The organism is Pseudomonas sp. SR18 (assembly GCF_023701505.1).
In the GTDB taxonomy this organism is placed as follows: Bacteria; Pseudomonadota; Gammaproteobacteria; order Pseudomonadales; family Pseudomonadaceae; genus Aquipseudomonas; species Aquipseudomonas cyclaminis.
In genome coordinates, this window is record NZ_JAMQAU010000002.1 from 168,980 (window position 1) to 225,115 (window position 56,136).

The window sequence follows — 56,136 nt, forward strand, 5'->3', positions numbered from 1 at the left end:
CAGTGTTTGGCGATGATGTCATCCGGGGTTTTCGCACCACCACCGCCTGCGGCCACGGCGACTTCCATGCCTTTGCATTCCTGGCCCTGGACGCAGACCTGGCCCACGGGCTCCAGGCGCTTGGCAATGTCATCATTGGTCGCAGCTTGTGCGCTCACAGCCCATAAGGCCAGTACGGTTGCTGGTGCAGCCAGCATTTTCATAATTAGGTTCACGCGTTCACCCTCAATGGTGGCTATTCACGCCTGCGGCCACGGTTTCGCAGGCGGCGAAAGTATAACGGTTAGCCCGCCGGGCTGAAACAACCCTATTAAATAAAGGGAGATTCAACCTTGCGGAATACAGCCAGGGTGTCTCTGCAACGCTGGCAGGACGCCTCTATTCTTAAAAGTTCGCGGGTGTGGCTGCGCTGATTAGTCGCGCCGGTACGTCGAACGGATTGCGAAAACGATGAGGCTTGGTACTTTCAAAGTAGTAGCTATCGCCGGCTTCGAGCACAAAAGTTTCAAGACCGACCACCAACTCCAGGCGACCTTCCAACAGAATCCCGGTTTCTTCGCCTTCGTGGGTGAGCATTTCTTCACCGGTGTCGGCGCCAGGCGGGTAGATCTCGTTGAGAAACGCGATGGCCCGACTCGGGTGCGCCCGACCTACCAGTTTCATGGTGACGGCGCCGTCGGAGATGTCGATCAGCTCATTGGCTTTATAGACGATCTGGGTCGGTATTTCCTGGAGGATCTCTTCGGAAAAGAACTCGACCATCGACATGGGAATGCCGCCCAGCACCTTGCGCAAGGAGCTGATCGAGGGGCTGACACTGTTTTTTTCGATCATCGAAATGGTGCTGTTGGTGACACCCGCACGCTTGGCGAGCTCGCGCTGGGAAAGACCCTTCAGTTTACGGATGGATTGCAGTCGTTCGCCGACGTCCAATGCAGGAGCCTCCTAGGATTCAGGCCTTGTTGTAATTGAGCGTTATCATGGCGACAGCGTTCAGTATTTACAACACTTGGGCCTAAATCCCAGGGCGCGGTGTTCGTGCCTGACGCTCAAGCCTCGCAATAGAGCCTTGGCACTCGACGCAGGTTGCAGAAGATCTGGTAGGGAATGGTCTCGGCGGCAACTGCGACGTCACTGGCAAGGATGTGCTTGCCCCACAACTCCACCGTGGAACCCAGACCGGCCTGGGGCACGTCCGTCAGGTCGACACACAGCATGTCCATGGACACACGCCCCAGCAATTGGCTGCGCTGCCCGGCCACCAGCACCGGCGTGCCGGTGGGCGCGTGGCGCGGGTAGCCGTCGGCATACCCCATGGCAACCACGCCGATGCGCATCGGTTTGGGCGTGATGAACCGGGCGCCGTAGCCCACAGGCTCGCCGGCCGGCAGTTCGCGTACGCAGATCACTTTCGATTCCAGGGTCATCACCGGCTGCAGACGTGCGGCAATGGCGTGGTCTTCGCCAAATGGCGTCGCGCCGTAAAGCATGATGCCGGGGCGCACCCAGTCGCTGGACATGCTCGGCCAGCCCAGCACCGACGGCGAGTTGCGCAGGCTGACCTCAGCCGCCAAGCCTTGGCGCGCCGCCTCAAACACCGCGACTTGCTCATTGCTGCTGACGCAATCGAGTTCATCGGCGCGAGCGAAGTGGCTCATCAAGACAATTTTCGCGACTTTGCCGCTGGCCAGCAGGCGCTGGTAGGCCTCGTGATAATCCTTGGGGTGCAGGCCGACGCGGTGCATGCCCGAGTCCAGCTTGAGCCAGATCGTCAGGGGTTTGCCCAGCCTAGCCTGTTCGATCGCCTCCAGCTGCCACAGCGAATGCACCACGCACCACAGATCATGCTCGATGATCAGCGGCAGTTCGTCGGCTTCAAAAAAACCTTCCAGCAGCAGCACCGGCGCACGAATCCCGGCAGCGCGCAGCTCCAGGGCTTCCTCGATACACGCGACGGCAAACCCATCAGCCTCGGCTTCCAGCGCCTGGGCCACCCGCACGGCACCATGGCCGTAGGCGTCGGCCTTGACCACGGCAAGGGCCTTGGCCCCCGTGACTTCACGGGCCAATTGGTAGTTGTGGCGCAGGGCTTGGAGGTCGATCAGGGCACGGGCTGGACGCATGGCGGCAGGCTTCTAGGCGGCAAAGTGAAGAAAAACCGGCACCGACCAACTGCTTCGGCACCGGGAGAGGGATCTTGGTTTAAGGCAGCGCGGCCACGACGGACAGCTCTACCAGGATTTCTGGCTCACAAAGTTTGGCTTCAACCGTGGCGCGGGCCGGAGCGACGCCCTTTGGCAGCCACGTGTCCCACACCGCGTTCATGCCGGCGAAATCGGCGTCGATGTCTTTCAGGTAGATCGTCACGGACAAAAGCCTGGTCTTGTCGGTGCCGGCCAGGTCCAGCAAGCGCTCGATATTGGCCAGGGTTTCACGGGTCTGCTGTTCAATTGCGGCGTTCATGTCGTCACCGACTTGCCCGGCCAGGTACACGGTACCGCTGTGGACGACGATCTGGCTCATGCGCTCATTGGTGAGCTGGCGCTGGATTGACATGTTGTGCGGACTCCTGGTGGTTGCCGTAACGGGAAATATCGAGGCCCGCGGCACTGATTTGCGGGGTTTTCCTGGCCATCAGATCAGCCAGCAAGCGGCCGGAGCCGCAGGCCATCGTCCAACCGAGGGTGCCATGGCCAGTGTTCAGGAACAGATTCTTGAAGGGAGTGGCACCGACAATCGGTGTGCCGTCGGGGGTGGTCGGGCGCAGGCCGGTCCAGAACTCGGCAGCAGCCAGATCGCCGCCCTGAGGATAAAGGTCGTTGACGATCATCTCCAGGGTTTCGCGCCGACGCGGGTTAAGCGACAGGTCAAAACCGGCTATTTCAGCCATGCCACCGACACGGATGCGGTTGTCGAAACGGGTGATCGCGACCTTGTAGGTCTCGTCAAGGATGGTCGAAGTCGGCGCCATCGCCGGGTTGGTGATCGGCACGGTCAGCGAGTAACCCTTGAGCGGGTACACCGGCGCCTTGATCCCCAGCGGCTTGAGCAGCTTCGGCGAGTAGCTGCCGAGGGCGAGCACGTGGCGGTCGGCGGTTTCCAGCTTGCCGTCGATCCACACGCCGTTGATACGATCACCGGCATGGTCGAGGCGCTGGATATCCTGTTCGAAGCGGAACTCCACGCCCAACTGCTTGCACATGTCGACCAGGCGAGTGGTGAACATCTGGCAATCGCCGGTCTGGTCGTTAGGTAGACGCAGGGCACCGGCGAGGATATCAGTGACGCTGGCCAGGGCCGGCTCGACACGGGCAATGCCGGCGCGGTCGAGCAGTTCGAAGGGCACGCCGGATTCTTTCAATACGGCGATGTCTTTGGCGGCGCCATCCAACTGGGCCTGGGTGCGGAACAGCTGGGTAGTCCCCAGGCTGCGGCCTTCGTAGGCAATGCCGGTCTCGGCGCGCAATTCGTCGAGGCAGTCGCGGCTGTACTCGGACAGGCGCACCATGCGCTCCTTGTTCACTGCATACCGGCTGGCGGTGCAGTTGCGCAGCATCTGCGCCATCCACAGGTATTGATCGATATCGGCCGTGGCCTTGATTGCCAGCGGCGCGTGGCGTTGCAGCAGCCACTTGATTGCCTTGAGCGGCACGCCCGGTGCGGCCCATGGCGAGGCATAGCCCGGCGACACCTGGCCAGCGTTGGCGAAGCTGGTTTCCATGGCAGCGGCTGGCTGGCGGTCGACCACGACCACCTCGAAACCGGCCCGAGCCAAATAGTACGCACTGGTCACACCAATGACGCCGCTACCCAAGACCAGAACGCGCATTTTTATATCCTCATCGCGGCTTGGCCGCCGACGTGTGTTGTTCGAGCAATGATGAGCGCAGTATAAAAAGCAATCACCAGTGCATTTCACTATATAAATGCCTATATTTGGCGACAATTCTCGGCAGAAACCCTTTTCACAGAGGCGTATCCCCTATGCGTACCAACACCCAGACCAAGCGGGAGCTGGACAAGATCGACCGCAATATCCTGCGCATCCTGCAAACCGACGGGCGTATCTCGTTCACAGAGCTGGGTGAAAAGGTCGGGCTGTCGACCACGCCGTGCACCGAACGGGTCCGCCGGCTGGAGCGCGAAGGGATCATCATGGGCTACAACGCGCGGCTCAATCCCCAGCATTTGAAGGGCAGTCTGCTGGTATTTGTCGAGATCAGCCTCGATTACAAATCCGGCGACACCTTTGAGGAATTTCGCCGGGCCGTGCTGAAACTGCCCCATGTGCTGGAGTGTCATTTGGTGTCCGGCGACTTTGACTACCTGGTAAAAGCGCGGATTTCCGAGATGGCGTCGTACCGCAAGTTGCTGGGCGACATTCTGCTCAAGCTGCCCCACGTGCGCGAATCCAAGAGCTACATCGTGATGGAAGAGGTGAAAGAGAGCCTGAACCTGCCGATCCCCGACTGACTGACACAGTTGATCGAGTAAAGCCGCTACACCAGCACCTGCCGGGTACTCGCCATGTACTCGTGGATCTGCTTCTCCACCCTCGGGTGAATCAGCTCCACCGGCCCCCGCCCATTGGGACATGGCAAGGTTTTGGTCGTGCCAAACAAGCGGCAGATCAACGGCCGCTCGTCATACACCGTGCAACCGTTGGGCCCCAGGTGCACACAGTTCAGCTCGTCCATTGCCGCGTCCTGTTCGGCAGCAGTCTTACGCGGCAGTCGCGACATTTCCTCGGGCGATGTAGTCACTGGCCCACAGCAGTCGTGGCAACCGGGGACGCACTCGAACGAAGGAATCTGGCGGCGCAATGCGCTGACTTTCTGACTGTTGCAACTCATCGAAGCAGGTACCAAACGGCGAATAGGCGTGGATTCTGACGCAAAACGCACCGCACAGACAGCTTCGTCCGACCGCTGTATCCTGCGTCAAATTTTCCAAACAGGGATGCTCCCCATGACCGCCAGCGCCCGGCACACCGCTTCCTACTACGCCGCCAGCAGCCTGCCGCAGCCCGATTACCCGGTGTTGACCGGCGAAGTGACTGCCGACGTGTGCGTGATCGGCGGGGGGTTTTCCGGGCTTAACACCGCACTGGAACTGGCCGAGCGTGGTTTGCGCGTGGTGTTGCTGGAGGCGCGCAAGATCGCCTGGGGCGCCAGCGGGCGTAATGGCGGGCAACTGATTCGCGGCGTCGGCCACGGCCTGGACCAGTTCACCAATGTGATCGGCAGCGATGGCGTGCGCGAGATTAAGCTGATGGGCCTGGAAGCCGTCGAGATAGTGCGTGAGCGCGTCGAGCGCTACCAGATCCCCTGCGACCTGACCTGGGGCTACTGCGACCTCGCCAACAAGCCTCGCGACCTGCACGGGCTCGCCGAAGACGCCGAAGAACTGCGCAGCCTCGGCTATCGCCATGAAGTGCGCCTGCTGCAAGCTACCGAAATGAGCAGCGTCATCGGTTCCGACCGCTATGTGGGCGGCATGATCGACATGGGGTCAGGCCACCTGCACCCGCTGAACCTGGCGCTCGGCGAAGCGGCCGCCGCGCAGCAGTTGGGCGCGCAGTTGTTTGAGCAGTCCGAAGTGACACGCATCGACTACGGCCCCGAGGTCAAGGTGCACACCACCCACGGCCACGTGCGTGCCAGGACCCTGGTACTGGCCTGCAACGCCTACCTCAACGGCCTCAACCCGCACCTGAGCGGCAAAGTGCTGCCCGCCGGCAGCTACATCATCGCCACCGAACCCTTGAGCGAAGCGCAGGCCGCCAACCTGTTGCCGCAGAACATGGCGGTGTGCGATCAACGGGTGACGGTGGACTATTTCCGCTTGTCCGCCGACCGTCGCCTGTTGTTCGGCGGCGCCTGCCACTACTCCGGCCGTGATCCTCAGGACATCGGCGCCTACATGCGGCCGAAAATGCTGAAGGTGTTCCCGCAGTTGGCCGACGCAAAAATCGACTACCAGTGGGGCGGCATGATCGGCATCGGCGCCAACCGCTTGCCGCAGATCGGTCGGTTGGCGGATCAACCCAACGTGTATTACGCCCAGGCTTATGCGGGCCATGGCCTCAACGCCACACACCTGGCGGGCAAGCTGCTGGCCGAAGCCATCAGCGGCCAGCAGCAGGGGCGTTTCGATCTGTTCGCAAAGGTGCCGCACATCACCTTCCCCGGCGGCCAGCACCTGCGCTCGCCGCTGCTGGCGCTGGGGATGCTCTGGCACCGCCTCAAAGAGCTGGTGTGATCAACCGCGCCAGAAAGGCTTCAAGCCTTCCTGGCGCGCCTGCTCGGCAGTCAGTCCGATATCCTGCAATTGCTCGCAGGTCAGGGTCAGCAAAGCCTTGCGCGTGTGGCGACGGTGCCAGAACAGGCTCCAGCGGTTACCCGTGAGCGCAGACAGTGCCCGCTCCTGCCCTGCTTCCAGTTCCTGACTGTGTAGCGCCAGCCGCACATCGCTCATGCCGTTCATGTTGTTGCCCCTCAGTGGCGTGTTGCCTTGAGTGACAAGCATGGGCGAACGGCAAAAACCATTACAGATTCAACCTGCCTTTATTAAATCCATACAGACACTGCCTATGGGCCAGTGAATCCTGTATTTTCTCTCTATCTGTACTGGTCCACTGGGAGCGACCGTCATGACCCTTTATGTCAATCTCGCCGAATTGCTGGGCACCCGCATCGAACAGGGCTTCTATCGCCCCGGTGATCGATTGCCGTCCGTGCGGGCCTTGAGCGTCGAACATGGGGTCAGCCTCAGCACCGTGCAACAGGCTTATCGCCTGCTGGAAGACAACGGCCTGGCGATGCCCAAACCCAAGTCCGGCTACTTCGTTCCCGTTGGCCGCGAGCTGCCGGCCCTGCCGGAAATAGGCCGCCCCGCCCAACGCCCGGTAGAAATCTCCCAGTGGGACCAAGTACTGGAACTGATTCGCGCTGTGCCGCGAAAAGACGTCATACAGATGGGCCGGGGCATGCCGGATGTATTGTCACCCACCCTCAAACCCCTGCTGCGAAGCCTTGCCCGCGTCAGCCGGCGCCAGGATCTGCCGGGGCTGTATTACGACAACATCCTCGGCTGTATGGAACTGCGTGAGCAAATCGCCCGGCTGTCGTTGGATTCCGGCTGCCAGTTGACCGCCGAAGACATCGTGATCACCACCGGCTGCCATGAGGCGCTGTCCGCCAGCATCCACGCCATCTGTGACCCCGGCGATATCGTCGCGGTGGACTCGCCGAGCTTCCACGGCGCCATGCAGACCCTCAAGGGACTGGGCATGAAAGCCCTGGAAATCCCCACTGACCCCATCACTGGCATCAGCCTCGAAGCCTTGGAGTTGGCCCTGGAGCAGTGGCCGATCAAAGTCATTCAGTTGACCCCCAACTGCAACAACCCGTTGGGCTACATCATGCCGGAGGCACGCAAACGCGCTTTGTTGACCCTGGCACAGCGTTTTGACGTGGCGATCATCGAAGACGATGTGTATGGCGAATTGGCCTACAGCTACCCACGCCCGCGCACCATCAAATCCTTCGACGAAGATGGCCGCGTGCTGCTCTGCAGTTCCTTCTCGAAAACCCTGGCGCCGGGCCTGCGCATTGGCTGGGTGGCACCGGGGCGCTACTTGGAACGGGTGCTGCACATGAAATACATCAGCACCGGCTCCACCGCGACCCAACCGCAGATCGCAATTGCCGAATTTCTCAAGGGTGGGCATTTCGAGCCGCATTTGCGGCGCATGCGCACCCAATACCAGCGCAATCGCGACTTGATGCTCGATTGGGTCAGCCGCTATTTCCCGGCGGGCACGCGCGCCAGCCGCCCCCAGGGCAGCTTCATGCTGTGGATAGAACTGCCGGAGGGCTTCGATACTCTGAAACTCAACCGGGTGCTCATAGAACAAGGTGTCCAGGTCGCCGTGGGAAGCATCTTTTCTGCATCGGGCAAGTATCGGAACTGCCTGCGTATGAACTACGGTGCCAAGCCAACCCCGCAGATTGAAGAAGCGGTGCGCAAGGTCGGTGTCGCAGCGATAAAGATGTTGGCCGAGTCGGCGGACTGACCTTTCGCGAGAAATCGCCGTCATATGCCGACAACCGCCCTGAACTGGAAGCGCCTCCCTTGATGATTCGACGGCTTTTACCGTTTTGCCTGTTGGGAGCCCTGACCCTGGGTGGCTGCGCCACAGTGAGCACACCGCGTATCCCCAGCGACGCACTGCCGGCAGCACAGTCGTCGTTCGGCCGCTCGATCCAGGCCCAGGCCGCGCCTTACCAGGGCCGCTCCGGTTTCCGCCTGTTGCCCAACAGCAGCGAAGCCTTCATGGCCCGCGCCGAGCTGATCCGGAACGCTCAGACCAGCCTCGATCTGCAGTACTACATCGTCCACGACGGCATCAGCACGCGCATGCTGGTGGATGAACTGCTCAAGGCCGCCGACCGTGGCGTGCGTGTGCGCATCCTGCTGGACGACACCACCAGCGACGGCCTCGACCAGATCATCGCCACCCTCGCCGCCCACCCCAAGATCGAGATCCGCCTGTTCAATCCCCTGCACTTGGGGCGCAGCACCGGTGTGACGCGGGCCATGGGCCGCCTGTTCGACCTGTCGCTGCAACACAGGCGCATGCACAACAAGCTGTGGCTGGCGGACAACAGTGTGGCCATCGTCGGCGGGCGAAACCTGGGGGATGAATATTTCGACGCCGAGCCAAACCTGAATTTCACCGATATCGACATGCTCAGCGTAGGGCCGGTGGCCGAGCAGCTCGGGCACAGTTTCGATCAGTACTGGAACAGCGCCCTGAGCAAACCGATTGACGATTTTGTCTCAAACAGCCCCTCTAAAGGCGACCTGGCTGCCGCGCGCGTACGCCTGGAGGCGTCGTTGGCCGAGTCACGCCAGCAGAATCACGCGCTGTACAACCGCCTGCGCACCTACCAGACCCAACCGCGCATGGACATCTGGCGCCGCGAGCTGATCTGGGCCTGGAACCAGGCGTTGTGGGACGCACCGAGCAAAGTGCTGGCCAAGGCCGACCCGGACCCACGCCTGCTGCTGACCACCCAACTCGCGCCGGAGCTGGAAGGCGTCAACCATGAGCTGATAATGATCTCGGCGTACTTCGTACCGGGGCAGCCTGGGCTGGTGTACCTGACGGGGCGCGCCGACGCGGGTGTATCGGTGAGCCTGTTGACCAACTCCCTTGAAGCCACCGATGTGCCGGCCGTGCACGGCGGCTATGCGCCTTATCGCAAGGCGCTGCTGGAGCACGGGGTCAAACTCTATGAACTGCGCCGCCAACCCGGCGACGGCGGTGGCAGCAGCCCGCACCTGTTTCGCCGGGGCTCCTTCCGAGGTTCGGATTCCAGCCTGCACAGCAAGGCCATGATCTTTGATCGGACGAAGTCGTTTATCGGCTCGTTCAATTTCGACCCCCGCTCTGTGTTGTGGAATACCGAAGTCGGCGTCTTGGTGGACAGCCCCGAACTGGCGGAACACGTGCGCAACCTGGCGTTGCAAGGCATGGCACCCGCCTTGAGTTACGAGGCGAAACTGCAGGACGGCAACGTGGTGTGGGTCACCGAAGATGACGGGCAACTGCACACGCTGACCCGCGAGCCTGGCAGTTGGTGGCGGCGGTTCAATGCGTGGTTCGCCACCCGCGTCGGCCTGGAACGCATGCTCTGACACAACGCAAATCCTCTGCGGGAGGCCGCAAGCCCCTCCCACAGAGGATCGCATTTCAAATCAGGCTGGCTGTGCGGCACCGAATGCGCCCTGGCGCAGCAATAGCACGACCAACCCCAACGCCCCCGCCGCCATCAACAGCGGCAGGGCATGCCCGTTGATCCACTGGCTGCCCGCCCCGGCCACCAGTGGCCCGATCAGGCAACCGATGCCCCACAGCTGGGCGATGTGGGCATTGGCGCGCACCAGCGCATCGTCGCGATAACGCTCGCCGATCAGGATCAGCGACAGGGTAAACAACCCACCGGCACTGGCGCCGAACAACACCCATATCGGCCAGATCAACAGCGTGTGCAACGTCAACGGAATCGCCAGGCTGGACACCAGCAACAACACAGCACAACTCAGGAACAACGTGCGCCGTGGCAGGTAGTCGGCCAGCGCACCGATGGGCAATTGCAGCAGCGCATCGCCGACCACCACCGTGCTGACCATCGCCAAGGCAATCTCGGCGGTAAAGCCTTGTTGCAGGCAATACACCGGCAGCAGCGTCAAGATCATCGCTTCGAACGCGGCGAACAGCGCCACCGCCCAGGCAATCGCCGGCAGGCTGCGGCAAAAGCGCCACAGCTCGACGAAAGTCACGCTGAACGAATCGGCAGTGGGTGCGCCGGAGCGTCCCAGCAATGCCAGCGGGGCAATCACCAACAAAGCCACGCCGACCCAGATGCCATAGTCATGGTCGGTGCCGATCACGCCCAGCAGCAGTGGCCCGGACAGCTGGCTCAAGGCATAACTGCAGCCATACAGCGCCACCAATCGGCCACGCCACTGCTCCACCACTAACTGGTTGATCCAGCTTTCACCGAGGATAAACACGATGGTCAGGATCACCCCGATCACCAGGCGCAGCACCAGCCATATCGGGTAGCTGGGCAGGATCGCCAGTAAACCGATGGACACCGCACCGCACCACATACACAAACGCATCAGATTGGCAGTGCCGAGCCATGCGGCCAGCCGGCTGGAGACCTTGGCGCCAAGCAATACGCCGAACGCCGGCATGGCCGCCATCACGCCAATGGCGAAGCTGCCGTAGCCCCAACCTTCCAGACGCAGGGACACCAGCGGCATGCTGACACCCAGCGCCAAGCCGACGCTAAGTACCGAGGCCAGGACGGCGAAATAGGTCGCCCAACGCATTGCCACGCTCCTGTGGATAATTCTTGAGAACACACAAAACAGTGTGGGAGGGGGCTTGCCCCCGATGGCGGCGGATCATTGAGCACGTTAAGTGCCTGACACACTGCTATCGGAGGCAAACCTCCTCCCACCTTCGACCTGCGGTGTTGCTTAGAGCTTGATCCAGGTCGACTTCAGTTCGGTGTATTTGTCGAACGCATGCAGCGACTTGTCGCGACCGTTACCCGATTGCTTGAAGCCACCAAACGGCGCAGTCATGTCGCCGCCGTCGTATTGATTGACCCACACGCTGCCGGCGCGCAGGGCCTTGGCGGTCAGGTGCGCTTTGGAGATGTCAGCGGTCCACACGGCGGCAGCCAGGCCATACACCGTGTCGTTGGCAATCTTGATCGCCTCTTCGGCGCTGTCGAAGGTGATCACCGAAAGTACCGGGCCGAAGATCTCTTCCTGGGCGATCTTCATGGCGTTGGTCACGCCGTCGAAAATCGTTGGCTCGACGTAGGTACCGCCGGTTTCTTCCAGGATGCGCTTGCCGCCGGCCACCAGTTTGGCGCCATCGGCGTGACCTGCTTCGATGTACGACAGCACGGTGTTCATCTGCTGGGTGTCCACCAACGCGCCGACGGTGGTCGCCGGGTCCAGCGGGTTGCCGGGCTTCCAGGCCTTGAGCGCCTCGATGACCAGCGGCAGGAATGTATCCTTGATGGAGCGCTCCACCAGCAGGCGCGAGCCGGCGGTGCAGACTTCACCCTGGTTGAAGGCAATGGCGCTGGCTGCAGATTTTGCGGCGGCTTGCAGGTCCGGGGCGTCGGCGAACACGATGTTCGGGCTTTTGCCGCCGGCTTCCAGCCATACGCGCTTCATGTTCGACTCGCCGGAGCGGATCAACAGCTGCTTGGCGATCTTGGTCGAGCCGGTGAATACCAGCGTGTCGACGTCCATGTGCAGCGCCAGCGCATTGCCGACGGTGTGGCCGTAGCCCGGCAGCACGTTGAACACGCCTTTCGGAATACCGGCTTCAACCGCCAGGGCCGCGATACGGATGGCGGTCAGCGGGGATTTTTCGGACGGCTTGAGGATCACCGAGTTACCGGTGGACAACGCCGGGCCGAGTTTCCAGCAGGCCATCATCAGCGGGAAGTTCCACGGCACGATGGCGCCAACCACACCCACCGGCTCGCGGGTTACCAAGCCCAGTTGATCGTGCGGCGTGGCAGCGACTTCGTCGTAAATCTTGTCGATGGCCTCGCCGCTCCAGCTCAGGGCATTCGCCGCGCCGGGTACGTCGATGTTCAGGGAGTCGCTGATCGGCTTACCCATGTCCAGGGTTTCCAGCAGCGCCAGCTCTTCGGCATTGGCCTTGAGCAGCGCCGCGAAACGGATCATGGTGGCTTTGCGTTTGGCCGGTGCCAGGCGCGACCAAGCGCCGGAACTGAAGGTGGCGCGGGCATTTTCGACGGCGCGCTGGGCGTCGGCGGCGTCACAGCTGGCAACAGTGGCCAGCAGACGGCCATCGACCGGGCTGATGCATTCGAAGGTGTCACCGGAAACAGCGGCGGTGTATTCGCCATTGATGTAGGCGCGGCCTTCGATCTTCAGATCCTTGGCGCGTTGTTCCCAGTCGGCAGGGGTCAGGGTGGTCATGCGAGTGTCCTCCTCTTGTTGAATACAAGGGCCAGGCGATGTCCCCCGGCAGCCTCAAAGAATGCTTGCCCGCCAGCCAACTGTTCGGCTCAAAGGCAGTTGCCACCCTAAACCAGCGGCTGGGGATGTTTCAATATATTTGACATAACGCCGGTAAACGCCCTTGCGATGTTCATTTTAATAAACATAGACTTTGGGCTCTCCAACCCCAGGCCAGACGGGACACGCACATGAGCATCCAGGACATCGTCGACTTCAGCCAAGCCACCACCGCCCCCGACCGCTATCGCCCTGCCGCCGAGAAAATCCTCAAGGGCGATCCCGAGCAGACGGTCTACAACCACTACAACAGCCCATGTGGCCAGATGAGTGCGGGGGTCTGGGAAGGTGAGGTCGGGCAGTGGAAGGTCAGCTACACCGAGCATGAGTACTGCGAGATCGTGCAGGGTGTGTCCGTGCTGCGCGACGCCGAGGGCAACGCCAAGACCTTGCGCGCCGGCGACCGCTTCGTGATTCCCGCCGGCTTCAGTGGCACCTGGGAAGTACTGGAACCCTGCCGCAAGATCTACGTGGTGTTTGAACAGAAGGCTTGATCAACCAAATTCCACGCAAAAAAAAGCCCGACTCGTGAGAGACGGGCTTTTTTTCACAAGGAAGAAAATCAATTACTTGATTTTGCCTTCTTTGTAGATCACGTGCTTGCGAACGCGCGGGTCGAACATTTTCTTTTCGAGCTTGTCCGGGGTAGTACGCTTGTTCTTGTCGGTAGTGTAGAAGTGACCAGTACCGGCGCTAGAGATCATTCGAATCAATTCACGCATGATAGAGCTCCTTAGATCTTGCCAGCGGCACGGATTTCGGCCAGCACGACAGTGATGCCACGCTTGTCGATGATACGCATGCCTTTAGCAGATACACGCAGGCGAACAAAACGTTTCTCTTCTTCAACCCAGAAGCGGTGATGCTGCAGGTTCGGCAGGAAACGACGACGGGTTTTGTTATTTGCGTGGGAAATGTTATTCCCAGTCACCGGACCCTTACCGGTAACTTGACAGACTCTCGACATGCCTCAGCCCTCTAAAACCACATGCCCAACCCGGCATGGGTTGGCCGCTTAATCTCTCAGTCATTTGGCGCCAGGCGCCGCGTTTCTTTAAGGGTCTTACCGGCTACACCTACAGTGAAGGAACCGGGCCCCTAGAAAAGAGCGCTGCTTTATACCAGAAAGACCCTGACGCAACAACAGCGAGTGTGTTTTTACCGGAGTAAATCTCGGCCGTTGACGCCAGAACCGTTGCCAGGAGGGGCCGCTACAACAGCCGACCGCTCGTCGCACAGAATGATTTTCAGCGCCCGCGTGCACCGTGAAGTGCGCGACAAAACTATCTGAGGCGCCATCAAAACAGCATTTGAGCCAAAAGCACAGGCAAAAATGGGCTAGTCATTTATCAATCAGAGCACTACGGTAGGACTTTTCCAGACTGCACTCGCAGATGGGCCTTCGATCTGCAAAGGAAACCGAATATGCGCCTCGCTGCCCTACCGCTGTTGCTTGCCCCTCTTTTTATCGCTCCGCTGGCCTCTGCCGCCACCAACCTGAGCGTGTGCACCGAGGCCAGCCCCGAAGGGTTTGATGTGGTGCAGTACAACTCGCTGACCACCACCAACGCCTCCGCGGACGTATTGATGAACCGCTTGGTGGACTTCGATGCCGCCAGCGGCAAGCTGGTGCCAAGCCTGGCCGACAGCTGGGACGTGTCGCCGGACGGCCTGACCTACACCTTCAAGCTGCACCCGAATGTGAAGTTCCACCGTACCGAGTACTTCACCCCCAGCCGCAGCCTGACCGCCGAAGACGTGCGCTTCAGCTTCGAGCGCATGCTCGACCCGGCCAACCCGTGGCACAAGATCGCCCAGAGCGGTTTCCCTCACGCCCAGTCGCTGCAACTACCGACACTGGTCAAGAAGATCGATGCGCTCGACCCACTGACCGTGCGCTTCACCCTGGACCATGCCGACTCCACCTTTCTCGCCGCCCTGAGCATGGGCTTCGCCTCGATTTACCCGGCCGAGTACGCCGACAAACTGCTCAAGGCCGGTACGCCCGAGAAGCTCAACAGCCAACCGATTGGCACCGGGCCGTTCATTTTCAGTCGTTTCCAGAAAGACGCCGTGGTTCGCTACAAAGCCAACCCGGACTACTTTGGCGGCAAACCGGCTGTGGATAACTTGATCTTCGCGATCACACCGGACGCCAACGTGCGCTTGCAGAAGCTGCACCGCGATGAATGCCAGATCGCCCTGTCGCCCAAGCCGCTGGATGTGGGCGAGGCCGAGAAAGACCCGGCCCTCAAAGTGGAAAAAACCGCCGCATTCATGACCGCATTCGTGGCGATCAACAGCCAGCACCCTCCCCTGGACAAGCCCGAAGTGCGTCAGGCGATCAACCTGGCCTTCGACAAGGCCAGCTACCTCAAAGCGGTATTTGAAGGCACCGCCGAAGCCGCCAACGGCCCTTATCCGCCCAATACATGGAGCTACGCCAAGGACTTGCCGGGTTATCCACAGGACCTCGACAAGGCCAGGGCCCTGCTCAATCGCGCCGGGCTCAAGGATGGCTTCAAGACCACCATTTGGACACGCCCCACCGGCAGCCTGCTGAACCCCAACCCGAACCTCGGCGCGCAACTGCTGCAAGCCGACCTGGCCAAAGTCGGCATCCAGGCCGAGATCCGCGTGATCGAATGGGGCGAGCTGATTCGCCGCGCCAAAGCCGGCGAGCATGACCTGTTGTTCATGGGCTGGGCCGGTGACAACGGAGACCCGGATAACTTCCTGACCCCGCAGTTTTCCTGCGCAGCGGTGAAATCCGGGACCAACTTCGCGCGTTACTGCGACCCGGCGCTGGACAAGCTGATCAGTGCCGGCAAGACCACCAGCGAGCAAGGGGTGCGCAGCAAGCTGTATCAACAGGCCCAGGCGCAGATCCAGCAGCAGGCGTTGTGGCTGCCGCTGGCGCATCCGACCGCGTTTGCCCTGGCCCGCAAGAATGTCGAGGGATACCAGGTGAGCCCATTCGGGCGCCAGGACTTCTCGAAGGTCAGCGTCAAGCCCTGAACCATGGCCCCCACGGCAAAGGGTGGGGGGCTACATCCATCCGTACTCCGCCATCGACAATGGATCACCATCCCCGACGATGATGTGATCCAGCACCCGCACGTCCACCATCTCCAGCGCTTTCTGCAGGACTTTGGTCAATTTTCGATCAGCAGCACTCGGCTCCACGTTTCCCGAAGGATGGTTGTGACACAAGATCAACGCCGCCGCGTTGTAGGCCAGTGCGCGTTTGACCACTTGCCGGGGATACACCACCGCGGCGTCGATGGTGCCCTCAGATAATGCCTCGAAGCCCAATACCCGATGTTTTGAATCGAGAAACAGGCAGCCAAAGATCTCGTGGGGCTCATGGCGCAACAGCGCCTTGAGGTAACCCCGCACGACCTCCGGGCTTTCCAGCACTGACTCACTGCGCAAGTGTTCGGCCATATGCCGCCGGGACATTTCCAGTACCGCCTGCAGTTGGGCAAACTTCGCCGGCCCCAAGCCCAGTTGCTGGTTGAACAGCGCCTGGTTGGCCTCCAGCAGCGGGCGTAAGCCACCAAATTGGGCGAGCAGATGGCGCGCCAAGTCCACCGCACTCCGACCGGCTACACCTGTGCGCAGAAAGATTGCCAACAACTCGGCATCTGACAAACTTGCCGCGCCCCATGCCAAAAGCTTCTCCCGCGGACGCTCTGCCGCCGGCCAGTCACGAATACTCATCCCACCTCCCTGTGCATGTGCGCCGCTGCTGCCTGACAGACGCTGTGTTATCGTAGGCCCTCTTTTTTGCGTGCGATTTCACCTGGGGAGGGGAGATCGCAGGCGTCACTGAACTGGCTTCACTGAACTGGAAAGGCAAACCAATGCAGCGTCTGTATCGGAAACGCATCGTTCTCGGCGTCGGCGGCGGCATTGCCGCCTACAAGAGCGCAGAGTTGGTTCGCAGGCTCCTGGACCAAGGCGCCGAAGTGCGCGTGGTCATGACTCGTGGCGGCAGTGAGTTCATCACCCCCCTGACCATGCAGGCCTTGTCCGGCCACCCGGTTCACCTGGACCTGCTGGACCCGGCGGCGGAAGCCGCCATGGGCCACATCGAACTGGCCAAATGGGCCGACCTGGTGCTGATCGCCCCAGCCACCGCGGACCTGATCGCCCGCCTCGCCCAAGGCATTGCCGACGACCTGCTGACCACGCTGGTACTGGCCACCGACGCCACCGTGGCCATCGCCCCGGCCATGAACCAGGCCATGTGGCGCGATCCGGCCACCCAGGCCAACACTCAACTCCTGCAAAGTCGTGGCCTCAAGGTGTTCGGCCCGGCGTCCGGCAGCCAGGCCTGCGGCGACGTGGGCATGGGCCGCATGCTCGAAGCCACCGATCTGGCCCAGTGCGCCGCCGAGTGCTTCCAGCATCTGGCCCTGACCGGCAAGCACGTGCTGATCACCGCTGGCCCGACCCAGGAAAACATCGACCCGGTGCGCTACATCACCAACCATAGCTCAGGAAAAATGGGCTTTGCGCTGGCAGAAGCGGCGGTCGAGGCAGGCGCACGTGTCACCTTGATCACCGGACCGGTGCATTTGCCGACCCCTGATCGCGTCACGCGAATCGACGTAGTCAGCGCCCGGGACATGCTCGCGGCCTGCGAAGCGGCCATTCCCTGCGACCTGTTTATCGCCTCGGCAGCGGTTGCGGACTACCGCCCGGAAGTCGTCGCCCCGCAAAAGCTCAAGAAAGACCCTACAAGCGGCGACGGCCTGCTCCTGCAAATGGTGCGCAACCCGGACATCCTGGCCACCATCGCCACCCGTCCAGACCGCCCGTTCAGCGTCGGCTTCGCGGCCGAGACCGAGCACTTGCTGGACTACGCCGCACGCAAATTGAAAGACAAAAACCTCGACCTGATCGTTGCCAATGATGTCGCCAACCCGAGCATCGGCTTCAACAGCGAGGAAAACGCCTGCAGCGTGATTGACCGCGACCTGCACGCCACCCTTTTCGCCCAGACCAGCAAGGGCAAGATTGCCCGCCAGTTGATCTCTTTTATCGCCCAACGGCTGAACCAGGTTTAATTTCCATGCACGCTTTGCAAGCCAAGATCCTCGACCCACGCATCGGCACCGAATTCCCACTGCCGGCCTACGCCACCCCTGGCTCCGCCGGCCTGGACCTGCGCGCCATGCTCAAGCAGGACACCCTGCTTGAGCCGGGCCAGACCGTCCTGATTCCGACCGGCCTGTCGATCTACGTGGGCGACCCTGGCCTGGCGGCGCTGATCCTGCCGCGCTCCGGCCTGGGTCACAAACACGGCATCGTGCTGGGCAATCTGGTCGGCCTGATCGACTCGGACTACCAGGGCGAGTTGATGGTGTCGTGCTGGAACCGTGGCCAGACTGCCTTCAACATCGTGGTCGGCGAGCGCATCGCCCAGCTGGTTCTTGTGCCGGTGGTGCAGGCACACTTCGAACTGGTGCAGGAGTTCGACGAAACCCAACGCGGCGCAGGCGGCTTCGGGCATTCCGGCAGTCTCTGACTAAGCTGAACCTGGCCGGGTGCTTCTGCCCGGCCAGACGCCACCGCATGGCTTTTCAGGATGAAGAATGCGCGGAATTTATCAGCGAGATTTCCATAGTGAAATCAATGCATTACGCAAAAAAGAGCCAGGCCGCCAAACGCCGATGGCATTTTTGCACCACGAACTCTCTGCCGAAAACACCGTCATACCCTTCAGTTTGAGCCTGCCGGTCAGCCACATTAAGGCCAGCCTTGCCCCCTTCAGATGGAGTTTCCCCCCGCGATGAGTACCGCAGCCCGAGTAGCCCCGACATTCCCCGACAGCATTTTTCGCGCCTATGACATCCGTGGCGTGGTGCCCAAGACCCTGACCGCCGAAACGGCCTACTGGATTGGCCGCGCCATTGGCGCCCAGAGCCTGGCCCAGGATGAGCCCAACGTTTCGGTCGGCCGCGACGGTCGCTTGTCCGGCCCGGAACTGGTGGAACAACTGATCCAGGGCCTGGCCGACGCCGGCTGCCACGTCAGCGACGTCGGCCTGGTACCAACGCCGGCGCTGTACTACGCCGCCAATGTCCTGGCCGGCAAGTCCGGGGTGATGCTCACCGGCAGCCATAACCCGTCGGACTACAACGGCTTCAAGATCGTCATTGCTGGCGACACCCTGGCCAACGAACAGATCCAAGCCCTGCATACCCGCCTGAAGACCAACGACCTGACCAGCGGCAAAGGCAGCATCACCAAGGTCGACATCCTGCAGCGCTACTCCGATGAAATCACCCGCGACGTCAAGCTCGCCCGCCGCCTCAAAGTGGTGGTGGACTGCGGCAACGGCGCGGCCGGCGTGATCGCGCCGCAACTGCTCGAAGCGCTGAACTGCGAAGTGATTCCGTTGTTTTGCGAGGTCGACGGCAACTTCCCGAACCATCACCCGGATCCGGGCAAACCTGAGAACCTGGTGGACCTGATCGCCAAGGTCAAGGAAATCGGCGCCGACGTCGGCCTGGCCTTCGACGGTGACGGCGACCGCGTCGGTGTGGTGACTGAAACCGGCGAGATCGTCTTCCCCGACCGCTTGCTGATGCTGTTCGCCCGTGACGTAGTGGCGCGCAACCCCAACGCCGAAATCATTTTCGACGTGAAGTGCACCCGTCGCCTGACGCCGCTGATCAAGGAATACGGCGGCCGTCCGCTAATGTGGAAGACCGGTCACTCGTTGATCAAAAAGAAGATGAAGGAAACCGGCGCCCTGTTGGCCGGCGAAATGAGCGGTCACGTGTTCTTCAAGGAGCGCTGGTTCGGCTTTGATGACGGCATTTACAGCGCCGCTCGTCTGCTGGAGATCCTCAGCAAGGAAGAATCCACCGCCGAAGAACTGTTCCAGACCTTCCCGAATGATATTTCTACGCCAGAGATCAATATCCATGTGACCGAGGAGAGCAAATTCAGCATCATTGACGCACTGCACGATGCGCAATGGGGCGAAGGCGCCAACCTGACCACCATTGATGGTGTGCGAGTCGATTACGCCAAAGGCTGGGGCCTGGTTCGCGCGTCCAACACCACACCGGTGCTGGTCCTGCGTTTCGAGGCGGATACCGAGGCTGAGTTGCAGCGCATCAAGGACGTGTTCCACGCCCAGTTGAATCGTGTTGCCCCTGATCTCCAATTACCGTTCTGATTTTTTTCCGGAGCCCTGAATGACCCTCGAACGCGAAGCCGCTGCCAACACCGCCAAGGTCCTGTCCGAAGCGTTGCCTTACATTCGACGCTACGTCGGCAAGACGCTGGTGATCAAGTACGGCGGCAATGCCATGGAAAGCGACGAGCTGAAAACCGGCTTTGCCCGCGACATCGTGTTGATGAAAGCCGTCGGGATCAACCCCGTGGTAGTACACGGTGGCGGCCCGCAAATCGGCGACCTGCTCAAGCGTTTGTCGATCGAGAGTCACTTCATCGATGGCATGCGCGTCACTGACGCGCAGACCATGGACGTGGTGGAGATGGTCCTCGGCGGCCAGGTGAACAAAGACATCGTCAACCTGATCAACCGCCACGGCGGCAGCGCCATCGGCCTGACCGGCAAGGACGCTGAGTTGATCCGCGCGAAAAAACTGACCGTCACCCGTCAAACGCCGGAAATGACCCAGCCGGAAATCATCGACATCGGCCAAGTGGGCGAAGTGATCGGCATCAACACCGACCTGCTGAACCTGCTGGTCAAAGGCGACTTCATCCCGGTGATCGCGCCCATCGGCGTGGGCGCCAATGGCGAGTCCTACAACATCAACGCCGACCTGGTAGCGGGCAAGGTTGCCGAAGCGCTGAAAGCTGAAAAGCTGATGCTGCTGACCAACATCGCCGGCCTGATGGACAAGGAAGGCAAGGTGCTGACTGGCTTGACCACCCAACAGGTGGACGAGTTGATCGCCGACGGCACCATCTACGGCGGCATGCTGCCGAAGATCCGTTGCGCGCTGGAAGCGGTGCAAGGCGGCGTCGGTAGCTCGCTGATTCTGGATGGCCGCGTGCCGAACGCGATCCTGCTGGAAATCTTCACCGACACCGGTGTGGGCACGCTGATCAGCAACCGCAAGCGTCCTTAAAAACGCAGAAAACAAATGTGGGAGGGGGCTTGCCCCCCTCCCACATTACTTGCTGTATCAGACGCCGAATTGCTCGCGGTACGCACGCACCGCCGGCAGATGCTGCTTGAGCTGCGGATCATCTTCCAGGAACTGCAACACCTGGTTCAACGACACGATACTCACGACCGGAATGCCGAAATCGCGCTCCACTTCCTGGATCGCCGACAATTCACCGTTGCCGCGCTCCTGGCGGTTCAGTGCGATCAACACGCCAGCGGCCTTGGCGCCGTCCTGGGAAGCGATGATCTGCATCACTTCACGGATTGCGGTGCCCGCGGTGATGACATCGTCGATGATGAGCACGTCGCCGGTCAGCGGCGCGCCCACCAGGCTGCCGCCTTCGCCGTGAGCCTTGGCTTCCTTGCGGTTGAAGCACCAAGGCAGATCCCGCCCGTGATGCTCAGCCAAAGCCACTGCCGTTGTGGCCGCCAGGGGGATACCCTTGTAGGCCGGGCCAAACAGCACGTCGAAGGAAATACCGCTTTCAACGATGGCTGCCGCGTAGAAACGACCCAGCTGAGCCAGGGCCGAACCCGAGTTGAACAGGCCAGCATTGAAGAAGTACGGGCTGGTGCGCCCGGACTTGAGAGTGAACTCACCGAAGCGCAAAACGCCGCGATCGATGGCAAAACGAATGAAATCGCGTTGATACGCCTGCATGAAAAAAGCCTCAGATACCACGGATTTAGCTAATTAGGTAGACGGCGTGTATCATACACGCACGCGATTTTTGGGGCCATTTATGCGGATCATCAGTGTGAACGTTAATGGTATTCAGGCTGCAGTCGAGCGTGGTTTGCTCAGTTGGCTGCAAGCTCAGAATGCCGACGTCATCTGCCTGCAGGACACCCGCGCCTCCGCCTTTGAACTGGACGACCCAGCCTTCCAACTGGATGGCTACTTCCTTTATGCCTGCGATGCCGAAGTGCCCACCCAAGGTGGCGTGGCTTTGTACTCGCGGTTGCAACCCAAGGCGGTCATCAGCGGCCTCGGCTTCGAGACAGCCGACCGCTACGGGCGCTACCTGCAAGCCGATTTCGACAAGGTCAGCATCGCGACCTTGCTGCTTCCTTCGGGGCAGAACGGCGATGAAGACTTGAACCAGAAGTTCAAGCTAATGGACGATTTCGCCCGTTATCTGGATAAGCAGCGGCGTAAACGTCGCGAGTACATTTACTGTGGCTCGCTGTACGTGGCGCAACAGAAGCTGGATATCAAGAACTGGCGCGACAGCCAGCAATCCCCAGGCTTCCTGGCGCCGGAACGGGCCTGGATGGACGAGATTGTCGGCAACATGGGCTATGTGGATGCCCTGCGCGAAGTCAGCCGTGAAGGCGACCAGTACAGCTGGTGGCCGGATAACGAACAGGCCGAGATGCTTAATCTGGGCTGGCGTTTCGACTACCAGTTGCTGACCCCAGGTCTGCGCCGGTTTGTTCGCAGCGCACGCTTGCCACGCCAGCCGCGCTTCTCGCAACATGCGCCGCTGATCGTGGACTACGACTGGACACTGACCATCTAAGGTCTTTCTTCAGGCACAAAAAAACCGACATCGCTGTCGGTTTTTTTGTGGGCGATCATTATTTGACCAGACGCCAGGTCCAGGGGTATCGGTAAGCCGTGCCGTTATTGGCTTTAACGCCACCAATGATGGTCAGCACCAGCGCTGCAACCACCAGCACCAACATCAGCAAAAAGCCGATCACCACAAAACCCAGCACCATGCAGACCAGCCAGGCGATGGCCACGGTAATCTGGAAATTCAGGGCTTCCTTGCCCTGATCATCGATAAGCGGGTCCATATCCTTCTTGATCTGCCACACGATCAGCGGCCCCAACAGGCTGCCAAAGGGGAATACCAACCCCAGAAACGCCGCGAAGTGACACAACATCGCCCACTGGCGAACTTCCTTGGTCGGTGCCGGGACCGGCAATTGACTGTCACTCATGGCGCTTCTCCTTGAAGGCGGCTTAGTCAGCCAGTGCGGCGTTCTGCAGTTCGAAGATTTCGGTCATGCCTTTCTGGGCCAGGGCCAGCATTGCATTCAGTTCGGCCGGCTGGAATGGCGCGCCTTCGGCGGTGCCCTGCACTTCGATGAAACCACCGGTGCTGGTCATCACGACGTTCAGGTCAGTCTCGGCAGCCGAGTCTTCCAGGTAGTCCAGGTCCAGCACAGGCTCGCCCTGGTACATGCCAACCGATACGGCAGCGATCATCTGCTTGAGCGGGTCGCCGCCTTTCAGGCCGCCACGTTTCTTGATCACTTTCAGTGCGTCGACCAGGGCCACCATCGCGCCGGTGATGGACGCGGTACGGGTGCCGCCATCGGCCTGGATCACGTCGCAGTCGACGTACAGGGTCACGTCGCCCAGCTTGGACATGTCCAGGGCTGCACGCAGGGAACGACCGATCAGACGCTGGATTTCCAGGGTGCGGCCGCCCTGCTTGCCACGGCTGGCTTCACGCTGGTTACGCTCGCCAGTGGCACGCGGCAGCATGCCGTACTCGGCGGTCAACCAACCCTGGCCCTGGCCCTTGAGGAAGCGCGGCACGCCATTTTCGACGCTGACGGTGCAAATCACCTTGGTATCGCCAAACTCGACCAGTACAGATCCCTCGGCGTGTTTGGTGTAGTTGCGGGTGATGCGGATCGAGCGGAGCTGATCGGCAGCGCGACCACTTGGACGTTTCATAGGGGATACCTGTACTGAGGACGAAAAACTGCCGGGCATTATAGAGCCGCGAACCGATTCGGGGCACTGCTAAAAAATCCGGTTACGAATGGACAGCCTATCGCCCATTGTTTGGGCGCGCTCGCCCCACTGCGCTACAATCCTGCGCCTTCTTAACCATCAGCCCGTGTTTTCGGGGCTGCATCGCGAGGTACCTCCATGGTGCACAGCATGACCGCCTTCGCCCGCGTCGAAAAAGCCGGCGCCCAAGGCACCTTGAGCTGGGAGCTGCGCTCGGTCAACAGCCGCTACCTGGAGCCGCACCTGCGCCTGCCGGAATCATTCCGCGACCTCGAAGGCGCCGTGCGTGAAGCCCTGCGCCAGGGCATCTCCCGCGGCAAGCTGGAATGCACCCTGCGCTTTACCGAAGAGACCACCGGCAAACCACTGCAAGTGGATCGCGAGCGCGCTGCGCAACTGGTCGCCGCTGCCGAGACCATCGCCGGGCTGATCAAGCAACCCGCCGCATTGAACCCTCTGGAAGTGCTGGCCTGGCCAGGCGTGCTGGTGGCCGATGCCACCGATCCGCAAGCCCTCAACGCCGAAGCCCTCGCCCTGTTCACCCAGGGCTTGAAGGAACTCAAGGCCGGCCGCGAACGCGAAGGCAGCGAACTGGCCCGCCTCATCAACGAGCGCCTGACCTCGATAGAAGCCGACGTGATCACCTTGCGCGAGCTGGTGCCGCAGATGCTCGCCACCCAGCGCCAGAAGGTCCTCGACCGCTTCACCGACATGAAGGCAGACCTCGACCCGACGCGCTTGGAGCAGGAAATGGTCCTGCTGGCCCAGAAGAGCGACGTCGCCGAAGAGCTGGATCGCCTGAGCACCCACATCCTCGAAGTGCGCCGCGTACTCAAATCCGGCGGCGCCGCCGGTCGGCGCCTGGACTTCCTGATGCAGGAACTCAACCGCGAAGCCAATACACTCGGCTCCAAAGCTTTCGACCCGCGCAGCACTACGGCTGCGGTCAACCTCAAAGTGTTGATCGAGCAGATGCGCGAACAAGTACAGAATATTGAGTAAGGCAACCTTCATGACCCACAGCACCGGCACCCTTTACATCATTTCCGCCCCTTCGGGCGCGGGCAAGAGCAGCCTGGTCAAGGCCCTGACCGACGCTGACGAACAGATCCGCATCTCGGTCTCCCACACCACCCGCGCCATGCGCCCGGGCGAGGTGAACGGCGTGCACTATCACTTCGTCGAGCGCACCGAGTTCGTCAAGATGATCGAACACGGCGACTTCCTGGAGCGCGCCGAGGTATTCGGCAACCTCTACGGCACCTCGCAAAGCCACCTGCAGCAGACCCTGGACGAAGGCCACGACCTGATCCTGGAAATCGACTGGCAGGGCGCCGAGCAAGTACGCAAGCTGATGCCCCAGGCGCGCTCGATCTTCATCCTGCCGCCTTCGCTTGAAGCCTTGCACCAGCGCCTGACCAACCGCGGGCAGGACAGCGACGAGATCATCGAAGGGCGCATGCGTGAAGCCGTCAGCGAAATGAGCCACTACGTCGACTACGATTACCTGATCATCAACGACGATTTTTCCCACGCACTGGATGATCTGAAGGCGATTTTCCGCACTAATCAGCTCCAGCAAAAGCGTCAACAGCAGCGTTTCGGTAAGTTACTGGCCGAATTACTCGGCTGATTAGCGCTTCCCAAAACCGCTGCAAGGGCTTTACATTGGCACTTGCAGCGGTTTTGCGAGGGCTTGCGAAAAATCAGCGCTTCCCTAAACGCTGGTGATTTTTTAAACTGTTTAGTCCGCTCGCCCAACCGGGCAGCGCGCATCTTGCATCCGCTCCGAGGAATATCATGGCCCGCGTAACCGTTGAAGACTGCCTAGACCACGTGGCAAACCGCTTTGAGCTGGTCATGCTCTCTACCAAGCGTGCCCGTCAACTGGCCACTGGCGGCAAAGAGCCTCTGGTCCAGTGGGAAAACGACAAGCCTACCGTTGTAGCCCTGCGTGAAATCGCTGAAGGCCTGATGAGCTACGAGTTCATCGCCAACGCTGAAATCGTTGAAGACGAACCGCTGTTTGCAGCGTTCGAGGACGAGTCCAACGAGGCCGTCTAAGCCTATGCCTGGTCGACGCAGCACGGCGCGGGGTCAAAGCCTTCGGCAGGAGTTCACATCTTGCCGAGCATAGACGCCCTCGCCGATCGCTTATCGACCTACCTCGGCCCCGACCAGGTCAACCTGGTACGCCGAGCGTATTTCTACGCCGAACAAGCCCACGACGGCCAACGCCGCCGTAGCGGTGAGGCATATGTCACCCATCCTCTTGCGGTGGCAAATATTCTCGCTGACATGCACATGGACCATCAGAGCCTGATGGCCGCGATGCTGCATGACGTGATCGAAGACACCGGCATCGCCAAGGAAGCGCTCAGCGCGCAATTTGGCGAAACCGTGGCCGAACTGGTCGATGGGGTCAGCAAACTGACCCAGATGAACTTCGAGACCAAGGCCGAAGCCCAGGCGGAAAACTTCCAGAAGATGGCCATGGCCATGGCCCGGGATATCCGGGTGATCCTGGTCAAGCTGGCCGACCGGCTGCACAACATGCGCACGCTGGAAGTGCTGTCCGGCGAAAAACGCCGGCGCATCGCCAAGGAAACCCTGGAAATCTACGCGCCCATCGCCAACCGGCTGGGCATGCACGCCATTCGTATCGAGTTCGAAGACCTCGGCTTCAAGGCCATGCACCCGATGCGTTCGGCGCGCATCTACCAGGCGGTCAAGCGCGCCCGTGGCAATCGCAAGGAAATCGTCAACAAGATCGAAGAGTCGCTAAGCCACTGCCTGGCGATCGACGAGATTGAGGGCGAGGTCAGCGGCCGGCAGAAGCACATCTACGGCATCTACAAGAAGATGCGCGGCAAGCGTCGGGCCTTCAACGAAATCATGGATGTGTACGCATTCCGGATCATCGTCGACAAGGTCGATACCTGCTACCGCGTGTTGGGCGCTGTACATAATTTGTACAAACCCCTGCCGGGCCGCTTCAAGGACTACATCGCGATTCCCAAGGCCAACGGCTATCAGTCACTGCATACCACGCTGTTCGGTATGCACGGCGTGCCGATCGAGATCCAGATCCGCACCCGCGAAATGGAAGAGATGGCCAACAACGGCATCGCCGCCCACTGGCTGTACAAATCCAGCGGCGACGAGCAGCCAAAAGGCACCCATGCCCGCGCTCGCCAGTGGGTCAAAGGCGTGCTGGAAATGCAGCAACGTGCCGGCAACTCCCTGGAATTTATCGAAAGCGTGAAGATCGACCTGTTCCCGGACGAGGTCTATGTGTTCACGCCCAAAGGCCGGATCATGGAGCTGCCCAAAGGCTCCACGGCGGTCGACTTTGCCTACGCCGTGCACACCGATGTGGGCAACAGCTGCATCGCCTGTCGGATCAATCGTCGTCTCGCCCCGCTGTCTGAGCCGCTGCAAAGCGGCTCCACCGTGGAGATCGTCAGCGCACCGGGTGCACGCCCGAACCCGGCATGGCTCAACTTCGTGGTTACCGGCAAGGCGCGCACGCACATTCGTCACGCCCTCAAACTGCAGCGTCGCTCCGAGTCCATCAGCCTCGGCGAACGCCTGCTGAACAAGGTACTCAACGGCTTCGACAGCGCCCTGGACAAAATCCCGCAGGAGCGCGTGCAAGCGATGCTCCACGAGTATCGCCAGGAAACCGTCGAGGACCTGCTGGAAGACATCGGCCTGGGCAACCGCATGGCCTATGTCGTCGCTCGCCGCCTGCTGGGCGAAGGCGAGCAGTTGCCAAGCCCCGAAGGCCCGCTGGCGATTCGCGGCACCGAGGGCCTGGTGCTCAGCTATGCCAAGTGCTGCACGCCAATCCCGGGCGACCCGATTGTCGGCCACCTGTCCGCAGGCAAGGGCATGGTCGTGCACCTGGACAACTGCCGCAACATCACCGAAATCCGTCACAACCCGGAAAAATGCATCCAGCTCTCATGGGCCAAGGATGTCACCGGCGAATTCAACGTCGAGCTGCGCGTGGAGCTGGAACACCAGCGCGGCCTGATCGCCCTGCTGGCCAGCAGCGTCAACGCGGCCGACGGCAATATCGAAAAAATCAGCATGGACGAACGCGATGGTCGCATCAGCGTGGTCCAACTGGTGGTCAGCGTTCACGACCGCGTGCACCTGGCCCGCGTGATCAAGAAGCTGCGCGCCTTGACCGGTGTGATCCGCATCACCCGCATGCGTGCATAACCCACCCTCTTACAAGGAGTCATTCATGACCAAGACTGTTATCACCAGCGACAAGGCCCCGGCGGCCATCGGCACTTATTCCCAGGCGATCAAGGCGGGCAACACTGTCTACATGTCCGGCCAGATCCCGCTGGACCCGAAGACCATGGAACTGGTGGAGGGCTTCGAAGCACAGACCGTGCAGGTCTTCGAAAACCTCAAGTCTGTAGCCGAAGCGGCGGGCGGTTCGTTCAAGGACATCGTCAAGCTGAACATCTTCCTCACCGACCTGAGCCACTTCGCCAAGGTCAACGAGATCATGGGCAAATACTTCGAACAGCCTTACCCAGCCCGCGCCGCCATCGGCGTTGCGGCCCTGCCAAAGGGCGCACAGGTTGAGATGGACGCGATCCTGGTCATCGAGTAAAACACCCGGCGCAGCCTTCACAGGCCGCGCCGACTTCGTTTTAAAAGGATTTCATGATGCGCAAAGCGCTTGTAGCCACTTCGTTGCTCGCCCTGATGCTCGGCGGCTGCGCCAGCAACCCGGCCGACCTGGATGTGAGCGGCACCTGGATCAACCAGGTCGCCATCGATGCGGCAGCCAAGGGCGGCCCTTTGCGTGAAGCACTGCAGAGTTTTGGCCCGAACCTCGAATGGGAGGTCAATTCCAAGGCTGCGCAGGCGCGCTACTACAACGGTTTTGAAGTTGCCGAAGGCAAGCTGCTCGGTGAACAATCCGGCGCCTGGAGCGTGGATTTCTACGGCAGCTCCGCCACTGAACTCAAGCGCAAAGGCAAGCAGCTGCTGCAAGTGGCCAACGACAACGAGCCCGAACAGCTATTTGCCCGCGCCAAAGACCCCGCCCCTGAAGGTGCGCCACTGGGCGCGAACGTCGAACGCGCACTGTATGCGGCCTATATGGGCGGCGACTGGAAAATCACTGACGGCTTCGGCAACGGCGCCACGGTGCAGTTTCAGGCTGACGGCAAAGTCGCAGGCTTACCGGGTGTCGACCGGTACTCGCTGTGCCTGGCAGGTGATTGCGCTTCAATGAGCGGCGGCTACGACAGTATGTGGCTGCAACTCAACGGCGTGGGCAATCCATGGATTTTTGTCCGCAAAGGCAAACAGCTGGAAATTTTCCAGGCAGTCAACACCGCACAGGCCGACGAAGTACCTTCGTTTACACCTGGGCCACGACAGTGGCTGCTGGAAAAACCGTAAAAAAGGAGCCCTCGCAGACTGTGTGAAAACCTAGCAATCTGCGCAGAGCTCAAAGAAAATGCTCCGTATCGAAAGATACGGAGCATTTTTCGTTATGGCGTACATCCAGGGCGAATCTCACAGCCAGACCAGCCTGTTCCCGGTCTCGCTGGAAGAACTGATCCCCGAGGATCACCTCGTTCGAGTCATAGACTTCTACGTGGCCAAGCTGGATCTGGTGCAGTTGGGGTTCGATAAGGCGTTGCCCAAAGGCACCGGTCGCCCCTCTTATGATCCTGCCGATCAGCTAAAACTCTATCTCTACGGCTATTTCCAGCGAAAGGTGATCGGATCTATCAGGCCGCCGTCGACGACTGCGCCAACTGCGCGCTGAAAGCGCAATGCACTGGAGCCCAGCGTCGTTATGTCTCACGACATGCCCATGAAGAGGCTTTCGAGCGGATGGAGCAAAGGATGCAGGCGCATCCTGAGATGATGGCCAACCGAAGATCCATCGTTGAGCACCCCTTCGGCAACCTCAAACAGTGGCTATTGGGTAATGGTCGTTTCTTGCTGCGGCAACTTGAGGGGACGAAAGCTGAAATGGCCTTGGCGGTGAATGCCTACAACCTGAAACGAGCGATTAACGTGCTCGGGGCCCGCCAACTGATGGCGCTAATGGGCTAGAAGGCCTTTTTTCGCCTGTCGCCGGCATAAAAACAAACGCCCCGAACGAGTCGGGGCGTTTGTTGGGCCGGCCTTCAGTGCGTTTTCACACAGTCTGCCCGGGCTCCTTTTTCAGTTAGCGCTTTCCTTCAAGGATTGCAGCATAGCCTTCACGAAAGCTTGGATAGGTCGGTTTCCATCCCAATGCCTTGACCCGGGCATTGCTGCACTGCTTGCTGCCCGCACGCCGCACGCTGGCGTCTTCGGACCATTCGGTCACACCCAGGTACTCGCGCAACCAGTCCACCACTTCGGCCAGTGGCGCAGGCGCGTCGTCCACACCGATATAGACCTTGTCCAACGACCCACCCTGTTCCACATGACGCAACAAAAACGCCAGCAAGCCCGCCGCATCATCCGCGTGAATGCGGTTGCCATATAAAGGTGGGTCGATTGCTACGCGATAGCCTTGGCGAACCTGGGTCAGCAGCCACTCGCGGCCGGGGCCATAAATGCCGGTCAGGCGCACAATGCTGGCTGGGATGCCGCTATTGAGCGCGACCTGCTCAGCCTCCAGCATCACCTGCCCGGAATACCCCTTCGCTTGAGTCTGCGACGTTTCGTCGACCCACTCGCCATTCTGCTGTCCGTAAACACTGCTGCTGGATACAAACAGCAGGTGCTTCGGCACTTGGCCGTAATCATCCAGCCACTCCAACACATGTTTCAGTCCTTGTACGTAAGCGGCGCGATAACCGGCTTCGTCGTGATCCGTGGCGGCAGCGCAATACACCAGGTAATCCACTCCGCCGATGGGCCAGGTGTCAGGACAATCTTTGTTGAACAGGTCGCCGGCAATGCCGATCACGCCGTCGGGCAGACGCGAAATATCGCGGCGCAGGCCATGAACCTCCCATTCCCAGGCCAGCAATTGGCTAGCCAGGCGACTACCCACATCGCCGCATCCGGCAATCACAACAGAAGGTGCGGACATCACAAAACTCCATTCTCAAAGGTCTAGATTAGCCTTCTCGGCTGACCAGCGGCCAGAAAAAGTCCAAATAAAGTTACTGTATTACTTCTGTTAACAAGAATTACTTGCAATAATGACCACCCATTTGTCCTCGGCCGTTTAGGGTCTGGTAGGACGATCACTCATTTTTCCTCTCAGGTCCGGCCAGCATGACACGTAATACAACCCCCGCTTCGCCAACCCCGTCCCGCGCCTGGCGCGCGATTGCAGCGCTGGTGTTCAGCGTATTGCTGGCACCGACCGCCGCATTCGCTGATGCCACCGCCCCGGCCACCCCGGCTGCCGCCGAGCACAACGCTACAGCCCCGGCCGCTCCCGCTGCTGCGCCAGCCGCCACCGACCCGGCCCTGGCTGCAGCCCCTGCTGCCGCCGACGAAACCGGCGTAGTACTGGAAGAAGACAACACGCTGGGCATGGCCCACGACCTTTCCCCATGGGGCATGTACCAGAACGCAGACGTCGTGGTGAAAGCCGTGATGATCGGCCTGGCCATCGCCTCGATCATCACCTGGACCATCTGGATCGCCAAAGGCTTCGAGCTGCTGGGTGCCAAGCGTCGTCTGCGTACTGAAATCGTCCACCTGAAAAAAGCCGCCACCCTCAAGGAAGCGAGCGAAAGCGCGACCAAGAAGGGCACCCTGGCCAACACCCTGGTGCACGACGCGCTGGAAGAAATGCGCCTGTCGGCCAATACCCGCGAAAAAGAAGGCATCAAGGAGCGCGTTGCATTCCGCCTTGAGCGCCTGGTTGCAGCCTGTGGCCGTAACATGAGCAGCGGCACCGGCGTCCTCGCCACCATCGGCTCTACCGCACCGTTCGTCGGCCTGTTCGGCACCGTGTGGGGCATCATGAACAGCTTTATCGGCATCGCCAAAACCCAGACCACCAACCTCGCCGTCGTTGCCCCAGGCATCGCCGAAGCCCTGCTGGCAACCGCCCTGGGCCTGGTTGCGGCAATTCCTGCGGTGGTGATCTACAACGTCTTCGCCCGTTCGATTGCCGGCTACAAAGCCCAGGTATCGGACGCGTCGGCAGAAGTCCTGCTGCTGGTCAGCCGCGACCTCGATCACCTGCCTACCGAGCGCAGCTCGCAACCGCACATGGTGAAAGTGGGGTAATCGGCCATGGGCCTGCATTTGAATCAAGGCGACGATGAACTCGTCGAGAACCACGAAATCAACGTCACGCCGTTTATCGACGTCATGCTGGTACTGCTGATCATCTTCATGGTCGCCGCACCCTTGGCCACCGTGGACATCAAGGTCGATCTGCCCGCGTCCAGCGCAAAGCCTGCGCCGCGGCCTGAGAAGCCGGTGTTCCTCAGCGTCAAGGCAGACCAACGCCTGTTCCTGGGCGAAGAAGAAGTCAAAGCTGAAACCCTGGGCCAGGTGCTCGACGCCAAGACCCAAGGCAAGAAAGACACGACGATCTTCTTCCAGGCCGACAAGGGCGTGGACTACGGCGACCTGATGAGCGTGATGGATGCCCTGCGGGCAGCCGGCTACCTCAAGGTAGGCCTGGTCGGACTTGAGACGGCAGCCAAGAAATGATCACGACGCGCCACAAACTGACGCGTTATGGCACCAGCCTTGCCGTCGTGCTGGGCGTGCATGCCGTCGCGATTGCTATCGCGCTTCATTGGTCGGCGCCGCACACCGTGCAGTTGCCACCGGCCGCCATGGTCATTGACCTGGCGCCGATGCCTGCGCCGCCGCCACCGGCCCCGCCGAAAGTGGTCACGCCACCGCAACCGCCTGCACCGGTGGAAGAGTTGCCTTTGCCGAAACTGGCCGAGGCACCCAAGCCAACGATCCAGGTGCCCAAGCCGGTCAAGCCCAAGCCCAAACCTCAGCCGCCCAAGCCGGTAGAGAAAAAAATCGAGCCGCCCAAGGAGAAACCTTCCGAGGACCCGCCGAGCGATGCTCCACCGACCAAAGCGCCAGCCGAAAAATCGGCCCAGCCGGTTCCAGGCCCGTCGCCGCAGCAGATTGCAGCCAAGGCATCCTGGGAAGGCACGCTGCTGGCGCATCTGCAGAAGTACAAGAAGTACCCGCCAGGAGCCCAGGCGCGTGGCAAGGAAGGCCTGAACCGCCTGCGCTTCGTGGTCGATGCCGAAGGCAATGTGCTGTCCTACGAGTTGGTGGGCCGCTCCGGCAACGCCGACCTGGACCGTGCAACCCTGGACATGATCCGTCGTGCCCAGCCACTGCCCAAGCCACCGGCCGATATGGTGAAAAGCGGCAGTGTCGAGATCGTTGCACCGTTTGTGTACAACATCGAGAAACGTCGCCGCTGAAAATGACTGTGGCAAGGGGCAACCCTTGCCACACTCAGCAAAATCCTCTGCATTCCCCGCTCAATCCCCAACAAACTTCTGATAACGTGCGTCTATCGATTGCAGCCGGTATGCTTGGCCCGCAACCTCATGGACGCCCGCTATGACTCTTACAGAATTACGCTACATCGTTACCCTCGCCCAAGAGCAGCACTTCGGCCACGCGGCCGAGCGTTGCCACGTCAGCCAGCCGACGCTGTCGGTGGGCGTGAAAAAGCTTGAAGACGAACTCGGTGTGCTGATTTTCGAGCGCAGCAAAAGCGCCGTGCGCCTTACGCCCGTGGGCGAAGGCATCGTTGCCCAGGCCCAGAAAGTCCTGGAACAAGCGCAAAGCATTCGCGAGCTGGCCCAAGCCGGCAAAAACCAGCTGACCGCACCGCTGAAAGTCGGCGCCATCTACACCGTCGGCCCTTACCTGTTCCCGCACTTGATCCCGCAACTGCACCGCGTCGCGCCGCAGATGCCGCTGTATATCGAAGAGAACTTCACCCACGTGCTGCGCGACAAACTGCGCAACGGCGAGCTGGACGCGATCATCATCGCGCTGCCGTTCAACGAGGCCGACGTGCTGACGCTGCCCCTCTACGACGAGCCGTTCTACGTGCTCATGCCCGCCTCCCACCCGTGGACGCAGAAAGACACCATCGACGCCGGCCTGCTCAACGACAAGAGCCTGTTGCTGCTCGGCGAAGGCCACTGCTTCCGCGACCAGGTGCTGGAAGCCTGCCCGACGCTGACCAAAGGCAACGACGGCGCCAAGCACACCACCGTGGAATCCAGCTCCCTGGAAACCATTCGCCACATGGTTGCGTCCGGCCTGGGCATTTCGATCCTGCCGTTGTCGGCGGTGGACAGCCATCACTACGCCCCCGGCGTGATCGCAGTGCGCCCGCTCACACCGCCGGTGCCGTTCCGCACGGTGGCAATCGCCTGGCGTGCGAGCTTCCCACGGCCTAAAGCGATTGAGATCCTCGCCGACTCGATCCGCCTGTGTTCGGTGGCCAAGCCGCCTGCTGCGAGCTAAGCAACGGTATGACAGAGCTGTCGCAGGTGTCGGTGACGGCACTCAAGGGTGTCGGTGAAGCCATGGCCGAGAAACTGGCCAAGGTCGGCCTGGAAAACCTCCAGGACGTATTGTTTCACCTGCCCCTGCGTTATCAGGACCGTACCCGCGTGGTGCCCATCGGCCACTTGCGCCCAGGGCAAGACGCGGTAGTCGAAGGCACCGTCAGCGGCGCCGACGTGGTCATGGGCAAGCGCCGCAGCCTGGTCGTGCGCCTGCAGGACGGCACCGGCGGCCTGAGCCTGCGCTTCTACCATTTCAGCAACGCGCAGAAGGAAGGCCTCAAGCGCGGCACGCGCGTGCGCTGCTATGGCGAAGCCCGGCCCGGCGCCTCAGGCCTGGAAATCTACCACCCGGAATACCGCGCGATTACCGGCGACGAACCGCCGCCGGTGGACACCACCCTCACGCCCATCTACCCGCTAACCGAAGGCCTGACCCAGCAACGCCTGCGCCAGCTGTGCACGCAGACCCTGACGATGCTTGGCCCGCAAAGCCTGCCCGACTGGCTGCCACTGGAGCTGGCTCGCGACTATCAACTGGCACCACTGGACGATGCGATTCGCTACCTGCATCACCCGCCGGCCGATGCCGATGTCGACGAATTGGCCCTGGGTCACCACTGGGCCCAACACCGCCTGGCCTTCGAAGAATTGCTCACTCATCAGCTGTCCCAGCAACGCCTGCGCGAAAGCATGCGTTCCCTGCGCGCCCCGGCGATGCCCAAGGCCACGCGCCTGCCTGCGCAGTACCTGGCCAACCTCGGGTTTGCGCCAACCGGCGCCCAGCAACGTGTCGGCAATGAAATCGCCTACGACCTCAGCCAGAAAGAACCCATGCTCCGGTTGATTCAGGGCGATGTGGGCGCAGGCAAAACCGTGGTCGCCGCCCTCGCCGCCTTGCAGGCGCTGGAAGCCGGCTACCAGGTCGCATTGATGGCACCCACCGAGATCCTCGCCGAGCAGCACTTCATCACCTTCAAGCGCTGGCTCGAACCCCTGGGCCTGGAAGTCGCGTGGCTGGCCGGCAAACTCAAGGGCAAGAACCGCGCAGCGTCACTGGAGCAGATCGCCGGCGGCGCACCGATGGTGGTGGGCACCCACGCGCTGTTCCAGGACGAAGTGAAGTTCAAGAACCTGGCCTTGGTGATCATCGACGAACAACACCGCTTCGGCGTGCAGCAGCGCCTGGCCCTGCGCCAGAAAGGCGTGGGCGGCCGGATGAACCCGCACCAGCTGATCATGACCGCCACGCCGATCCCGCGCACCCTGGCCATGAGTGCCTACGCCGACCTCGATACCTCGATCCTCGACGAACTGCCGCCCGGCCGCACCCCGGTCAACACCGTGCTGGTCACCGACACCCGGCGTGTCGAAGTGATCGAGCGGGTACGCGGCGCGTGTGCCGAAGGGCGCCAGGCTTACTGGGTGTGCACGCTGATCGAAGAGTCCGAAGAACTCACCTGCCAGGCTGCCGAGACCACCTACGAGGACCTCACCAGCGCCTTGGGTGAACTCAAGGTGGGCCTGATCCACGGGCGCATGAAGCCCGCCGAAAAAGCCGCTGTGATGGCTGAATTCAAGGCCGGCAACCTGCAACTGCTGGTGGCCACCACGGTGATCGAAGTCGGCGTAGACGTGCCCAACGCCAGCCTGATGATTATTGAAAACCCCGAGCGCCTGGGCCTGGCGCAACTGCACCAACTGCGCGGCCGCGTCGGTCGGGGCAGCGCCGCCAGCCACTGCGTGCTGCTGTATCACCCGCCGCTGTCACAGATCGGCCGCCAGCGCCTGGGCATCATGCGCGAGACCAACGACGGGTTTGTCATTGCCGAAAAAGACCTCGAACTGCGCGGCCCAGGCGAAATGCTCGGCACCCGCCAGACCGGCCTGCTGCAATTCAAAGTCGCCGACCTGATGCGCGACGCCGACTTGCTCCCCGCCGTGCGCGATGCGGCGCAAGCCCTCATGGAACGCTGGCCGGATCACGTCAGCCCGCTGCTCGATCGCTGGCTACGCCATGGGCAGCAATACGGCCAAGTGTGACGCCTGACTCACTTAAGCGACCTACAGGTGTATCAAGCTGGTTATACTTCGGTGACTGTACGAAATTGGATCAGGCCATGTCAGAAGTTGCCCTCGCCACAGCCCCACTGACCGCCCCGCCGGTCATTCGGGCTCTGCTCGCAAAACTCGCCATCCCCTACACGGAAGTCGCAGAACACCCTGGCCTGAATCCTGCGCGCAAGGTGCAGGCCGTGCTGCTGGAAGACGCGGTGGGCGCACTGATGGTGCTGTTCCCCCAGAACCAGTTGCTCGACCTCAACCGCCTCACCGAACTCACCGGTCGCCGCCTCATCGCTGTGTCGCCGGATCGCGTCAAACGCATGCTGGACAAGCATGAGCTGAACCTGCTGCCAGGCCTGCCGGCACTCACAAGTTCGCCGTGCCTGTACGAAGACAGCCTGCTCAATGAGCCAAGCCTGCTGGTGCACTCCGGCGAAGCCGGCCTGCTGCTGGAAATCGCCAGTGACGCTTTCAAGACCATGCTCACCAAGGCGAGCGCCGCGCAGTTCGGCGAGCCGCTGAGCAAAATCCGCCCGAACCTCGACCGCCCCAATGATGACCGCGAGGAAATCACCCAGGCGATGCAGGCGTTCACCGCCCGCCGTATCCAGCAGCGCCTGGAAGCGACCATCGAGATTCCACCGCTGGCCGACACGGCGCAGAAGATCATCAAGCTGCGCGTCGACCCCAACGCCACCATCGACGACATCACCGGCGTGGTCGAAACCGACCCAGCCCTGGCCGCCCAAGTGGTGAGCTGGGCGGCGTCGCCGTATTACGCGTCGCCAGGCAAGATCCGCTCGGTGGAAGACGCCATCGTACGGGTGCTGGGCTTTGACCTGGTGATCAACCTGGCACTGGGCCTGGCCCTGGGCAAGACCTTGAGCCTGCCCAAGGACAACCCGCACCAGGCCACGCCGTACTGGCACCAGTCAATCTACACCGCCGCCGTGATCGAAGGCCTGACCCGCGCCATGCCCCGCGCCCAGCGCCCCGAAGCCGGCCTGACCTACTTGGCCGGCCTGCTGCACAACTTCGGTTACCTGCTGCTGGCTCACGTGTTCCCGCCGCACTTCTCGCTGATCTGCCGTCACCTGGAGGTCAACCCGCACCTGTGCCATAGCTACGTGGAACAACACCTGCTGGGCATCAGCCGTGAGCAGATCGGCGCCTGGCTGATGCGCTACTGGGACATGCCGGACGAACTGTCCACCGCCCTGCGCTTCCAGCACGATCCGACCTACGACGGGCAGTACGCCGAGTATCCGAACCTGGTGTGTCTGGCGGTGCGTTTATTGCGCAGCCGGGGGATTGGCTCCGGGCCGGACGAGGCCATTCCGGATGCGCTGCTGGAGCGCCTGGGCCTGACCCGCGACAAGGCTGAGGAAGTGGTCGGCAAGGTGCTGGATGCCGAGGTGCTGTTGCGCGAGTTGGCCTCGCAGTTCAGCCAGCCCTGAATCTGGCGCCTGTCAGATAGCTATCGGGGGCAAGCCCCCTCCCACATTTGGAATGCATTCCCCTGTGGGAGGGGGCTTGCCCCCGTTGAATCCAACTCGATTTTACTGAAAAACCTCAACTCTTCTTTTTCTTCGGCTTCAGATACTTGGTCAACCCCTGGAACCAGATCACCAGCGCCGGGTTGCCCTTGATCTGGATCGACTTGTCCTGAATCCCCGTCATGAACGCCAGTTGCTTGTTCTTCGCCTGCATCGTGGCGAAGCCGTAGGCCGCATCTTTAAACGCAATGGCGAACGCCGGCGCAGGATGAACCCCTGAGCGGCTGGTGATGCGCTGGTCTTTGACGATGAAGTGACGGGCAACCTTGCCGTCGAGGGTCTGCAACTGGAACGCCAGGTCTTTATCACCCAACTGTTGCTGGAAGGCAGGATTGGTGCGACTGGCTTTGCCCATCATCAGGCCCAGCACCCACAGCAGAAGACGAAATTTCATGCACACGGCCTCGGTGTAATTATTAAGTGGCCGCAGCAGTTTAACGATTTGCAAAAAGAACGCCACCGATCTAGCGCATTAGCGGAAGATCGGCTGGCGTTTGACGCTTATAGCAGCATGTTAGTTAAACGTTCGGGCAAGGTACCGGCGCCCAGTCGGCCAGGTTTGGATCGCGGCAGGTGCCTTCGATCTGAGTCTTACCGGCGCTGGCGACCTTCTTGCTTTCATCTTGCTTGGTTTGGGCGGTCTGGAAGGTTTTCTCGGTGGAAACCGCTTCAGTCGGTACGGTTGGCAGTGGTGGCTTCTTCGGCGGCTTGATACCGGTGCCTTTCTTCTTGTTGGCTGGCGTCACGGCAGGTGCTGCATCGGCCTTGGCCACGGTGACCACGTCGGCACGCTGCACGCCCACTTGTTGCAGGTCTTTCTCGTAGGCCTGGGTGTAGTTGTTCAGGTCTTCGGCAGCTTTGCCGTTGACCGCAACGATCAGGTCATTGGACTCCTTCAGGCCCGAGACGATTTCCGCCAGGCGTTTGCGGCCTTCGGTGTCGTTGACGGTCTTGGCCTTGCGATCAGACACCAATTTGGTGAATGCGCTCTGGTAGCACTGCTGGGACGCCTTGGCGTACGCGGTGCTGCGATCGATGTCGGAGGCGCTTTTGTTGACGTCAGCCGCGTACGAGGCAATGCGCTGGTTGTCATCGGCGATCTGCTTCTGACGCTCGGTGTAATAACCCGCCGCGCCGCCCGCCAGGGCGCCGCCGGCTGCGCCAATGGCGGCATTACGGCCACGTTTTTCCTTGTCACCGGTCAGGGCGCCGAGCAGGGCACCGCCGGCTGCGCCGATGGCCGCACCGGTGACGACCGACTTGGTCATGTTCGAATCGGTGGCACGCAAGTGCTGCACCGGCTCGTAGCAGTTGGGGTAGTACTCGACCTTGGTGCTGGACGCGACCTTGGAGGCCGGCGATGTGGCGCAACCTGTCAGCACGGTGCTGAAGCCAGCGGCAATCAGCAGTAGGTGACGCTTGGAAACCGCCTTACGGGAAAAAAGCATAAGTTGTGTTCTCTTCTAAGTTTGACTTGCCCAGCCGGCAACTGCCGCCTGAGTCCCTTCCAAGCTCGCCGCACAACCAACGGTCAAGACCGCTGACCGCTCGCTGCGAGCAGTTCCTTCAAGATCGTCGCCGGGTCGGCCCGCTGTTGCTTGCGGTAGTTGCCGACATGGCGGACGAACAGTGTTGCGCGCGTCACCAGGCTCTTGCCGAGCACGGGCTTGCGATCCAACTCTTCCTTGATCCGTTGAAACTGCGCCTGGATCACCGCATCGGTGTAGCGCGTGCCGGTGGCCAGGTTGTCGATGTAAATCGCCACCGCGCCGTCGAGGGCGCTGCGGCCGTTGGCAATGGCCATATCAAACAGCTTCGCACTGGCCTCGTCCTTGTTGTCCAGAGACTGTTGGCGACTCTTCTGCAGGTTGGCCAGGCGGATGTTGTAGTTGCTGATGGTCTCGGCCACCAACGCGGCCGACTGGATCAGATTGCCCGCAGCTTCTTCGCGTTGCTGGGCGATCAGCGAGACATTGCGCTTGAGCTCTTCGTTGACCAGCCCCAGTTCGGCTTGCAGCTTGGGGTCAACGCTGGCGGCGATGATGCTGTCCAGGCGTTTGGTCGGGTCCTGGGCGTCGTCGATGGCGTCGGTGAGCGCGGCAAGGCGCCCTTCTTTTTGCCACTGCACAAACAGCTCCTTGTAACGCGAACGTGGCGCCGACAGCGCGCCAATCGCTACGCGAAAACCCGTGGTTTCGTTGCTTTGCTCAGTGCCATCGGCGGCGAACAGCGGGTATTCGCGGCGCATGCCGGTGAACAGCGTACCCTCGCCTTCCAGGTAGTTGCCGCCCTTGACCACGAAGCCGCCATAGGTGCCCTGACGTCGCCCGGCATGGACCAATTGAAAAGACTCCTGGACCATCTCCGCCGCATTGCCGATCACGTCGAACATGCCAATCGGATTGGGCAATTTGGTGCCGATGGGCATCAGGCGCGCCGCCTGGCCAGTACCGCCGGCGACTTGGTTGAACACAGCGTAGTCACCCAGCGGGCCATCACTTTCGCTGCCTTCGACGCGACGCGGGAACAGGCGCCCTTCCAGATCCTGACGGCTCACCGCCTGGCCACCGCGTGCGGCAAACTCCCACTCCACTTCGGTGGGCAGGCGCACAAAACCCAGGCCGCCGTCTTCTGCCGACGAACCGCGACCACTGACCGGCAGCAACTCGCGGTGGTATTTCATCAGCCACGCGCTGTACACCGCCGAGAAGCGCTCAGCCTCAAAACGCGACAGTTTCACCTTGGGCAAACGCGCGGCCATGCCGGTCGGCGCATCGCAGGCGGGGGCCGGTTCACCGCTGGCCAGGGACTGCGCCTGGGCCATGACCTGGGCGTATTGGCGCGCGGTCACTTCGTACTTGCCGATGAAGTACAGCATCGGCTTGAGTGGCGTCTTGGCGTCGGTCTTGGGCATCAACGGCGCGATGACTTTGTTCCAGTCTTTCGGCAAATCCTTGAGGGTGAACTGGCCGTTGATAAAATCGCGGCGGTAGCCGGAAATAAACGACTGCTGGTAACCGGCCTCGCCCTCGGCGAAGGGGTAGCCGAGGCTGATCTCGCGGTCGTCCAGGGTGCCCTGGGCCAGCACGTAGGCGTAGCGGAACACCATATTGCCCTCGCACGGCAGCGGCAGGCTCACGTCATCCGGCAACGGTTTGGGGTTGTCCAGTTTATCGCTTGCTTCATCGGCCCAGGCCATCGAGGCCAGGCTCAGCGCCAGGGCGGCGCCCAGTAACTTATACATCTCTGATTCCTTCAGAAGCCTGGATACGCGCCACTCGCCAACCCCCACACGCCGCCGCCACGGCGCTGACGCCGAGGACTGCAACCAGGGCCAGGCCGTAATGACGCGCCAGCAGGTGACTGGCGTGTTCGCCCGGCACCTGCACAAATAACGTGTTTAACGCCGCCTCGGCCAGGCCATACAGCCCGGCACTGAGCACGGCGGCAAACCCTGCGCTGTAGAGCGCCTGCACCACCACGAACAACAGCAACGCGCCGGTGGAAAACCCCAACAGACGCAACACCGACAATTCCCGACGCTTGCGCGCCACGGCGGCCAAGGCACCGGCGAAGATCGCCGCAAATGCCCCCGCCAACGCCAACCCAGCGATGACCCAGAATACGATCGACAGGTTGCGGCTCAACGACTGCACCTGGGCGATGGCGTTTGCCTGGGTCGACACCAACAGGTTCTGCCCAGCGAAATACACCCGTAACGGCTCCACATCGCCGAGGCTGCGCGCATACAAGCGAAACGCCGGATAGACCCGCTGTTCAGTCACAGCGACCTCATCACCTGCCCATCCCAGCGCCGGTACAGCACGGCCGTCGCGGTAATCTTCCGCCGCTTCCAGCAAGCCCGGCGCGGCGAACAGACCATCACGGGCGAACGCTTCCAGCGGCAGCACCCCCACCACTTGCACCCGTGTGCGTTGCTCCTCGACACGCCCTGCGACCTGGCGGGCAAAGCGGGTTTCCAATAAATCCCCAGGCCGCGCCGCCAGTTTCTCGGCAGCGGTGTGGCTCAGCACGATCTGACCCAGGCCCTGCGGCAGCGCCACAGCACCCAACAACGGATCACCCGGCGCCGTCGGCAGCATTTCCAAGGTCAGCGCGCCCACCTGCGCCGTCGCCGCAATCTGCCGCGTGCGCGGCACGGCGAACGCCACATCGCTGCGCTGGCCAAGCTGCTCGATAAATCCGCTGCTGAATCGACCACCGCCCAGCGGAATAATTTCACGGGTAGCCGGGTCGGTCTGCAAACGTTCGGTCAAACTGCTAACCAGTCCAAATTTCAGGCCGAATAACACCAGCAACGGCGCGATCACCGCCACCAATGCCAACACCGAACAGGCCGACAGCCAGGCGTCGTTGCGGTAATCCTGCCAGGCCAGCGAAGCGATCAAGGGGATGCGCATCAGCACGCCTCCCCAAGGGTGGCAGTGACGCCACCGTCGGCATCGCGGCGGCAACTGATACGCCGTATCAGCAAGCCACTGGCGCGGGCCAGGGGCTCGTCATGGGTGGCGATCACACAGGCGGCGCGGTGTTCGCGGGCCTGGGTCAGCAGCGCGTGCATCACACGCTCGGCGTTCAGCGGGTCGAGGGAGGCGGTCGGCTCATCCGCCAGCACCAGTTGCGGTGCATGGGCCAGGGCGCGGGCGCAGCTCACACGCTGGCGCTGGCCCACCGACAGCGCCGAGGGCTTCTTCGCCAACTGGTCGCTGATTTCCAGCTGTTGGGCCAGGCGCGCCACACTGCCATCGTCCTCCAGGCCCAACAGTTGCCGGGACAAGGCGATATTCCCGCGCACATCAAGAAACCCCAGCAGCCCGCCGGTTTGCAGTACATAACCCAGGTGTTGGCTGCGCAACTGCGCCAGGCGCGATTGCTGATCGGCACGCCACAGGCCGCCGATGTCGACAGCATTGAAGTCAAACTGCCCGACCTGATCCGGCGCCAGGACCAGCGCCAGCAAGTCCAGCAAGGTGCTCTTGCCGCAACCGCTGGGCCCGACAATCGCCAACTGCTCCCCGGCACGCAGGTGCAGCGCCGGGATCACCAGGCTGTAGCGCTGGCTCCCGACGCCCCGGCTCTTGTGCACCGCGCTCAGGTTCAGCATCACGGCAACGTCGACAACGGCACGCGGTACAACGCATCGCCCGGCTCGGCATCGCCGAAACGGACCCAGTTGGCGACGTCGTTATGGAAGGTTTCGTAGAGGCGGATTTTCGAATCCAGCTCGTCGATAAAGTCTTCCTGCTCAGCCACGCTCAACGACAACCACAAATCCTGGGTCATGTTCAGCGACTTGCTGCGGTACGGCAGGCCTTCCAGGTATTCGCCGAGGATGCCGCCGTCTGCCAGGTTGCCGCCCTTGCGCAGGGCTTGCGGGTCGCGGCTCATGTAAGCCGAGGCGCTGGCGATTTCCTGGAAGAAATCCTTGGGTGAGGTCTGGGTCTTGCGCGCCGCGTCGACGATCAGTTTCAACGACTGCTGCAAGTCGTTGAGCTGCAACTTGGTCAGCATCACGCACACCTGGAAAGCCGGCAGCGCCGGGTTGGTCAGGTCGCGGTCGGCGGTCCAGGCACTCACCAGTTGCGGTGCCTGGCTCGCGGTTTTGCGGCCGAGGAAGTCCATGTGCATGGCGTAACCCACAGCGGCAGATTTGTCCGCCAGGGTCGGCGCCGAACTGAGCATCGGCACAGGCTGCGGCGTGTTGCTGCGCACCTGGTGCACCAGGTTGGCGAACACGCTGCCGATCTCGTCGACACGCTCACCCAGCTTGCGCACATCGCCACCGGGCACCGGTGTGTACAGGTCGCCGATCTGCGGGTTGGCGTCGGCGGTGAGGATGCGGTACTGGCTCTCGGCGCCGGCGTGGGTTTTCTTGCCGGCGTCGGTGCGCAGGTGCAGGGCGTAGATCTTGATCTGCTTGCCCAGCGCCGCCTGGCGCACTTCGGCTTCGTTCATCTGGGTGGCGGCAAACGGGTCGTTCTTGCGCAGCGCACCCGCATCGGTGACCAGCAGGATGATGCGCCCGCCATAGCCGGACCAATCCATGCCGTCCACCGCCTGCATCACCCCGGCAAATGCGTCTTCGTTGAACGAATGGCTCGACACGCTGGAGGCTTTGACCTGCCGCGCCATGTCCAGGAAGCGTTGCGGGTCGCGGCCCTGGTCGAGGCTGATCAGGGTTTTGGCCACGTATTCCAGGCCAGGGGTTTTCTTGATGCTGCTGCGAAAACCCACCATGCCAAAGCTGACGCTGTCCAACTCGCCGCGCTCGCCGATGCGGGTTTGCAGCTCATGGACTACGTCGCGAATCTGGTCGATATACGGCTGCATCGACACCGTGGTGTCTACCACCAGCACCACGGCGGTGCGGAAGGCATCGGCATTGGCGTTGATCACCGGCGTCGCGGGCTTGGCCGCTGGGCTGCTGCCGGGGTCGATCGAAGCGACATTGAGCAACTGCACCGGCTGGCCGTTTTCGTCGAAGCTCTCCTTGGAGTCGAAGATCGGCAACAGGTAGAACTGGTTCTGCGGCACCGCGCTGGCGGTGGGTTCCAGGGCGAGGATTTGCGCGTTGTCTTCGCTGTTTTTCTGCGCCTTGGCCAACGCCCCCTTGGCGGCGGCCGGGTCGGCGAGCAGCTTTTCCACTTCGCCGGATTGGCGCAGGAACATCACCGGCGCACGGCCCGAGCGCTCGGTGAACTTGAGCACCAGGCTCTGCTTCCAGTCGCTGACCTGGGCGGCCGGCAGCCAACCGTCGCTGCGCCCGTCGGTGGCGGTGCCGACGCGCACCCACGGCTGGCCGTCGACGTCCTTGCGTTGGTACACGTAGAGCACCGAAAACGCCGGCAGGGCTTTACCTGGCGCGCTGCCGGCCTCATCCGCAAGCTTCGCGCCCGGTTTGCTGAGGACGCGCTGGAACAGGGTTTTCTTGCCCGCCATCAGCAACGGACGCTGACCGCCATCCGCCTCAACCGCTGCCGCCGCGGGTGTTGCTGCGGGCGTTGCTGCCGGCGTTGCCGCAGGCACTGCAGCGGCCGGCGGCTTGGCGGGCTCATCATCGCCACTCAGCCACCAATAGGAAGCACCGCCAATCGCCAGGGCAACCGCCACAGCCACCGCCGCCAGCGCCAACACCGGCCCGCGACGCTGCTCGCTGTGCTGCGTCGGCGGCACCACCGGTTGACGCACCGGCTCGGGTTTGGCCGTGGGGATTTCGATGGACTCCGGCGTGATGCCGCCCAGGTCGAAACTCAGCGGAATCGGGCGCACCAGGGTGGCCTCGGGCGATTCCATCGGTAATTGATCCAGCGCCAATAACAACGCCGCCGCATCCGGGAACCGCTCGGCCGGATCCTTGGCCAACAACTTGCGCAACACGCCCTGATAACGACCGTGGTGCACCGGCAATTCCGGCAACGGTTCGGTCAGGTGCGCCAGCGCGGTGGACAGCGCGTCGGTGCCGCTGTACGGCAGCTTACCGACGAGAATTTCGTAGAGCACGACGCCCAGCGCATACAGATCGGCGCGGCCATCGATCTCCTGGCCCCGCGCCTGTTCGGGGCTCATGTAGCTCGGCGTGCCCACGGCAAAACCGGCCTGGGTGAACTGGGTGCGGTCGTCCAGGGACTTCGCGATGCCAAAGTCCGACAACACCGCCGTGCCGTCAGCGCGGAACAGGATGTTCGCGGGCTTGACGTCGCGGTGCACCAAGCCTTGCCCGTGGGCATAGCCCAGTGCCGAGGCGATCTGGCGGATCAGCGTCACGCCCTGCTCCGGCGTCATACCGGCAGCGATGCGCTCCTTGAGCGTGCCGTTGGGCAAAAACTCCATGGCCATGTAATACAGCTCACCGACATTGCCGATGTCATGGATGGTCACGGTATGCGGGTGCGACAGCCGCGCCAGGGTCTTGCCCTCACGCAGGAAGCGCTCGCAGAAGCTCGGGTCGGCGGCCAGTGCCGCCGCCATCACCTTCAGCGCCACCTTGCGCTCCAGCGAGCGCTGGGTCGCCAGGTACACGCTGGCCATGGCGCCTTCGCCGATCTCGCCTTCGATGTCGTAGCCAGGAATCACGATATTCATGCCGATACCTTCACAACGATGGCGGTGATGTTGTCCGGCGCGCCGCGATTGAGCCCCAGGTGCACCAGGCTGCGCACAATTTCATCCGGCGCATCGTGGCTGAGCACTTCGCGGATTTCGTGGTCTTCAACGGTCTTGTTCAGGCCATCGCTGCACAACAGGTAGCTGTCACCGGGGGCGATCAACAGGTCGAGCACCGCCACCTCCAACTGCGCTTCCACACCCACGGCGCGGGTGACGATATTGGCGCGCGGATGTGTGCGGGCGTCGGCTTCGCTGAGCAGGCCGCTGTCTTGCAGGTCTTGCACGTAGCTGTGGTCGCGGGAGATGCCTTCAAGCACGCCGTCACGCAGGCGATACAGGCGACTGTCGCCGGCCCACAGGCAGACGCCGCGCAAGCCACGGGCAGCCAGTACTACCACGGTGCTGCCCATCATGGTCACGCCACGGTTGGCGGTTTCTTCGCGTACGGTGGCGTTGATGCGGATCAGGTCATTGCGCAGGGCGGCCGAGTATTCGTCGAGGGAGCGGCCCAACGGCACACTGCGCAGGCTGTCGACGATCAGGCTGCTGACATAGTCGCCCGCCGCATGCCCGCCCATGCCATCGGCGACCACCCACAGGCGGTTTTCCGGCAGGTCCAGGCACGCATCTTCGTTGACCTGGCGCACCATGCCCACATGGCTTTTGCTCGCGGATTTGTACGTCGCGCCCATCTACACCACACCTTCTTGTCCGAGCAGAAACTGCGCAAAATCGCTGGCGGCGGGCAAGCCCTGACACCGTAATAAACCAGGGGAAATACGTTCCGAGCCTCGGCCCCACCACAGGCTCGCGCCCTCGCAGGCCTGTTCGGCAAGCGCGGTCATGCGCCCATGGGGCACGGTGGCGGACACCCGTTGCAGGCCCGCGAAACGGCTGTCGACCGCACGCGGCTCAGTCGCTGGCAAGCCCAGGCTGTCGAGGCCGTCGTTGAAGCTTTCGAAAGTCGCGCCGCTGTCCAGGGTGCTGAGCAACAGCTCTTCGGCCTGCACGAACCACGTGTCCGGCCCGCCCACCAGCGAGGCGGGATTGGTGTCGTGATCAAGCAAGGCCACCACCGCCAACGGGAAATAGCGCCCGACCCGATCAATGCTCGGCATCACCACGCCCGCCACTGCGTCCGGCCCGCACACGCCCGGCGCCAGCACAAAGCGCCACAGCGGGCTGACCAGGTACACGTTGAGCCAATCATCGCCCAGGCGGTTCTGGCTGGCGAGCAAACCCGCCGCCAGCCAGCTGTCCCACGGGCCAACAAAACTCTGGGGCAAGGCGCGGCTGACAAAGTCCCCGCGACTGGCCAACTTGCCGTAGAAACCCAGGGTCGTCATAGCCGCTCCGGCAGGCTGAAGCCGTTGAGCACACGGCTCTTGAACGGGTTGAAAGCACTGTTGGCGCGCAACTCGTAGGCGATGCTCGCGCCGTCGACCCGCAGGCGCAGGTTGAAGCGGTCCGGCGAGTTGCCGGCAGTAAGGTCCGATTGCTCCAGCAGGCGGAACCACGCCCACGGGCCGTCGAGGGTCACGCCCGAGCGGCCACTGGCCGATGGCGGCATGATGGAAATCCGCACCACGCCAATGCTGCCGGGGTTCGGCCATTGCATCGCTACCGGGCGGCTTGGGCCGTGGTCGTAGCTCAGTTGCTGGCCGTCGAGATCGAGCAGGAACTGGGTAATCGTCGGGTCCATCGACACCGGCTTGAGTTCGAAACGCACGATGGGCTGGGTGCCCCCCGACCGGAAGAACGCATCACGAATCGTCGCGGCGCGCTGGAAGGTTTGCAGCACCCCCGGCGCGATCCCCAGCTTCTGCGCAGCGCCCGGCTGCCAGCGCCAGGTCTGCGCAGACGTGTCCACGTAGGGTTGCAGGTATTTGCGGAAGTAGTTGTCCATCACCCCGCCCACGCCGAAGAACTGCCCGAAGTCATCCAGCGTGGCGTCCCGCGCACTGCCCGGCGACATCGGGTAACGCCCTGCCAGGGACTGGCGATACACGTTGACCACTTCGCTGACCCAGGCCGCGTTCAGCTGGTTACGCACCCCACCCATCATGCTGTTGGTGGTGGAATTGACCACCGACTTGACCATGCCCTGCACCAGCGGCGGCTGGCGTTCGGCATTCAGGCTGACCCGCGTCGCCGCAGCCGCCGCCTGATTCTTGGCTTCGCCGAGCAGCGCATCGCCGCTGGCGCCGACCATGGCGCTGACCTGCACATACAGCGCGTTCATGTCCGACAGCAGGCCATCGATCGCCGCCGGCTCGCCTTCATTCTTGCTGACGATGCTGTTGAGTTCGGCAAAGTGCGCGGTCACCGGGTCATCCGCCGCCTGCGGTGCATTGCCGGTCGGTTGTTCCTGGCCGAGCAGACTGCCCAGGCGCTCCTTGAGCTTGTCGACACCGCCTTCAACCGGTACGCCTTTGGCGGCCAGCTGACGCTCTTCGGCTTGCAGGTCCGTTTCCCTGGCCACCGCCACCAGCAGCTTTTTCAGCGGTGACGTCGGCCCGGAAATCACCCGCAGCACATCGGCCGCCTGGGCCACGCTGGTGATTGGCACAAAGTCGATATCGGCGAGCAAGGCATCCCACTGGCGCTGGTAGTCCTGGAAATACAGGCGACGCACATCGGCGGCCAGGCTCACCACGTTCTGTTGATCGGCCTGCTCGTGGCCCAGCACCCACTGCTCTTCAGCGAGGGTGCCGGTCTGGTTCAGGCTGCTCAGCAGGAAGGCCTGGCGATAGCCCTTGGCGGTAAAAAACCCACTCAACGGCTCGCCCAACGGCTTGCCGCTTTTACGGCTGAACACCAGCGCGGCATCACGGCCAGCGGCTTCGTTGATGCGAAAGTCCGGGATGCCTTCGGGCAGTTTCTGGCGTTTGACCCGGTCGTAGACACGCTGGGCCACCGGCAGCTGTTGCAGTTGGCGGCGCAGGTCATCGATCAGGCGCGGATCAAGGCGTGCGTTCGGCGGGTGACGATCGAACAGCGCCTGCAAGTGCCCGGTCAACGCCTGGCGCTGGTCGGCCGGCAGGTCGCGGGGCAGGTTGCGATCCCAGTCGAGGGCGATCCAGGCCTTAATGAAGTCCGGATCGTAATGCTCGCTGTCGGCCAGCATCAGATAGGCCTTGAGGCCTTCGTAGAGGAAATCCGAGTTGCCGCCGCCGTGCAGTTGCTCTTCGATGCGCGTCACCAGACGCGGCGCGAACACCGCGATCAGCAGCTTGCGGTACACGCTGGCGGATTCGGCTTCGAGCATGTCGCCTTGATACAAGCCCAGGCCTTCGGACCAGCTCGGCGAATCCCCAGCAAGGTTCTTCACTGCGTTGAGCAACGGCAGCACCGCAAGGACTTCACGCTGCGCCGGGCTCAGGTTCTGCACAGTCTGGCCCAGCGGCGCGACCTTTTGGTCGACCTGGGCGATATACGCCTGGTTGGCGCGATAACTCACCCACCACAGGCCGCTGACCACCACCACCAACGCCACCGTAGCCGCGAGTACACCGCGTGCGATCCACTTGCGCCGGCGTTCGACCTTCGGGTTCACACCCACCAGGCCACGCTCGGCAAACGCCACGGCAGTGAACAACTTTTCGATGAAGTAGCTGCGCCCGGTGCCGCTCTGGCGTGCCAGATGCTGGCGGTCCAGGTTCATGCTCTGGGCCATGGCGCCGATCAGGCGGTCAATCGGGCTGCCTTCCTGGGTGCCGCTGGTGAAATACACACCGCGCAACAGCACGCGCTCTTCAAAGGCATTGGGTTTGAACACGCCTTCGAGAAAGCTTTGCAGGCAATCCTTCAACGCGCCGAACTGCTGCGGGAAGCCGTAGATCAGGTCGCGCCGCGCCGGGTCGCGTTCCTGTTGCAGGCGCTCCACCAGACGCTCGTTGAGGCGCTGCTCTAATCCTGCGAATTCGCTTTGCAGATGGGCCAACGGGCTGTCGCTGTTTTTGCCGTCGTCCAAGGCAAAGGTCATACCCCACACCTGGGCGCGGTCTTCCTTGCTCAGGTTATCGAAGTACTCCATGAAACCCGGCACCAGATCGAGCTTGGTCAGCATCAGGTAGATCGGGAAACGTACGCCCAATTGGGTGTACAGCTCCTGGATACGCAGGCGAATCGCAGCCGCATGGGCGGCGCGCTCGGCGTCGGTGCCGAGCAGCAGATCCGAGAGGCTGATGGCGATAAACGCACCGTCGATGGGCCGGCGTGAACGCTGCTTTTTCAGCAGGTCGAGAAAGCCCAGCCACGCGGCTTTATCCACCGTGGAGTTGCTGTCCTGGGTGGTGTAGCGGCCAGCGGTGTCGAGCAAGACGGCCTGATCGGTGAACCACCAATCGCAATTGCGCGTACCGCCGACGCCGCGCACCGCACCGGCGCCCAATTGCGCGGCCAACGGAAAGTGCAGCCCGGAATTGACCAGTGCGGTGGTCTTGCCCGAACCCGGCGGACCGATGATCACGTACCACGGCAGCTCGTACAGATTGCGCCGCTCGTCACCGCCGAGCTTGGCTTTTTTCAACAGCGCGAGGGCTTCGTCCATGCGCTGGCGCAGGGTCGACAACTCTTCGGCGGTGGCCACGCTGTTGGGGTCGGCCGGGGTTTCGGCGGCCAGGCTGCGCATCACTTCGGCGGCCTGACGGCGGGCCTGGATGATGCGGAACACGCGGTAGGCGATCCACACCCCGAACATCAGGATGATCAGCGCCCAGCGGCGCCCTTGCGGCACCAGCACGTCGAGCAACGGCCCGACAAACCAGATGATCAGGCTCAGGGCGATCAGGCCCAATACCGGGATCACCCAGCGAATCATGAAACTGAAAAACGCCTTCACTCGACGCCCTCCGCCAATACGGTGATTTCAACCCGACGATTGCGGGCGCGGCCTTCGGCTGTGCTGTTGGTGGCCAACGGCTCGGTGTCGCTTCTGCCCTCGGCACTGAAGCGATCCGCCTGGCCGGTCTTGGCCGCGAGGATCTCCAGCACCGACTTGGCCCGCGCTTCGGACAGCGCCCAGTTGGACGGGAAGCGCAGCGTGGCAATCGGGCGATTGTCGCTGTGGCCGGTGACGCGCACCTGCCCCTTGACCTTGCGGATGGCATCGGCGATGCGCAGCATCAGCGGCTGGTAGTCGTCGACAATGCTGGAGCTGGCCGATGCGAACAGTTCATCGCCACGAATGGTGACCACCGAACGGTCGACTTTATCTTCCACGGCCACGCGACCGGCCTTGATGTCTTCGGCCAGGAACCCGGCCAGACGCGGCCGTTCGATGACCTTGGGCTGCGCCACTGGACGGTCGATGGCCTGCACCGGGATCTCGCCCAGGGCATGGATATTCTTGAACACCGGCTCCGCCTGCGACGCCAGCAGCATGCGCAAGGTGAACAGCAACGCCAGCAGCAGCGCCACGCCAATGGCCACGGCGATCCACGGCGGCATGAATTGCGCCAGGCGGTCCCGCGCCACGGTCACGCCGCGCCAGTGCGGCGACAGCTCACGTTCATGCTCGCCACGGGCACTGCGAATCGCGGCAGCGGTGCGCTCGCGCAAGGCTTCCAACTGGCTGCGACCGTCGTTCATCACGCGGTAGCGGCCTTCAAAACCCAGGCACATGCACAGGTACAACAGTTCCAGCAGGTACAGGCGTTCCCGTGGGCTTTGCAGGCAGTGGTCGAGCAACTGGAAGACTTTCTCGCCGCCCCAGGCTTCGTTGTGCACGGTGATCAGCAGGCTTTGCTTGCCCCAATCGCTGGTGCTGCCCCACGGCGTGCTCAACACGGCTTCATCGAGGGCGGTGCACAGCGCGTAACGGGCCAGCAGCACTTCGTTGCGCGCCACACCGGCGGCTTCGGCGCGCTCTTCGAACTGGCGCAGGTAGGCCAGCAATTGCGCGCGCAGGCTGGCTGGCGCCGGGTGGGCGATGGTATTGCGCAGGCGCGTCAGCAAGGCCAGCAGTGGGCCAGCGGCGCTTTCCAGTGGGTTCAGCCCCTGGCTTTTGCCGGTGAGCATCGGTGCAGCCGGCATCGACAGCGGGGCCGGTTCTGCCCGTGCAGGTTCCGGCGCACGGCCACCTGGGCGCGGCATGAACTGGGTGCGGTCGTCATCATTGGGATGCATCGCGGATTATCCTCGGATCGCCCAGAAGGCCAGGTTCAAGCCCGGGAACTGCCCGGCGATGTGGAAAGCAAAACCGCCGGAGTTGCTCAGTTGCTGCCAATGCTCACTGCCGCGGTCCAGCTCGTAATAGGTGCTGCCCGCGTGGTACGGCAATTGGCGCGGCGCCACCGGCAAGGGCACCAGGCCGATGCCCGGCAGTTGCAGGTTGACCATGTCACGGATGTGCTCCACCGCGCCGACCTTGCTCTGCTGGCCGAAGCGGCCGCGCAGGGTTTCGCCGGGCACATCGGCACGCACCACCAGGATGAAACTGGCGTTGTCGAGCAGGGTCTTGTCGGCAAGCATCGCCACGTGAATGCCGTAGGCTTTCTCGACAATCGGAATCGGCGTGGCCTTGCTGTCGATCAGCATCGACAGCGCTTCACGCAAGGCAGCCATCACCGGGGCGTAGCTCAGGGCCAGGTCATCGTGCTGGTACTGCGGGTATTCCTGGGGACGACGGCCCGCAGTGGAAAAGGTCGAGAACTCACCGGCCAGGCTCACCAGTTCGCTGAAGAAGCGCTCCGGGTGCAGCGGGCTCAACTGGCTGAAATGCTGGATCAGCGGCTGGGCGCGGTTGACCAGTTGCAGCAGCATGAAATCAGCAATCTCCGATGCACCACCGGCGCCCGACGCGACCACGCGGCCGGCCAGGGCCTCACCGCGCTGGTGCAACAGGCCCAGCAGTTCGCTGCGAAACGCCGTCAGCGGTTTGCTCGCGGCCACATCCAATACCGGTGGAATGTAGGTGTCATCGAGCACCAGGGCGCGGTCGGCGCGCTTTTCCTTGATGCGCACCAGGCCGATGGCGGCGTAGTCGCTGATGCCGTCCTGGGCGGTCAATAGGCGCAACGCACGGGAACCCACGGCCACTGGCGCGCGGTTTTCGAACGGCGCGTTGTCGTCGCGCACTTCGCGCACCTGGCTTACGTAGCGCGCAGCCTCCAGGGCTTCGCCTTCATCAACCGTGTCCCGCGCACCGGCGCGCTTGAGCGGCAAGGCCAGGTACACCAGGCCGTCGCGCAGGTTGTCGTCGATGTTCAGCGGGCTTGGTGCCAGGTCATCCTGGGGGATATTGAACGGCGTGCCGTCAGGCAGCAGACCCCGTGCCGAGACGATGGCCAGCTTGCCCTGGGCCAGCAGGCCCTGGTCGATCAGCAACTCGGAAAACCCCCAGGCACCGGCGGCCAATGGGCGGCTGCGGGCGTCGATCAGGTTTTCCAGGTAACGGTCATGCTGCTGGAAGTGCTGCGTTCCGATGAACATGCCTTCCGACCAGACCACGCGATTGTTCCAGGACATGGGGGCTCCGATTGCTTGTTATTGGGCAGGGCTGGATGGGGAAACCACGACGTCGGCGCGCACGGCACGCACATCGAGGCTGATCTGGTATTCGGTGTATTGGCGCGCTGGCACGTTGATTACCGCGCGCCATTGAGCACGGTCCAACTCGCGGTAACCCACCAGCAAGCCGATCTGGCGCGTGGACGGGTCGAGGTCACGCTGGATGCTCAGTTGCTGGCCGGGCTGGACCATCACTTCGTCCTGGTCCAGCAGGTCCAGGCCGAGGGTCGATTGGGCACGGTCCGCCAAGGCGAAGTAGTCGGAACGGCCGAAGGTGGCGGCGTTTTTCAGTTCGAAAATGCGCACGCGCACTGGAGCGGCCTGGCCGTTGGCGCCGGGGTTAAGCCCGGAAATTGCGTGGAAGTGCAATTCGACGGCAGCGGTATCTGCCTGCTCCTCGACCGCCGCTTCGGGTTTGACCGCGTCGTTGGCACACGCCGTCAGCAGCAGCGCGGTGGCGACTGCGAGTAAAAACCTGGGAATCATCCTGCGTCCTCAATGACGTACTTAGCTATCCGTTGATCCGTTGTTGCGGCGTGGCGTTAGCGACGCTGTCGCGCGCTGTGTTCTTCGTAGGCTCGGCTGAATTCGCGGCCGAACAGGTCCTGGAAGTCTTCCTGGGCCTCGCGGGAAATATTGCCGTAGAGCTCGGTGAACTGCTGCCAGTACTGGGCCTGGCGCGAGCCATTGAAAAGGCTCGACAGCCCGCCGGGCTTGCCCATGCGTTCCTCCAGCTGGGTTGGTTCGAAGTGCGTGAGCAAGTGCTTGATCGCGGCTTCCACCCCGGCCATCACGGCCAACTGGTGGGCCCGCAAGTCGTCAAAACTGTCCCGCACGGCAAGGTCCGGCGCCATAAACGCTTGGTTGCCATGGCGAAGCAAAAGCAGTAACGCTTCCTCGGCATTCGGGGCAAATTTCAACGGATTGTTTTCAGCAGGCTGGATCATCGTCTGCTGCATGCGGAACTCGCCCTTGAGGCTGGCGCGGGCGCGCAACACGTCGATCAGGCCCTCTACCATCAGCCGGTAGCTGCGACCGATGCTTTCCATCTGGGCTTCGGCCTGGGCGTTGTCCAGACGCAACTGGTCGAGGCCGGCGCCACGCAGGAAGGCTTGCAAGAGGTCGGGTTGTTGGCTGTCGGCCACGGGGAGCAAGGGCTCGACCACAGGTGGCGGCGCGATGACCGGCGCAGTGGGCGGTGGAGTCGGTGCCAGGGGCGGCGGCGTGCTGGGCGGCGGCGTGCTGGCCACCGGCGCTGGCGCCGGCGCGTCACCGAACAAGTCCCAGTCTTCAGGAATCACCGAGCCCGACGCCACGGGCGCTGCAACGACAGGCGCAGCCACTGGCGTCGGCGGGCGGAAGTCATGTTGCTCGGAGGGCACGTGGTCCGGCACGGTCGGCGGCGCTACGGCGGTGGGGCTGAGGAAGTCGAACAGGTCCGGCAGGGTGTCCATCGCCGAGGCGCCCTGGAACTGCGGCGCGATCACGGGCGTGGCTACCGGCGCACTGACCACGGCGCCCATCAGCGCTTCAAAGCTGTTCGGCGACTCACCGGCAAACGGCTGGCTATCGACGGCCTGCACATTGAAATCGATACGCGCCTGAATCTCGTAGTCGCCGATGCGGATCAGCTCGCCATTTTGCAGCAGCTCGCTATTGCCCCGGCGCATGCGCACACCGGCGTTAACCAACTCCACACCGTTGGTGCTGTTATCGGTTAAATAATAACGGCCGTCCTTGTATTGAATAACGCAGTGTTGCGAAGACACCAGCCGCTCAGGATCAGGCAGTACCCAGTCATTATCCGAACTGCGGCCGATCGCCATCGAGCCCTGATTCATGGACTTTTCGGCGCATTGCCCTGGGGTGATCTTGTGATAACTAGTGATAGTCAAACACAGCGACATCTTGCCTCCTTGCTGATACTTCGCGCGCGGGCGATTCCCGGGACAGCGTTTCCCGAGAGAGCCCCATCAGGTCGTGCATCCGACCGTCTACAACCTGCTGATGCCAGCATGATCGCTGATCTTAACTGGGCTCTATGACAAAAATCCTGTCCCGGTGCGCCGTTCGACCCACCGGTCGCGCAGGTTGTTAAGCACCGCACATCTGTCACAGAGGGCGAATAGCTTACCTTGACAAGGCATAAGTACTACACCAAAAATGCACAACTTCTTGAACACCAATGATGGCACATTAATAGCATCGTGCTTATATGACCAAGAAACCATGCAAAGTTCCTTGCGCAACTAATGCATGAATTGCCCGACATCTAACGGGCTGATAGGGAGATCAATTTCAGTGGATGTGCCGTTGCTGCTCACCGCCGTTTCCGCGACTTCGCCCTGTGGCGAAGACATGGAGTATGACGCGCAATTTCTCCAACTGGAGCGTGATGCCAAGGGCCAGCCTGAGCGCAGCATGGGTGACTCCATCCTGCCCGCTGAACCGCCGGAATGGCGCAGCATCCAGCAGCAGAGCCTCGACTTGCTGCAGCGCAGCAAAGACCTGCGCATCACCCATTTCCTCCTGCAAAGCTCCCTCGCCCTCCAGGGTGTGGCCGGGCTGGCCGACGTCCTGACGCTGATCAACGCCCTGCTGCGCGAATACTGGACCGACCTGCACCCGCGCCTGGATGCCGACGACGATAACGACCCGACTGTGCGCATCAACGCCCTGTCCGGCCTGACCAGCGACGCGACCATTCGCCTGCTGCGCGAAAGCATCCTCACGCGCTCGCGCACCTTCGGCCCCGTGAGCCTGCGCGCTGCACTGAACGCCAGCGGCCTGATG

Annotated in this window: 53 protein-coding genes and 2 pseudogenes (2 of these 55 only partly in view); 26 read left to right on the forward strand and 29 right to left on the reverse strand. The window is 62.1% G+C overall.

Features of this window, described 5'->3' with window-relative positions:
- The 5 genes from NDJ82_RS04630 to dadA form a co-directional block, all read right to left on the reverse strand.
- Positions 1–203 carry the 5' end (the start) of a c-type cytochrome gene (locus NDJ82_RS04630; protein WP_112192751.1) on the reverse strand. 208 nt of this gene lie to the left of the window's left edge, so the window shows 203 of its 411 coding nt (coding positions 1–203); its start codon is at positions 201–203; its stop codon lies off the left edge, out of view.
- 181 nt (positions 204–384) lie between these two features.
- Positions 385–933, reverse strand: a complete 549-nt coding sequence (locus NDJ82_RS04635) for a cupin domain-containing protein (RefSeq protein WP_005792468.1) — start codon at positions 931–933, stop codon at positions 385–387.
- A gap of 116 nt (positions 934–1,049) precedes the next feature.
- The gene (gene alr, locus NDJ82_RS04640; RefSeq protein ID WP_099586003.1) at positions 1,050–2,123 is read right to left on the reverse strand and encodes an alanine racemase; all 1,074 of its coding nucleotides are present in this window, start codon (positions 2,121–2,123) and stop codon (positions 1,050–1,052) included.
- 79 nt (positions 2,124–2,202) lie between these two features.
- Positions 2,203–2,556, reverse strand: a complete 354-nt coding sequence (locus NDJ82_RS04645; protein WP_099586004.1) for a RidA family protein — start codon at positions 2,554–2,556, stop codon at positions 2,203–2,205.
- Positions 2,528–3,829, reverse strand: a complete 1,302-nt coding sequence (gene dadA / locus NDJ82_RS04650; RefSeq protein ID WP_250925007.1) for a D-amino acid dehydrogenase — start codon at positions 3,827–3,829, stop codon at positions 2,528–2,530. The genes NDJ82_RS04645 and dadA overlap by 29 nt, the downstream gene beginning before the upstream one ends.
- 155 nt (positions 3,830–3,984) lie before the next feature.
- On the opposite strand from dadA, the gene NDJ82_RS04655 reads away from it, so the two are divergent.
- Positions 3,985–4,473 (forward strand): Lrp/AsnC ligand binding domain-containing protein, encoded by a 489-nt coding sequence (locus tag NDJ82_RS04655; RefSeq protein ID WP_003176896.1) that lies wholly within the window; start codon positions 3,985–3,987, stop codon positions 4,471–4,473.
- Positions 4,474–4,499: 26 nt separating this feature from the next.
- Here NDJ82_RS04655 and NDJ82_RS04660 read toward each other — a convergent pair whose 3' ends face one another.
- Positions 4,500–4,853, reverse strand: coding sequence for a YkgJ family cysteine cluster protein (locus NDJ82_RS04660; RefSeq protein WP_099586006.1), 354 nt, complete (start codon positions 4,851–4,853; stop codon positions 4,500–4,502).
- Between the two features lie 115 nt (positions 4,854–4,968).
- Here NDJ82_RS04660 and NDJ82_RS04665 point away from each other — a divergent pair, with 115 nt between their 5' ends.
- On the forward strand, positions 4,969–6,261 hold the full coding sequence (locus NDJ82_RS04665) for an NAD(P)/FAD-dependent oxidoreductase (protein ID WP_250925008.1): 1,293 nt from the start codon (positions 4,969–4,971) through the stop codon (positions 6,259–6,261).
- Here NDJ82_RS04665 and NDJ82_RS04670 read toward each other — a convergent pair whose 3' ends face one another.
- On the reverse strand, positions 6,262–6,486 hold the full coding sequence (locus NDJ82_RS04670; protein ID WP_099586008.1) for a DUF1127 domain-containing protein: 225 nt from the start codon (positions 6,484–6,486) through the stop codon (positions 6,262–6,264).
- Positions 6,487–6,652: 166 nt separating this feature from the next.
- Between NDJ82_RS04670 and NDJ82_RS04675 the strand changes: the two genes are divergently transcribed.
- Positions 6,653–8,077 carry an aminotransferase-like domain-containing protein gene (locus tag NDJ82_RS04675; RefSeq protein ID WP_099586009.1) on the forward strand — a complete coding sequence of 475 codons (1,425 nt, stop codon included), beginning with the start codon at positions 6,653–6,655 and terminating at the stop codon, positions 8,075–8,077.
- A 62-nt stretch (positions 8,078–8,139) separates the two neighbouring features.
- Complete coding sequence (locus NDJ82_RS04680; RefSeq protein WP_099586010.1) at positions 8,140–9,705, forward strand: phospholipase D family protein; 1,566 nt, start codon at positions 8,140–8,142, stop codon at positions 9,703–9,705.
- Positions 9,706–9,765: 60 nt separating this feature from the next.
- On the opposite strand, the gene NDJ82_RS04685 is transcribed toward NDJ82_RS04680, so the two are convergent.
- Positions 9,766–10,908, reverse strand: a complete 1,143-nt coding sequence (locus NDJ82_RS04685) for an MFS transporter (RefSeq protein WP_099586011.1) — start codon at positions 10,906–10,908, stop codon at positions 9,766–9,768.
- Positions 10,909–11,058: 150 nt separating this feature from the next.
- Positions 11,059–12,552 (reverse strand): aldehyde dehydrogenase, encoded by a 1,494-nt coding sequence (locus NDJ82_RS04690; protein ID WP_250925009.1) that lies wholly within the window; start codon positions 12,550–12,552, stop codon positions 11,059–11,061.
- A gap of 230 nt (positions 12,553–12,782) precedes the next feature.
- Between NDJ82_RS04690 and NDJ82_RS04695 the strand changes: the two genes are divergently transcribed.
- Positions 12,783–13,145, forward strand: a complete 363-nt coding sequence (locus NDJ82_RS04695) for a cupin domain-containing protein (RefSeq protein ID WP_122307908.1) — start codon at positions 12,783–12,785, stop codon at positions 13,143–13,145.
- Between the two features lie 72 nt (positions 13,146–13,217).
- Here NDJ82_RS04695 and rpmG read toward each other — a convergent pair whose 3' ends face one another.
- Together rpmG and rpmB are read right to left on the reverse strand one after the other, a co-directional pair.
- Entirely contained in the window at positions 13,218–13,373 is a 156-nt protein-coding gene (gene rpmG / locus NDJ82_RS04700) for a 50S ribosomal protein L33 (RefSeq protein WP_003176906.1), read from the reverse strand.
- 11 nt (positions 13,374–13,384) lie between these two features.
- On the reverse strand, positions 13,385–13,618 hold the full coding sequence (gene rpmB / locus NDJ82_RS04705) for a 50S ribosomal protein L28 (protein WP_003176907.1): 234 nt from the start codon (positions 13,616–13,618) through the stop codon (positions 13,385–13,387).
- A 458-nt stretch (positions 13,619–14,076) separates the two neighbouring features.
- Here rpmB and NDJ82_RS04710 point away from each other — a divergent pair, with 458 nt between their 5' ends.
- Entirely contained in the window at positions 14,077–15,669 is a 1,593-nt protein-coding gene (locus NDJ82_RS04710) for an ABC transporter substrate-binding protein (protein ID WP_191958812.1), read from the forward strand.
- Between the two features lie 30 nt (positions 15,670–15,699).
- On the opposite strand, the gene radC is transcribed toward NDJ82_RS04710, so the two are convergent.
- Positions 15,700–16,374, reverse strand: coding sequence for a RadC family protein (radC, locus tag NDJ82_RS04715; RefSeq protein WP_099586015.1), 675 nt, complete (start codon positions 16,372–16,374; stop codon positions 15,700–15,702).
- A gap of 143 nt (positions 16,375–16,517) precedes the next feature.
- On the opposite strand from radC, the gene coaBC reads away from it, so the two are divergent.
- From coaBC to argB, 5 genes and pseudogenes are all read left to right on the forward strand, one after another.
- Entirely contained in the window at positions 16,518–17,726 is a 1,209-nt protein-coding gene (gene coaBC, locus NDJ82_RS04720) for a bifunctional phosphopantothenoylcysteine decarboxylase/phosphopantothenate--cysteine ligase CoaBC (RefSeq protein ID WP_099586016.1), read from the forward strand.
- Between the two features lie 5 nt (positions 17,727–17,731).
- The gene (dut, locus tag NDJ82_RS04725) at positions 17,732–18,187 is read left to right on the forward strand and encodes a dUTP diphosphatase (protein WP_032884403.1); all 456 of its coding nucleotides are present in this window, start codon (positions 17,732–17,734) and stop codon (positions 18,185–18,187) included.
- A gap of 67 nt (positions 18,188–18,254) precedes the next feature.
- Positions 18,255–18,455, forward strand: coding sequence for a hypothetical protein (locus NDJ82_RS04730; RefSeq protein ID WP_112192760.1), 201 nt, complete (start codon positions 18,255–18,257; stop codon positions 18,453–18,455).
- Positions 18,428–19,849: pseudogene (locus tag NDJ82_RS04735) on the forward strand (phosphomannomutase/phosphoglucomutase); the annotation flags it as partial. The gene NDJ82_RS04730 and the pseudogene NDJ82_RS04735, both read left to right, overlap by 28 nt.
- A 19-nt stretch (positions 19,850–19,868) precedes the next feature.
- Positions 19,869–20,774 (forward strand): acetylglutamate kinase, encoded by a 906-nt coding sequence (gene argB / locus NDJ82_RS04740; RefSeq protein ID WP_015886532.1) that lies wholly within the window; start codon positions 19,869–19,871, stop codon positions 20,772–20,774.
- A gap of 57 nt (positions 20,775–20,831) precedes the next feature.
- Here the strand turns inward: argB and pyrE are convergent, their stop codons facing one another.
- Positions 20,832–21,476 carry an orotate phosphoribosyltransferase gene (pyrE, locus tag NDJ82_RS04745; protein ID WP_099586019.1) on the reverse strand — a complete coding sequence of 215 codons (645 nt, stop codon included), beginning with the start codon at positions 21,474–21,476 and terminating at the stop codon, positions 20,832–20,834.
- An 82-nt stretch (positions 21,477–21,558) separates the two neighbouring features.
- Between pyrE and crc the strand changes: the two genes are divergently transcribed.
- On the forward strand, positions 21,559–22,338 hold the full coding sequence (gene crc, locus NDJ82_RS04750) for a catabolite repression control protein Crc (protein WP_003195493.1): 780 nt from the start codon (positions 21,559–21,561) through the stop codon (positions 22,336–22,338).
- A 58-nt stretch (positions 22,339–22,396) separates the two neighbouring features.
- Here crc and NDJ82_RS04755 read toward each other — a convergent pair whose 3' ends face one another.
- Entirely contained in the window at positions 22,397–22,765 is a 369-nt protein-coding gene (locus NDJ82_RS04755; RefSeq protein WP_250925010.1) for a DUF4870 domain-containing protein, read from the reverse strand.
- A gap of 22 nt (positions 22,766–22,787) precedes the next feature.
- Entirely contained in the window at positions 22,788–23,510 is a 723-nt protein-coding gene (rph, locus tag NDJ82_RS04760; protein WP_016975928.1) for a ribonuclease PH, read from the reverse strand.
- A 198-nt stretch (positions 23,511–23,708) separates the two neighbouring features.
- Between rph and NDJ82_RS04765 the strand changes: the two genes are divergently transcribed.
- The 7 genes and pseudogenes from NDJ82_RS04765 (at position 23,709) to NDJ82_RS04795 (ending at position 29,672) form a co-directional block, all read left to right on the forward strand.
- Entirely contained in the window at positions 23,709–24,572 is an 864-nt protein-coding gene (locus NDJ82_RS04765; RefSeq protein ID WP_191946698.1) for a YicC/YloC family endoribonuclease, read from the forward strand.
- Between the two features lie 10 nt (positions 24,573–24,582).
- Positions 24,583–25,203 carry a guanylate kinase gene (gene gmk, locus NDJ82_RS04770; protein WP_092355860.1) on the forward strand — a complete coding sequence of 207 codons (621 nt, stop codon included), beginning with the start codon at positions 24,583–24,585 and terminating at the stop codon, positions 25,201–25,203.
- 167 nt (positions 25,204–25,370) lie between these two features.
- On the forward strand, positions 25,371–25,634 hold the full coding sequence (rpoZ, locus tag NDJ82_RS04775) for a DNA-directed RNA polymerase subunit omega (protein ID WP_017735757.1): 264 nt from the start codon (positions 25,371–25,373) through the stop codon (positions 25,632–25,634).
- 60 nt (positions 25,635–25,694) lie between these two features.
- Positions 25,695–27,800 carry a bifunctional GTP diphosphokinase/guanosine-3',5'-bis pyrophosphate 3'-pyrophosphohydrolase gene (spoT, locus tag NDJ82_RS04780; protein ID WP_032884411.1) on the forward strand — a complete coding sequence of 702 codons (2,106 nt, stop codon included), beginning with the start codon at positions 25,695–25,697 and terminating at the stop codon, positions 27,798–27,800.
- Between the two features lie 25 nt (positions 27,801–27,825).
- The gene (gene ridA, locus NDJ82_RS04785) at positions 27,826–28,206 is read left to right on the forward strand and encodes a deaminase RidA (protein WP_003176922.1); all 381 of its coding nucleotides are present in this window, start codon (positions 27,826–27,828) and stop codon (positions 28,204–28,206) included.
- 56 nt (positions 28,207–28,262) lie between these two features.
- On the forward strand, positions 28,263–29,006 hold the full coding sequence (locus tag NDJ82_RS04790; RefSeq protein WP_250925011.1) for a hypothetical protein: 744 nt from the start codon (positions 28,263–28,265) through the stop codon (positions 29,004–29,006).
- A 94-nt stretch (positions 29,007–29,100) separates the two neighbouring features.
- Positions 29,101–29,672, forward strand: a pseudogene (locus NDJ82_RS04795) (transposase).
- Between the two features lie 115 nt (positions 29,673–29,787).
- On the opposite strand, the gene NDJ82_RS04800 reads toward NDJ82_RS04795, so the two are convergent.
- Complete coding sequence (locus NDJ82_RS04800; RefSeq protein ID WP_250925012.1) at positions 29,788–30,645, reverse strand: SDR family oxidoreductase; 858 nt, start codon at positions 30,643–30,645, stop codon at positions 29,788–29,790.
- A gap of 188 nt (positions 30,646–30,833) precedes the next feature.
- Between NDJ82_RS04800 and exbB the strand changes: the two genes are divergently transcribed.
- The 6 genes from exbB to NDJ82_RS04830 all read left to right on the forward strand — a co-directional run bounded on the left by exbB (position 30,834) and on the right by NDJ82_RS04830 (position 37,605).
- The gene (exbB, locus tag NDJ82_RS04805; protein ID WP_112192764.1) at positions 30,834–31,802 is read left to right on the forward strand and encodes a tonB-system energizer ExbB; all 969 of its coding nucleotides are present in this window, start codon (positions 30,834–30,836) and stop codon (positions 31,800–31,802) included.
- Between the two features lie 6 nt (positions 31,803–31,808).
- On the forward strand, positions 31,809–32,234 hold the full coding sequence (exbD, locus tag NDJ82_RS04810; protein ID WP_032884416.1) for a TonB system transport protein ExbD: 426 nt from the start codon (positions 31,809–31,811) through the stop codon (positions 32,232–32,234).
- Positions 32,231–32,980 carry a TonB family protein gene (locus NDJ82_RS04815; protein ID WP_250925013.1) on the forward strand — a complete coding sequence of 250 codons (750 nt, stop codon included), beginning with the start codon at positions 32,231–32,233 and terminating at the stop codon, positions 32,978–32,980. The genes exbD and NDJ82_RS04815 overlap by 4 nt, the downstream gene beginning before the upstream one ends.
- A gap of 142 nt (positions 32,981–33,122) precedes the next feature.
- On the forward strand, positions 33,123–34,043 hold the full coding sequence (locus NDJ82_RS04820) for a hydrogen peroxide-inducible genes activator (protein WP_003213305.1): 921 nt from the start codon (positions 33,123–33,125) through the stop codon (positions 34,041–34,043).
- 8 nt (positions 34,044–34,051) lie between these two features.
- Complete coding sequence (recG, locus tag NDJ82_RS04825) at positions 34,052–36,127, forward strand: ATP-dependent DNA helicase RecG (protein ID WP_112196885.1); 2,076 nt, start codon at positions 34,052–34,054, stop codon at positions 36,125–36,127.
- 77 nt (positions 36,128–36,204) lie between these two features.
- Positions 36,205–37,605: an aminoacyl-tRNA deacylase and HDOD domain-containing protein gene (locus NDJ82_RS04830; RefSeq protein WP_191946694.1), complete on the forward strand. Its 1,401-nt coding sequence runs from the start codon at positions 36,205–36,207 to the stop codon at positions 37,603–37,605.
- Positions 37,606–37,720: 115 nt separating this feature from the next.
- Here NDJ82_RS04830 and NDJ82_RS04835 read toward each other — a convergent pair whose 3' ends face one another.
- From NDJ82_RS04835 to tagH, 13 genes are all read right to left on the reverse strand, one after another.
- Complete coding sequence (locus NDJ82_RS04835; RefSeq protein WP_072435248.1) at positions 37,721–38,098, reverse strand: helicase; 378 nt, start codon at positions 38,096–38,098, stop codon at positions 37,721–37,723.
- Between the two features lie 124 nt (positions 38,099–38,222).
- On the reverse strand, positions 38,223–39,152 hold the full coding sequence (gene tagQ / locus NDJ82_RS04840; protein ID WP_250925014.1) for a type VI secretion system-associated lipoprotein TagQ: 930 nt from the start codon (positions 39,150–39,152) through the stop codon (positions 38,223–38,225).
- 83 nt (positions 39,153–39,235) lie between these two features.
- Complete coding sequence (locus tag NDJ82_RS04845) at positions 39,236–40,948, reverse strand: formylglycine-generating enzyme family protein (protein WP_250925015.1); 1,713 nt, start codon at positions 40,946–40,948, stop codon at positions 39,236–39,238.
- Complete coding sequence (locus NDJ82_RS04850) at positions 40,941–42,125, reverse strand: ABC transporter permease family protein (RefSeq protein ID WP_250925016.1); 1,185 nt, start codon at positions 42,123–42,125, stop codon at positions 40,941–40,943. Before NDJ82_RS04850 ends, NDJ82_RS04845 begins: the two co-directional genes overlap by 8 nt.
- Positions 42,125–42,829, reverse strand: a complete 705-nt coding sequence (locus NDJ82_RS04855; RefSeq protein ID WP_250925017.1) for an ABC transporter ATP-binding protein — start codon at positions 42,827–42,829, stop codon at positions 42,125–42,127. Before NDJ82_RS04855 ends, NDJ82_RS04850 begins: the two co-directional genes overlap by 1 nt.
- Positions 42,829–45,807: a serine/threonine-protein kinase gene (locus NDJ82_RS04860; RefSeq protein WP_250925018.1), complete on the reverse strand. Its 2,979-nt coding sequence runs from the start codon at positions 45,805–45,807 to the stop codon at positions 42,829–42,831. The genes NDJ82_RS04855 and NDJ82_RS04860 overlap by 1 nt, the downstream gene beginning before the upstream one ends.
- Positions 45,804–46,523: a PP2C family protein-serine/threonine phosphatase gene (locus NDJ82_RS04865; protein ID WP_158879247.1), complete on the reverse strand. Its 720-nt coding sequence runs from the start codon at positions 46,521–46,523 to the stop codon at positions 45,804–45,806. The genes NDJ82_RS04860 and NDJ82_RS04865 overlap by 4 nt, the downstream gene beginning before the upstream one ends.
- Positions 46,524–47,177 carry a type VI secretion system-associated protein TagF gene (gene tagF, locus NDJ82_RS04870; protein ID WP_250925019.1) on the reverse strand — a complete coding sequence of 218 codons (654 nt, stop codon included), beginning with the start codon at positions 47,175–47,177 and terminating at the stop codon, positions 46,524–46,526.
- Positions 47,174–50,674 carry a type VI secretion system membrane subunit TssM gene (gene tssM, locus NDJ82_RS04875; protein ID WP_099586033.1) on the reverse strand — a complete coding sequence of 1,167 codons (3,501 nt, stop codon included), beginning with the start codon at positions 50,672–50,674 and terminating at the stop codon, positions 47,174–47,176. Before tssM ends, tagF begins: the two co-directional genes overlap by 4 nt.
- A complete protein-coding gene (locus NDJ82_RS04880) occupies positions 50,671–51,960 on the reverse strand; it encodes a DotU family type VI secretion system protein (protein WP_099586034.1) in 1,290 nt (429 codons plus the stop codon). The genes tssM and NDJ82_RS04880 overlap by 4 nt, the downstream gene beginning before the upstream one ends.
- Before the next feature lie 6 nt (positions 51,961–51,966).
- A complete protein-coding gene (gene tssK, locus NDJ82_RS04885; protein ID WP_099586035.1) occupies positions 51,967–53,301 on the reverse strand; it encodes a type VI secretion system baseplate subunit TssK in 1,335 nt (444 codons plus the stop codon).
- A gap of 18 nt (positions 53,302–53,319) precedes the next feature.
- On the reverse strand, positions 53,320–53,829 hold the full coding sequence (gene tssJ / locus NDJ82_RS04890; RefSeq protein WP_099586036.1) for a type VI secretion system lipoprotein TssJ: 510 nt from the start codon (positions 53,827–53,829) through the stop codon (positions 53,320–53,322).
- 56 nt (positions 53,830–53,885) lie between these two features.
- Positions 53,886–55,250 carry a type VI secretion system-associated FHA domain protein TagH gene (tagH, locus tag NDJ82_RS04895; protein ID WP_250925020.1) on the reverse strand — a complete coding sequence of 455 codons (1,365 nt, stop codon included), beginning with the start codon at positions 55,248–55,250 and terminating at the stop codon, positions 53,886–53,888.
- Between the two features lie 394 nt (positions 55,251–55,644).
- On the opposite strand from tagH, the gene tssA reads away from it, so the two are divergent.
- Positions 55,645–56,136, forward strand: the 5' portion of a protein-coding gene (tssA, locus tag NDJ82_RS04900) for a type VI secretion system protein TssA (protein WP_112192774.1). It continues 528 nt past the right edge of the window; 492 of the gene's 1,020 nt are visible here — the first part of the coding sequence; it begins with the start codon at positions 55,645–55,647; its stop codon lies off the right edge, out of view.

What these genes read in the sequence shown, in the direction of transcription:
- tagH (WP_250925020.1), bottom strand. Translation starts at nt 55,250, where the DNA reads ATGTCGCTGTGTTTGACTATCACTAGTTATCACAAGATCACCCCAGGG.
- argB (WP_015886532.1), top strand. Translation starts at nt 19,869, where the DNA reads ATGACCCTCGAACGCGAAGCCGCTGCCAACACCGCCAAGGTCCTGTCC.
- rpmG (WP_003176906.1), bottom strand. Translation starts at nt 13,373, where the DNA reads ATGCGTGAATTGATTCGAATGATCTCTAGCGCCGGTACTGGTCACTTC.
- dut (WP_032884403.1), top strand. Translation starts at nt 17,732, where the DNA reads ATGCACGCTTTGCAAGCCAAGATCCTCGACCCACGCATCGGCACCGAA.
- ridA (WP_003176922.1), top strand. Translation starts at nt 27,826, where the DNA reads ATGACCAAGACTGTTATCACCAGCGACAAGGCCCCGGCGGCCATCGGC.
- NDJ82_RS04860 (WP_250925018.1), bottom strand. Translation starts at nt 45,807, where the DNA reads ATGAATATCGTGATTCCTGGCTACGACATCGAAGGCGAGATCGGCGAA.
- NDJ82_RS04645 (WP_099586004.1), bottom strand. Translation starts at nt 2,556, where the DNA reads ATGTCAATCCAGCGCCAGCTCACCAATGAGCGCATGAGCCAGATCGTC.
- NDJ82_RS04845 (WP_250925015.1), bottom strand. Translation starts at nt 40,948, where the DNA reads ATGTATAAGTTACTGGGCGCCGCCCTGGCGCTGAGCCTGGCCTCGATG.
- alr (WP_099586003.1), bottom strand. Translation starts at nt 2,123, where the DNA reads ATGCGTCCAGCCCGTGCCCTGATCGACCTCCAAGCCCTGCGCCACAAC.
- NDJ82_RS04695 (WP_122307908.1), top strand. Translation starts at nt 12,783, where the DNA reads ATGAGCATCCAGGACATCGTCGACTTCAGCCAAGCCACCACCGCCCCC.
- NDJ82_RS04865 (WP_158879247.1), bottom strand. Translation starts at nt 46,523, where the DNA reads ATGGGCGCGACGTACAAATCCGCGAGCAAAAGCCATGTGGGCATGGTG.
- NDJ82_RS04675 (WP_099586009.1), top strand. Translation starts at nt 6,653, where the DNA reads ATGACCCTTTATGTCAATCTCGCCGAATTGCTGGGCACCCGCATCGAA.
- tssJ (WP_099586036.1), bottom strand. Translation starts at nt 53,829, where the DNA reads ATGATTCCCAGGTTTTTACTCGCAGTCGCCACCGCGCTGCTGCTGACG.
- NDJ82_RS04790 (WP_250925011.1), top strand. Translation starts at nt 28,263, where the DNA reads ATGCGCAAAGCGCTTGTAGCCACTTCGTTGCTCGCCCTGATGCTCGGC.
- radC (WP_099586015.1), bottom strand. Translation starts at nt 16,374, where the DNA reads ATGAGTATTCGTGACTGGCCGGCGGCAGAGCGTCCGCGGGAGAAGCTT.
- NDJ82_RS04755 (WP_250925010.1), bottom strand. Translation starts at nt 22,765, where the DNA reads ATGAGTGACAGTCAATTGCCGGTCCCGGCACCGACCAAGGAAGTTCGC.
- tagF (WP_250925019.1), bottom strand. Translation starts at nt 47,177, where the DNA reads ATGACGACCCTGGGTTTCTACGGCAAGTTGGCCAGTCGCGGGGACTTT.
- tagQ (WP_250925014.1), bottom strand. Translation starts at nt 39,152, where the DNA reads ATGCTTTTTTCCCGTAAGGCGGTTTCCAAGCGTCACCTACTGCTGATT.
- pyrE (WP_099586019.1), bottom strand. Translation starts at nt 21,476, where the DNA reads ATGCAGGCGTATCAACGCGATTTCATTCGTTTTGCCATCGATCGCGGC.
- NDJ82_RS04880 (WP_099586034.1), bottom strand. Translation starts at nt 51,960, where the DNA reads ATGCATCCCAATGATGACGACCGCACCCAGTTCATGCCGCGCCCAGGT.
- NDJ82_RS04680 (WP_099586010.1), top strand. Translation starts at nt 8,140, where the DNA reads ATGATTCGACGGCTTTTACCGTTTTGCCTGTTGGGAGCCCTGACCCTG.
- NDJ82_RS04690 (WP_250925009.1), bottom strand. Translation starts at nt 12,552, where the DNA reads ATGACCACCCTGACCCCTGCCGACTGGGAACAACGCGCCAAGGATCTG.
- NDJ82_RS04765 (WP_191946698.1), top strand. Translation starts at nt 23,709, where the DNA reads ATGGTGCACAGCATGACCGCCTTCGCCCGCGTCGAAAAAGCCGGCGCC.
- crc (WP_003195493.1), top strand. Translation starts at nt 21,559, where the DNA reads ATGCGGATCATCAGTGTGAACGTTAATGGTATTCAGGCTGCAGTCGAG.
- exbD (WP_032884416.1), top strand. Translation starts at nt 31,809, where the DNA reads ATGGGCCTGCATTTGAATCAAGGCGACGATGAACTCGTCGAGAACCAC.
- exbB (WP_112192764.1), top strand. Translation starts at nt 30,834, where the DNA reads ATGACACGTAATACAACCCCCGCTTCGCCAACCCCGTCCCGCGCCTGG.
- tssK (WP_099586035.1), bottom strand. Translation starts at nt 53,301, where the DNA reads ATGTCCTGGAACAATCGCGTGGTCTGGTCGGAAGGCATGTTCATCGGA.
- dadA (WP_250925007.1), bottom strand. Translation starts at nt 3,829, where the DNA reads ATGCGCGTTCTGGTCTTGGGTAGCGGCGTCATTGGTGTGACCAGTGCG.
- NDJ82_RS04835 (WP_072435248.1), bottom strand. Translation starts at nt 38,098, where the DNA reads ATGAAATTTCGTCTTCTGCTGTGGGTGCTGGGCCTGATGATGGGCAAA.
- rpoZ (WP_017735757.1), top strand. Translation starts at nt 25,371, where the DNA reads ATGGCCCGCGTAACCGTTGAAGACTGCCTAGACCACGTGGCAAACCGC.
- NDJ82_RS04670 (WP_099586008.1), bottom strand. Translation starts at nt 6,486, where the DNA reads ATGAACGGCATGAGCGATGTGCGGCTGGCGCTACACAGTCAGGAACTG.
- rph (WP_016975928.1), bottom strand. Translation starts at nt 23,510, where the DNA reads ATGAAACGTCCAAGTGGTCGCGCTGCCGATCAGCTCCGCTCGATCCGC.
- NDJ82_RS04710 (WP_191958812.1), top strand. Translation starts at nt 14,077, where the DNA reads ATGCGCCTCGCTGCCCTACCGCTGTTGCTTGCCCCTCTTTTTATCGCT.
- NDJ82_RS04665 (WP_250925008.1), top strand. Translation starts at nt 4,969, where the DNA reads ATGACCGCCAGCGCCCGGCACACCGCTTCCTACTACGCCGCCAGCAGC.
- NDJ82_RS04830 (WP_191946694.1), top strand. Translation starts at nt 36,205, where the DNA reads ATGTCAGAAGTTGCCCTCGCCACAGCCCCACTGACCGCCCCGCCGGTC.
- NDJ82_RS04800 (WP_250925012.1), bottom strand. Translation starts at nt 30,645, where the DNA reads ATGTCCGCACCTTCTGTTGTGATTGCCGGATGCGGCGATGTGGGTAGT.
- coaBC (WP_099586016.1), top strand. Translation starts at nt 16,518, where the DNA reads ATGCAGCGTCTGTATCGGAAACGCATCGTTCTCGGCGTCGGCGGCGGC.
- gmk (WP_092355860.1), top strand. Translation starts at nt 24,583, where the DNA reads ATGACCCACAGCACCGGCACCCTTTACATCATTTCCGCCCCTTCGGGC.
- NDJ82_RS04660 (WP_099586006.1), bottom strand. Translation starts at nt 4,853, where the DNA reads ATGAGTTGCAACAGTCAGAAAGTCAGCGCATTGCGCCGCCAGATTCCT.
- NDJ82_RS04855 (WP_250925017.1), bottom strand. Translation starts at nt 42,829, where the DNA reads ATGCTGAACCTGAGCGCGGTGCACAAGAGCCGGGGCGTCGGGAGCCAG.
- rpmB (WP_003176907.1), bottom strand. Translation starts at nt 13,618, where the DNA reads ATGTCGAGAGTCTGTCAAGTTACCGGTAAGGGTCCGGTGACTGGGAAT.
- NDJ82_RS04820 (WP_003213305.1), top strand. Translation starts at nt 33,123, where the DNA reads ATGACTCTTACAGAATTACGCTACATCGTTACCCTCGCCCAAGAGCAG.
- NDJ82_RS04685 (WP_099586011.1), bottom strand. Translation starts at nt 10,908, where the DNA reads ATGCGTTGGGCGACCTATTTCGCCGTCCTGGCCTCGGTACTTAGCGTC.
- NDJ82_RS04815 (WP_250925013.1), top strand. Translation starts at nt 32,231, where the DNA reads ATGATCACGACGCGCCACAAACTGACGCGTTATGGCACCAGCCTTGCC.
- NDJ82_RS04850 (WP_250925016.1), bottom strand. Translation starts at nt 42,125, where the DNA reads ATGCGCATCCCCTTGATCGCTTCGCTGGCCTGGCAGGATTACCGCAAC.
- NDJ82_RS04730 (WP_112192760.1), top strand. Translation starts at nt 18,255, where the DNA reads ATGCGCGGAATTTATCAGCGAGATTTCCATAGTGAAATCAATGCATTA.
- NDJ82_RS04655 (WP_003176896.1), top strand. Translation starts at nt 3,985, where the DNA reads ATGCGTACCAACACCCAGACCAAGCGGGAGCTGGACAAGATCGACCGC.
- recG (WP_112196885.1), top strand. Translation starts at nt 34,052, where the DNA reads ATGACAGAGCTGTCGCAGGTGTCGGTGACGGCACTCAAGGGTGTCGGT.